Origin of the sequence: Motilimonas eburnea (genome assembly GCF_021295345.1) — a bacterium.
Lineage (GTDB): Bacteria > Pseudomonadota > Gammaproteobacteria > Enterobacterales > CBDFNC01 > Motilimonas > Motilimonas eburnea.
Window position 1 is genome coordinate 1 of sequence record NZ_JAIMJB010000024.1, and the last position, 57,671, is coordinate 57,671.

Sequence of the window (57,671 nt, forward strand, 5' to 3'; positions counted from 1 at the left end):
AGAAAGTAGCCATCATCGCTTGTATCAGGAAGATGGTTGTCACGCTCAATTCGATGCTCAGAGACGGTGTTATGTGGGAAGCGCCAAAAGTTTAAAAATAACTATTGACGCCATAGTCTCTTGTTATACGTTGCTTCCTTACCCGAGCACTGGTCTAAAAAAGCTACGTTCATAGCTAATAATGCAGTCTACTTTATCTGCAAATTCAAAAGCTTCAATACACTCAGGATCATTTAAAGATTTAACACGATACTCTTCATATGCTGATAAGCTTTCAAATGTGAACAAAGCTAGAGCTATATTATTCGCACCTTCTGACGGTAGGAAATAGCCATTGTGTTGACCACCGAACTTCTCAACAAGTGGAATCCACATTCTTGCGTATTCTTCAAATTCTTTGACCTTTTTCGGGTCAATCACGTACCTGACATAGCAAGTAATCATAAGCTTTAAATCCTTCTAATTGCTTAATTTTATGCGCAACGTATAACGCCACCCAGCAGCGGCCGACTGAAAGGAGGTCCAGCCAGCTTGCTGGCGTTGCTGCCTGGGATTGTTATGGCCTTACTCTCTAAGCTGTGATAAAAATGAATCAAAACTATCCGCTAACAACGTGCAATTTTCGAAGCTTTCCTGTTCTAGCTCAAAATGCTGAGACCACCAATATATTTTTCCTCGATACTCACCGCTAATACCAATGCAAAGTTGATTGCCACATGTTGAGCCTATGGCTATTAGTTGTTTAGGAATCCTTTCTGAAGTAGAGAAGCACCTATAATTCCAGATGAGATTGCTAGGCTCGTCATCAGGCTCATGTAAACCGTAAAAAGCTTCAACTTGATCATTAGTTTTCATGTTATTTGTTTCAGGCAAATATCCAATAGCAAAACCACATGGCTCAACCATGCACCAATCGTTTTCAATCAGAAATGCTCTATAGCTATCTGGCAGCCTACAGCCAAGAAGGCTTTCAATATTCCCCAAACGATCGCTAGTTGGTTTGTATTCTTCGTTTAACTTGGTTACTTTCATATTATTGGTAGCCATAACGCCCGCCAGCAGCGGCCGAGTGTAACGAGGTCCAGCCAGCTTGCTGGCGTTGCTGCCTGGGATTGTTAAGTTTTTTACCAAAACTTCCACCAAGGTTTTGAAGGAAGGTATTTCTTTGCGTCCTTTTCTACAAGCTGAGCCGACACAAAATAGTCCACGACGTACTTATTGAAGAGCGCTCTATCTTGTTCTCGGAAGCAGATGCTATAAGCCTTTGACTCTGCAGAGGGGGCTTTAATGGCATCTAGTAAGATTGTAGAGAAGTCATTAGATAACTGATCTTGAACTAAATGAATGATTAGCTCTTTAGTGCCCCAGTCCTCTGCCTCAAGATATTGGTTTGTAAGATGCTCAGCGAACTGCGGTGATACGTAGTCACGCAAAGCCTCAACGCCATCAAAACTCCTACTTGAGAGTGCATACTCGAGCTCAGTGAAAAACTCTTTTGGTGTGACTTCGATAGTTTGCACAATGTTCCTTGAAACTTAACAGTGTTTTACCCACTTTTCGTGATATGCCATCGCACCACGACTAAGGCAAGCGCCAAAAAGCAATTAGTTATCAAACATATAACCACCGAGCCATCTTTAACATAAGCCAAAATGTCAGATTACCGAGATCATTTTGGCCCCAGTAATGCTGGGGCTAGAACTTTTTAGTAATTATATATCAGTTAGTTAACCCATTGCTGTGAGCAAAGCGATAGTCTCGCTATTTATTGTTACATCTAACACTCTCAAGTTGTTACAGGTCAAGGGATGCAGTCGTAGGAGCGCAATTTATTGCGCGAAACAGCGTGTTATCTGTTAGATGTTCGCGATATAAATATCGCTCTTACCCGTGGGCTATTGCCTCGGATCAAAAACGGCCCTTTATATAGGGCCGTTGGGTCATGTGCGTTGAGTGATCACACAGCTAGATTAAGCCGTTGCGGCCGCCATGCTGGCGCGGGTTTTGGTGATGTAAGATTTCATTAAAACCGACACCGCCAAGGCCACAATAAAGGCTGCGCTAAAGATGTAGAGGGTTAGCTCGTAGCTGCCTGTCACAGAGCGCAGGTAAGCGGCGATTTGTGGGCCCACTAAGCCGGCAAATGCCCATGCGGTTAGGATGTAACCGTGGATAGCGCCTAGCTGTTTGGTACCAAATAAGTCACCGATAAAGGCCGGTAGGGTGGCAAAACCGCCGCCGTAACAGGTCATGATGGTAAATAGTACTACTTGGAACAAGATCACGCTGGTGATGTTAGGTAGCATCAAGAACAGGGCAATTTGCAACACAAAGAAGGCAATGTAAGTGTTTGGACGCCCTAAGGTGTCAGAGAAGGTAGCCCAAGCGAGACGGCCAATACCGTTAAATACCGCCATTAAACCGACTACGGCAGCCGCTTCCGATGGCGTTAAGCCGATGGTTTCTTGTGCCAGTGGAGAAGCCGAGTAAATGACGCCGATACCACAAGCGATGTTGATAAACATCATCACCCATAGCCAGTAGAAAGGCGCGGTTTTAATCGCTTCATTGGCACTTTGCTGGCTTAAGTCTTGGGTGACTTTTTTCGCGCCAGATGCCACGGCTTCTTTCATGCCAGCTGGCATCCAACCTTCTGGTGGGCGCTCAAGATACAATGCTGATAGGTACATGATGATCATGTAAGCAATACCAGAGACAAAGAAGGTGGTTGAAATAGAGTAGTTATCCATTAAATAACCAAACACGGGGCCGCCGATCATGGCGCCAAAACCAAAGCCCATAATAGCAAGACCGGTGGCAAAGCCGCGGCGATCGGGGAACCATTTAACCAAGGTGGATACCGGCGTAATGTAACCCACACCCAGACCAATACCGCCTAATACGCCGTAGCCTAGCCAGAGTAAGTAAATGTTGCCGATGTAAGTGCCAAGGCCTGCAACTAATAATCCTGTGCCCCAAAAGGTGGCGGCAATTAAGCCGGCTTTGCGAGGGCCATGGCGCTCAACAAAGTGGCCCATGATGGCGGCCGACAAGCCAAGGAAGAAAATCGCCAAGCTAAAGGTGCTGGCAACGGCTGATTTGTCCCAACCAAAGGTTTGTTCAAGTGGCAGGTTAAATACGCTCCATGCGTATACTGAGCCTATCGAGCCGTGGATCCCCACAGCCGATGCGGCAATAAGCCAACGGTTTTTCATGTTAAGTTCCCTTTTATAGATAAAAATAGCGTTCGTTTTTTATTGATTTAGTTGGCAAAGGAGCAATTAGCCTGATACCAGCCTGACTTGATTGCTACGGCTATTGCTGTAGTTTTAGCTTTAGCCATTGCATTCGCTATTCGCGGCGTCCTTTGCCTCTTTTGATCGCAATGTAGCTTCGGGGAGAGGGTTAATAATTGATTCGTATCAAGCAGGCATAGCAGTATAAAAAAACATTATAAATCTGTTACAAAAGTGTGTAATTTTTGATTAAATTTTGCCTTCGGTTTTTATATTTATGGTCTATCGGTAATTCCTTTGTCTCTTGAATTTATGAGTTTTTTAATATCTTGATGAGGCTGTAAATAACAGGTGTTGTACCGATATTTCTTTATCCTGATACACCTTTGTTGTTGATTTTACAATGTATTCACAAGTCAACATCATGATGATCCACCCTTAATACGCTAAGGTGATGGGCCTATGACGCCTTACCCACGGCTTTACCTGTCACCTTTCTATGGCGTTCACTGTTTCCGGAACTGAGCGGCTATAAAGCGCGCGTTATTTTTTGCAATCAAGTTAACGATATGGGTAATTTTGCTAAAGGTGAGGTTGCGATGTCGCCCTTGGCCAGAGAAAATAACCGCCTTAACATAAAGGAAGTGGTTATGATTAAAGGAATTAAAACCCGTTTTATACTTGGGTTATTGTTGCTGTGTGGTAGCAGCCATGCATGGGCGTTTGAAGATAAACTAAACCAAGAGATCCAAGCGATTGAAACGCGCGTGAATGCCCGCATTGGCATGGCGACCTTTCAGGGCGAGATAGGCAGGTTGTGGCAGTATCGCGGCGATGAACGCTTTCCGATTATGAGCACCTTTAAAACCTTAGTGTGCGCTCGAATGCTAGGTCAAATTGAAACGGGCGGCTTAGACGCCAATGCCAGTACCCTTATTCAAGCTGATATGTTAGTGCCTTGGTCGCCGGTAACAGAAAAAAATATCGGCCGCAAAATGACGGTGATGCAGGCCTGTGAAGCCACCATGTTGACCAGTGATAATACCGCTGTGAACTTAGTGTTAGAGCATTTGGGTGGTCAGCGCTCGGTGATGCGCTTTATCCGGTTAATGGGAGATATGACCACGCGCTTGGTAAGTATCGAGCCCGAAATCAATGATGCTTCACCTGATGGTGAGCGTGACACTACCACGCCAGTCGCCATGGTTCATACCTTAAATCAACTGTTTACCGGCCCCCATATTAGTAATGACGCCAAGGCTCAGTTAAAGCAATGGATGATGGACAATACTGTGTCAGCGCCTTTGATCCGCTCGGTAATACCGACGGGTTGGCAGATTGCCGATCGCAGCGGAGCTGGCAGTTATGGCTCGCGCGGCGTCACCGCCTTGTTATGGCAAGGTGAGCAAACGCCGACTTTTGTCAGCATTTATCTCACTAATAGCGAGCTCAGTTTAGAAGAGCGTAATAAGGTGATAGCCGAGCTGGCGAGCTTGTTGTTTAAGTACCCAGAAACCTTAGTGACGCCGCTTAATTAAAGGCGAAACTAAAGGTGCACTAACCGGTTTTTTGCCTGTGGATAATGGCAGGGCGATGATCGTTTCGCCTTGCTTGCTCGTTTACTGTCAAACTTGCCCCATTGAGAGTAACAGCGTACATGTCAAGATTATCAACTTCATCCCATCACATCACCTTAGGCTACCTTGGCTTAGTGCCTTTTTTATTGTTTACCGGTGGCTATTTTATTGCTGAAACAGATTGGCTGCTGCAAGCTTTTATTTTTTATAGCATTAGTATAGTAAGCTTTGTTGCAGGATCGATGTGGCAACCCAGTACTCACCCTCAATCAAGTCAAGATAGCACCCAGCAAGAGCAAACCCAAGGCCAAGCTTGGCTAGTGGTGCTGGTGACCTTAGCCATGCCGGTATTGGTGTTCGCCCCAACTTGGGCACAGCTGGCTTATCTCGCTGCTGCTTATGTATGGCTGTTAGTGTTAGAACGAAGCTTGCTATCATGGCAAAGTTTGTCAGCTGATTATCAAAAAATGCGCGGTAAAATTACCGCCGTGGTTTTAGTTTGCCACCTATTTATGCTTGCCCTTGTTGCTCACATTCCCGTTTCTTAACGTACTTTTTGATTGCCATACACGCTGTAATACAAGATAGGGATCACCACTAAGGTCAGCAGGGACGAGATAAAAATCCCGAAAATCAAGCTGATGGCTAAGCCATTAAATATCGGATCGTCCAAGATAAATAACGCACCTATCATGGCGGCCAGCGCGGTGAGTAAAATGGGTTTAGCCCTGACCGCACCTGACTCAATTACGGCTTGCTCTAGGGGCATGCCATTGGCGCTTTGCTGCTGAATAAAATCAACCAGCAAAATAGAGTTACGCACGATGATCCCCGCAAGGGCTATCATGCCTATCATGGAAGTGGCGGTAAATTGCGCGCCAAAAAGAGCATGGCCGGGCAACACGCCAATGATGGTTAAGGGAATGGGCGCCATGATCACCAGTGGTACGCTATAGGATTTAAACTGCGCGACCACCAGCAGATAAATCAAAATCATGCCCACGGCATAGGCGATGCCCATATCGCGAAAGGTTTCATAGGTAATTTTCCATTCGCCATCCCATAAAATGCTCATGTCAGCAAAGCCGTCGGGCGTGCTGATAAAGTGCTGCGAGGGCGGCGCGGCTTGTTTATCTAGCTGACTAGACACATCAAACATGCCATACAAGGGGCTGTCTAGCTCGCCCGCCATATCGGCCACCACCATGATCATAGGCTGCATGTTTTTATGCACTATGGTGGAATCTATGTGTCCCTTAACCACAATGACGAGTTCGCTTAAGGCAACCATTTGGCCTGTTTGCGTAGGCACCTGTAGCTGCAAAGCGTCTTGTAGATCCAGCTTATTGGCTTCGGTTAGTTGTAAGCGAATGGGCACTGGGCGTTTTTGATTGGGTAAATGCAAGGTAGCCACATCTTGCCCTGCCAATGCGGCGCTTAATGTCGACACGATGGTTTGCGGCGATACGCCAAGCAAGCTGGCTTTTTCGCGATCGATAACGACTTGCCATTGGCTTTGGGCGGCGGGCAATTCGATGTCGATATCCACTAAATCAGGTGTTTTGGTAAAGATGGCTAACACTTGCTGCGCCCCTTGCTCTCGCGCCTGTTGGCTTGGGCCGTAAACCTCGGCCACAATGGGCGACCACACCGGCGGCCCCGGTGGCACTTCGACTACTTTAATATTGGCATCATAGCCTTGGCCGATTTGTTGTAGCTTTTCTCGCACCGACAGGGCGATTTCATGGCTGCTACGGTCGCGGTGATGCTTATCCACCAGATTAACTTGAATATCGGAAAGGGCAGGGTTATTGCGTAAATAATAGTGGCGCACTAGGCCGTTAAAATTAATCGGCGCACTGTTGCCGGCATAGAGTTGTAAGTTGACCACTTCAGGCACGGTTAACAGGTATTGGCTTAAGGCCGCGCCTAAGCGCTGACTGGTTTCTAAGGTGGCGCCTTCGGGCAAATCTATCATCACCTGAAACTCAGATTTATTATCAAAGGGCAGCATTTTTAGCACCACATGCTGAGTTAATGGCAAGGCGATTGAACCTAAAATAAGCAGGGCAATCACTAAGCCAAGTCCAGCGCGAGCGCGTCTTCCGCCTTGGGGGTTAACAAAGGGCGTCATCATGCGGGTAAAAAAGCGCAAGATCAGGCTCCCTTGTTTGTTTGCGTTAACGTCTAGGTTTGACTTTGAGTCTGCGTTTGGCTGATGGCGATGAAGTAGATGCCCACTTAACCAAGGTGATAACACAAAGGCCACCAGCAAGGAAATCAGCATGCCAAGGCTGGCATTAATGGGGATAGGGCTCATATAGGGCCCCATCAGGCCAGAAACAAAGGCCATGGGCAATAACGCGGCAATCACGGTAAAGGTGGCTAAAATAGTTGGACCGCCCACTTCATCTACCGCCTTGGGAATAATGGCCAGTAACGGCTTGTTTTCTAAGCTCATGTGACGATGGATGTTTTCAACCACCACGATGGCGTCATCGACCAAGATGCCGATAGAAAAGATCAGGGCGAATAACGACACCCGATTGAGGGTAAAGCCCCATGCCCAAGAAGCAAATAAAGTGAGCGCCAAGGTAACGGTAATGGCGGCGCCCACCACTAAGGCTTCGCGCCAGCCCATGGTGATAATCACTAGTACAATGACCGCGATGGTGGCAAAAATAAGCTTGCCGATCAGGGTGTTGGATTTATTTTCTGCGGTGACGCCGTAGTTGCGGGTGACCTCATAGTGAATATTGCTCGGCAGTAACACATTTTCTAGCTGACTCATGCGCGTTAGAATTTGCTCGGCCACCGCCACCGCATTTTGACCGGGCTGTTTGGCGATGCTCAAGGTCACCGCCGGATAAAGTTGGCCTTGTTCATTTTCCGTAAAGGCATGCCACACACTTTGGCTAGGCAGCTCTGGTCCCAAGGTTAAGGTGGCCACATCATTTAAGTAAACCGGCGCGCCGTGATGAAGGGCTATCACTAATTGGCTTAGCTCTTGTTGTGATTGAAAAAACTGCCCCGTTTGCACCTGAATAATTTGGTTGGCTTGTTGCACGGGTAGGAGGTTTGAACGCTGATTTCCTTGTCCTAATAGCGCACTGATTTGGCCAATATTAACGCCATAGGCATTCATTTTTTGACTATCAAGACGAATGCTAAGGACCCGTTGCTGATGGCCGTGAACCGTGACGGTGCGCGTGCCGGGAATGCGTTTGAGCTCGGTTTCTAAGCTGGTGGCGATGTCGCTAAGGTCGGTTAAACGGGTATCGGCATTTTCTGACCACAAGGTTAGGCTAACAATAGGCACATCATCGATGGCCTTGGGTTTTACCTGCGGCTGGCCAACGCCGGCTTGTTGCGGCAATTTATCTAAATTGGCGTAAAGCTGATTATATAAGCCAACAATGGCCTGCTCGCGCGGCACGCCCACCTCAAACACCACAATAAACATGGCGCCGCCACTTTGAGAAAAGGAGTACAAGGTGTCGATGCCATGGAGCTCTGAGATCACTTGCTCGGCGGGATAGGTGAGCAGGTTTTCGACCTCTTGCGCCGATGCTCCCGTGAAGGGGATAAACACATCAACAAAGGTCACATCGATTTGCGGCTCTTCTTCTTTTGGCGTGATGAGAACAGCAAAGAGCCCCAGCAATAAGCCGGTAATGGCCAATAATGGGGTGATGGCAGAGTGTTGAAATTGTTTAGCGATGCGCCCTGAAATGCCGAGCCTTGGCTTGTCCATGATGCTTTCCTCGCTTATTGAATTTCTTGTCGATTCGCTTTGTGAGCGTTAAGTATGTGTGCTTGTACTCGCTGAGCATCTTTAGCTATTACATCATTGGCTTGTAGGCCGCCCGTGATCAGCACTTGGTCATCTTTTTGCTCGGCGATGCGCACTTGAACAAGCTGCCAGCCTGACTCGGTTTTAAGGTAAACATTGTTTAGCTGATATTGAGATAGCACGGCGCTGTGCGGCAGCCAAATTTGCTCGGTGCTTTTGTCAGGTGCAGGCTTTGCCGCAAATTGTACTTTTACCCACATGCCCGGCATCAGTTGGCCTTGGGGATTGTCAAAATTCACCCGTAAATTAATGCTATGACTTTGGCTATTGGCATAGTTGAATAGCACCGCATCTTGGCTGGTGATAATCGGCTGGTCATTGAGCAAGATGGTGTATTGGTTTTCGGGTGCGATGCTAGCCAAATAGCTTTGCGGGATGGCGACCACGGCGCGCAGTTTATCAACAGCAAAGCCAGAGTAGAGCGGGGTGCCCATGTTAACGGCTTCGCCAAGTTGCACATGACGCTCGGTTACCACGCCCGCAAAAGGGGCGTTAACTTGCGTATAGCTGTGGGCTTGTTCGGCTTGCGTTAACTGGGCCAGAACGGCTTGTAATTGGCTTTTGCTGGCTTGTGCGTTGGCTTTAGCTTGATCTAATTGGCCTTTGGAAATTGCCCCCTTGGGGTATAAGGCGCTAAGGCGTTGTAAATTAAGTTGGGCTTCGATATTGGCGGCTTCAGCGGCCGACACATTGGCCTTGGCCGCTAAAATACTGGCGGCTTGCTCGGTGTCGGTAATGGTCAGTAAGGTTGCCCCTGCGGGAACGCGATCGCTAACATCATAATTGAGCTGGGTAATTCGCCCCGAAGTTTGCGCCGACACTGTGCCATGGTTAACGGCTTCGATGGTAGCATTAAAGGTTAATAGGGTTGGCGACTTGGTTGGGGTGACGGTTAAAACGACTATGTTTTCGTCGCCAACCTCGCCTTGCACGGCTAAGCTGGAGTCGCTAAAGAGCATCATGGCAAGGGACGCGCAGACGAGCGATATTGCCATTTTAAATTGATTTAACGCGGTTAAACTCATCTGGCACTCCTTGGCATATTGTTTGAGGTATGATCGCCTTGGTTAACCTTACCTTTGCACAAGCAATATCGTATGAATAATTCGCAAAAACGCGGTGAATATGTCCCTATACGCTCGGCGTTTTCATCCCTGAAAACGACGTTTTGCTACTTATTCACACGATAAATCTTGTATGTGCTTAACCCAAGTTAATCGAGGTTTAAACCTTGGCAAATTTATAAGTGCGATAACCACCAATAAGGTTACGCGCTTTATAGCCATTATTGACTAACTGGCGGTACGCCACGTTGCCTCGTAAACCTACTTGACAGTATATGACGATTTCTTTGTCTTTAGGCAGCTCGCTCATGCGCTGGCGCAATTGATCGACCGGAATATTGATCGCGCCCGCTATCATGCCGACGTTTTCAAGCTCACCAGGGTTTCGCACATCGAGTAGCACTTGGTTGTCACTGAGCTGGTCGATTTCATAATAATGAATGGCCGTGGCATCGCCTTTGATGATGTTGCTAGCCACAAATGCCGCTTGGTTAATCACGTCTTTTGCACTGCCGTAAGGCGGCGCATAGGTCAGTTCAAGATGCTGTAATTGCTCTACCGTCATACCAGCGCGTTGCGCCACGGCCATTACGTCGATTCGTTTATCAACCCCGTCTTTACCAGCGGCTTGTGCGCCTAAAATCTTGCCCGATGTTGGGTCAAACAAGAGTTTAAAGGACACAATTTCTGAGCCCGGGTAGTAGCTGGCGTGACTTGCCGCGTGCACATACACCTTTTCATAAGGGATGTTGGCACGTTTAAGTTGCTTCTCATTTTTACCCGTACTTGCGATAGCCAAGTCAAAAATCTTACAAATGGCGGTGCCTTGGGTGCCTTGGTAGTGCTCGTTTCGTCCCAGCATGTTGTCGGCAGCCATGCGGCCTTGGCGATTGGCTGGGCCAGCTAATGGCACTATGGTTGCACCTCCGGTCACAAAGTCGCTTTCTTCAATGGCATCTCCCACGGCGTAAATGTATGGGTCGCTGGTTTGCATGTTTGGCTTGGTCCAAATGCCGCCCAGCTCGCCAATGGTTAGGCCTGCTTTAGCCGCTAGGCTGGTTTCGGGGCGCACGCCAATGGCCATGATCAGCAGATCTGTGTCTAAGCTTTCACCGTTGCTCAGAGCTAGGGTTAAATGACCACGGATATCTTGTTCATCGCTGGGCTCAGGGCTGGCAATGTATTCCACTCCCGCCAGTGCCACGCCTAATCTTAGGTCAATGCCATGGGCGCGAATTTCCGCGTGGGCAAAGCCAGCCATTTCGCGATCCACTGGGGTCATGACTTGATCCGCCAGCTCAATTAGCGTGGTGTTTATGCCGCGTTGATGAAAGGCTTCCATCATTTCAAGGCCAATAAAACCGCCGCCCACGACGGTGGCATGTTTAACCTTATTCAACGCTAGGGTGTGCAATATCTTGTCCATATCTGGGATATTGCGCAGTGAATGAGTTAACGGATTTTGAATACCGGGGATAGGTGGCACGATCGGTGCTGCTCCCGGGCTTAATAGTAAAAAGTCATAGCTTTCGGTGTATTGGCTGTTATCGACCAGATTTTTCACCGTTACCGTTTTATTGTCTTTATCTATCTCGACCACTTCGTTCATTACGCGTACGTCGACATTGAAACGCGATAAAAAACTTTCGGGTGTTTGCAGTAATAATTTGCTGCGCTCGGTGATATCGCCGCCAATGTGATAAGGCAAGCCACAGTTGGCAAAAGAAACAAAGGGGCCGCGCTCAAACATGATAATTTGGGCATCTTCGCTTAAGCGTCTGGCGCGGGCGGCGGCAGAGGCACCGCCAGCAACACCACCGATAATTAAAATTTTAGTCATGTATCCTCGCTGTATTTAAATTAATAGAAATCTGTTACTAGGGCGCAAAGCCTAATTTTTTCAGTATGCTGGCGGCGGGGCAGATGCCGGTGAAAGCGCTTTGGATCAGGTTAAATCCGATAAAGACGGTAAACCAGACAAAGTGAGGCGATACCCAGTACGTGAGTACAAGTGACAATAGCACCATGGTGCCAGCAAATACGCGAACTGCATTGTCTAATTTCATCGGTGACTCCTTAGGTTGCTCTAGTCTTGCCTAACCAGACATTGAGATAGGCGATAAACACCCATCTCCTTCGATTAGCAAATACTATATTAGTATAATCTAATTAATCAAATGTTATTTTAGTTTTTTCTAATTAAGGTTTGCCTAAAATAGCTTTGACTAATTTAATTGCCTTACATTACAATGGCGCCGTTAAGGACAAGAGGTGGATATGAACGACATTGAAAAAATGAAACAGCAGTCGGCCGTGGTGGCAGAGTTTTTGAAAACCGTCGCTCACCCAGATCGCTTGATGGTGCTGTGTTTACTCACTCAAGGTGAAATGAATGTCAGTGAACTATCGCAGCATACTCAGTTAAGTCAGTCTGCGTTTTCACAACACCTAAGCGTGCTGCGCAAACAAAACATAGTGAAAGTGCGCAAAGAGTCGCAGCAGGTGTTTTATTCCCTTGCCGACGAGCGCATTGAAGCGTTACTTGCGGTGCTTAAAACCAGTTTTTGTGAATAGCTAATCTCATTTCTGGTTTATTCGCCGAGCGAGCTCGCCTCCCACAGGCTGAAGCGTGGTTTTGAGCTTGCTCGGGAATAGTAAATAACAAGGGTATTATTTTTAATATAAGGAGTAAGAGTGGAAAACTTTACCCCGTGGAGCGCCTTAGCGGGCGGTATGTTACTTGGTCTGTCAGCGGTGATTTTACTGCTGTTTCGTGGCCGTATTGCCGGTATTAGCGGCATTTTATCCGGTTTGTTTACCCCTCATCGCGGTGATACCAGTTGGCGGGTGTTATTTCTAGTGGGCATGATGCTAGGTGCGTTGGCGTTGATCCCTCTGGGGTTCTCAATTCCGGACATGCCATCGTCATCTTGGCTTATTTATGTTGTAGCTGGTTTGTTGGTAGGCATAGGCACTAAGCTTGGCAATGGTTGTACTAGCGGCCACGGCATTTGTGGTATGGGGCGCTTTTCTGTTCGCTCTGTGGTGGCGACCTTGGTCTTTATGGCGGTGGCTATTGCTGTGGTGCTTATTCGTCAAATGTTGGGGTGGGTGTGATGATTAATCGTGTTATTGCGTTAGTGGCTGGCATGCTGTTTGGCATGGGTATGGTGATTTCTCAGATGGTTGACCCGGCTAAGGTGATTGGTTTTTTAAACATCACCGGCAATTGGGATCCTAGCTTGGCTTTGGTGATGGGCGGCGCCTTAATGGTGTTTGCACCGGCTTATCGCTTTTTAATTAAGCCGCGAAATAAGGCCATCAGTGGTGAGGCGTTAAAAGTGCCAACCAATAAGCAGATAGACGCACCCTTAGTGTTTGGTGCTGCCTTATTTGGTATCGGCTGGGGCGCGGCGGGCATTTGTCCTGGACCTGCGTTAACGGCTTTGGTGTCGGGGCAAAAAGAAATCATCTTTTTCATTGCTGCCATGGCGCTTGGCCAAGTGGTTGTATTGATTTGGCAAAGGGCGCGTTTAGCTCGCTTACAGCAAGCCTAATCATATCATTCACTGCGCAGCCCTGGCTCTCCTTGGGCTGCGATATCCCCGCATAAATCTTGAAAATGATGCCGTTGCTGGCTGATCTCTTGGCTAATTTGGCGTGCATCTGCATCTGAGTCTGCTAGGAAAAGGGGGCTGCTTGGCATAGTGCACATGCAAAACAGTTTACCTTGCCATGACGTTTTCATGTTGGCTGCAATGTTTTGCCGATGGGTTTCAATTTCGTTGACCACTCGATTCAGGGCTGAGAATTTAATCGCCTTACTTTGCTGGCTGCGCAGTAAAGCCGCCATAACATAAGTGAGGGAAAGTAGCCTTAATAATCGTTGCTGTTGTCTGTCTCTGCTGTGTCTGGTTGGACTTGAGAGTAACAAATCTTCTCCCAAAATAGCCAATAGATGGCTATATCGTTTTAGCAATCGAAAATAATACCCATCCGTTGCTTGGTAAGCGTAACGTGAAAATAGCTTGTTACAAAACACGGTTGTAAATTGATTGAAGTTATAGCCAATATGGCTAACAAAGTAATGGTCAAATTTGCTGAGATCTTGCTCACCTTGACTCGCCAAATAGGCATGGCGAAGGTAAGGGTGGCAGGTGAACAGGTAATCAAAGTAAGGATTGGCCGCAGGTAAGGCAAAACCTGAACGGGTGTGATCAATTTCATTGGTTAATAAATCGGCAATCAAAATGGGACTTTCCCCGTTGTCAACCGCAGCGCAAGTCATATCAATACAGGCATTGAAAATGGTGACGCGCAGCAGCAGATTGATGGATTTATCTGCTGCCATTTCTCGATGATGTGTGGAGTGAAGGTTATTTGTTACGCTGGGCTGAGCGTTCACTGAATCGGGTAGTTGTGCTTGCAATAAGGCTTGCTTCATTTGCGCCGCTTGCAGTGCACTTAAGTTTAATTTAAGCCAAGCATGGGCTAGACAATGCCATTGCTTGGTTACTTCAGGTGGAATTAAGCTGCTGATAGGAAAGCAGTAATCTAACAAAGAAATGGACAGCTGATGATCCTCACCATACTGATAACTGAGCTGCGGGCAATCTTGGGTGTCGATCATCAGATAAGATGGCAGATTGAGCTCATGCTCTTGCTGGCTTGGGTGTACAGGGCTTGGCCGCGTCACAGCAATAATCAATAGATCCGGTAGTTCGGGGGTGGCGGTGCTGATTTGCTCCAGCTGAATTTGTCCCCATTCATCGTCAATCTGCTTCATCAATGCGCTGGCTTCGGTAAGCAGCAAAGCAAAGCGCTGGCCACTGCAGATAGGCTCAAGCCAAAGCTGTTGCTGAGCGGGTGCGGCGCAATGTTGGATAAACGAGGCGGCGCTGGTGCTATTGACACGGGCCAGTAGTTGGGCAGCGGTTAAATTAACGCTCGCCACCCTTTGAATCACCTTATTGATGCAATAAAAGCTATAGCCGCAGCCGCCAATATGCGCTCCTTGGTTTAGGGTCAAAAATCCATGTTGTTTTAAGTGACGCCAGACGGTTTCACTAATTGGTTGACCCGCAGCGGGAGCCTTGATTAATAGGCGGCAGAGTTGGTCGGTTGGGCCATCTAAAAAGGCTTGCTCCTGAGCATTTAAGCGCGGGCTAGGCTGGGCATGTAGATGATGCCATTGAATTTGCCCCGTCATGATTTTACGCTCAAGCCAGCCTTGACCTAAACAAGATGTGGGTTTGACCCAAAATCGACTATGGCGTACAAACCAAGTTAAACCGTAGTAAGAAAAATAGCGCTGGCGCAGAGGACTAAGATTAAAAGCCCCTATAAGCATGAGGCAAGGTAAGTTTACCCACCACACCAACCATTGCTGCAGCCAAGCTAGCATCAAGCCCGCGGCGAGTAGGAAAGAGCAGGTTGCCAATGAGGCCTTCGCCAAAATAAGTAAGAAAATCAGCAAGCCAGAAATAAATACAAGGATAAAATCTGTCATCAATCACCTCTGCCTTGAGTATAGATGAAGATTGTCACAGAGCTTTGAGTGTATCTAGTAACTATGGCACAATGCCGCCTTTAACCTTCTTGAGTACAGGCCATGTATCAGCAATTAATCCAAGCCGAGTTAACTGAAGCCGCCGAGGTGTTAGCCAAGTTTATCAGTGAAACTGAGAACCTAGAAAAAATAGCAGCGGCCGCGAAAATGCTTGCGACCAGCTTTAAAGCCGAAGGTAAAGTGCTTTCTTGTGGTAATGGTGGCTCTCATTGTGATGCCATGCATTTTGCTGAAGAGTTAACCGGTCGTTATCGTGGTGACAGGCCATCATTGCCGGGCATTGCCATTGCCGATGCCAGTCACATGTCTTGCGTGAGTAATGACTACGGCTATGAACACGTGTTTTCTCGTTATGTGCAAGGCGTTGGCCGTGCGGGCGACGTATTATTTGGCCTGAGTACCAGCGGTAACTCAGCTAACATTATTAATGCTATCGAAGTGGCTAAGGCCAAGGGCATGAAGGTGATTGCGTTAACAGGCAAAGATGGCGGTAAAATGGCCGGCTTGGCCGACATTGAAATTCGTGTCCCCCACTTTGGTTATGCCGATCGCATTCAAGAAGTGCATATTAAAATTATTCATATCCTGATCATGTTGATCGAAAAAGAAATGGAAGACTTGGCGGAGTAAGGTAAAAAGCATGTGTGAGTTGTTAGGGATGAGCGCCAATGTGCCCACGGATATTTGTTTTAGTTTTACCGGCTTAGTGAAGCGCGGCGGTGACACTGGACCCCATCGCGATGGTTGGGGCATTACCTTTTATGAAGGTAAAGGGTGTCGCAGCTTTAAAGATCCTCAGCCAAGCTGTGAATCGGAAATTGCTGAGCTGGTTAAAGCTTATCCCATTAAAAGCAAAGCGGTGATCAGCCATATCAGGCAAGCTAACCGCGGCGGCGTTAGCTTAGAAAACACCCATCCCTTTACCCGCGAATTATGGGGGCGTAATTGGACTTATGCCCATAATGGCCAGCTTAGTGACTATCAAGGCTTACCCACGGGTGACTTACTGCCCATTGGCGAAACCGACAGTGAAAAGGCTTTTTGTTGGATCTTAGCTCAGCTCAAATTGCACTTTCAGTGTAAGCCCAGTGACTTAACCTGTGTATTTGAACTGCTTGCTCGCTGCGGTGATACCCTGCGCGAAAAGGGCGTGTTTAATATGTTGCTCAGTGATGGCGAATACGTGATGGCCTATTGCAGCAATAACCTACATTGGTTAACCCGCAAAGCTCCCTTTGGCAAGGCGCGCTTAATTGATGAAGACATGGTGGTGGACTTTCAACAAGAAACCACGCCCGATGATGTCGTCACCGTCATTGCCACACGCCCATTAACCGAAGGTGAGCCTTGGGTGAAATTGAACCCCGGCGATTTTGTGGTGTTTAAGCACGGTGACATCGTGTTTGAACGCTTGCTCCCGCCGGCTGTAACCCAAGCGTCGGGTGATTAAAGCAAAGCGCGCCAAGATACTCAAAATCAGGCATTAACCGGAAAAATCATATTTCCCGTCAGAGCTGACGCCATCATGGATTGATGCTTTAAACAGATACCGAGTATCCAAACCCAGATGAATAAAGAGGGTAAACTCGGTTTCTGCTACATTAAACAGCAAGTCAAACTGCAGATTGTTTTCACTGTATTTCAGGTTGGCTGGCGCAGCGCCAATGCAGGATCCAAGCGCTTGACATTGCATCAGATATTGCTGCGCCTTAGTTTGCAAGCTGATATCTATTTGCCTTTTCGTCAAGTAGGTATCTAAACCATTGAGTAACACTATCAGCAGTAGTAGCCCTGATGGGATCAGGCGCAATATGGCAAAGTGTTTCACCCGAAGCCAAAGCCAAGCCAACGACGCTAGTCTAAGTAAAAAATACCCAAAAGCGAGACCGATAAAAATGCGGCTGATGTTATAACTAAACAGCACCTGCCTTGCATGATCAGGCCCACGGCCGCTAATAGACAAAATAACAGCTTGATGTAAAAGCTAAAAGCTTGCTGGAACAGAGGTTTAATCAGTGTCGCGTTCCTTACTTATGCTTATTCGTTTAGGTGGCGGCATTGGCGTTGCTCGCTTATTATGTGATTTATTTTAAAATGATGAACTTAGACCAGATAAGGATGGGGACGATTATCATCAATACCCCAAGAACGATTCTGATAAAAGGGGTAGCGTTTAGGCCTGGGTTGATAACATTAATACTGGGATCCGAGGGTTTATAGTAGATCAACACTGAGCTCCTCGATTTTACCGAATCAAGTTTGGCATCTGCTTTTACCTTACTGGTGTAACTTGCACTGAAATCGTACTCCGTGCCTGAATATTCCGTGCCATCTACAGTAAAGTTGCATTTAATGGCAGGAATATAGCTTTTAGCGCCTTTGTTGGATGTGCATTTTAGTGAGTATTTTACATTGTAAGCCTGCGAGGATGGCCAATTTTTGCTTGCGATAGCTTCCTGAAAAGTGACAACGCCAGTGATGAAGATAAACACACCTAGGGTAATAAGCATTATCCATGCAATCACATCCAATACTTGATGACTGGTAAATACCGCAGCAGGGGCTATAAACATAAATATGAGTAAGAAGTAGGTTGAGTATATACTGCGACCTGTCGCTATTTTTATCAATAATTGATATTTCAATCTCTCTTCCTTGACGTGATATTTACGAGTAGCACAGCTTAGCTGGCGTATACATGAGCGTACAATACTAAAACCGCATGATTAGATAAGCCACCTTTTCTCAAACGAGCGCAGTAAAACTGTTCGGCATAAGCCGAGATGGTGTTACTGCGCGTGTTGTATCACTCTTTGGCTCTGATAGTCGTTTAAGAACAGGCGTCGGATAGTGCAAACAAAACTCATTTGTTGTAAATCACCGGCATGTGACTCTTCCAGTGTTGCCATAGCGAAGCGTTAGTTAATAATTCCGCCATAAAATGGGCGACGTTGCCCCGGCTGGTTTGTTGTGCATCGAAGATGGGATCAAATTGCACTGACCGGTGCAACTGGTACTCCGTTGGCGTGGGGTGCTGGGTTAACGTATCGGGCCGCACGGCAACCCATTCAATGGCTAATTTTGCTGACTGACTCAGGTTTTGCAGATACCATGCTGCTGTTTCATTATCTCGATGAGGGGGAATTGCTACCCTTAATATGGTATTCACGATGGCATAGTGCCATGAAGTACGCTGTTCCTTCTGCTTATTTTGTACGCCACTGCTACTCATTAAAATCACTTTCACCGGGGAGCTGTGAGGGTTTGTTTGAATGGCCAAACACACACGTTCGAGCACGCCACTGACCAAATTTCGCGGTTGGCCAAATACGCCTTGCCAACTTAAGTTGTGGCCTAAGCAAGAAATAACCGCCTCACAATCCACAAGATGATGAGTTAATTGCTGAACTGACAGGTCAAAGACATCTGCACATATCACCGTCACGCGTTTATCCCTCGTAAAGCTTGCATCTAAACGTTCGATGGCTCTAACAATGACGCTGACCCTTATATTGCGCTCAAGTAATTGTTGAGCAACGAGCCTTCCCGTTGCACCCGTGGCACCAAGCAGTAGAACCTTCATAACCTACCTTCCTCACCTATCTTCCTTAAAATCCTGTGAGACTATTCTACCTATACATTTGTGTGGTATTAATTGGCTAAATAAGTATAAAGGTATGCATATTTGTATGAAATGGGATTTAATTGGTTTTGACTGGAATCGCACTCGCGCTTTTTTGATCACCGCAGAAGAAGGCACATTGTCCGCCGCTGCAAAAGCGTTAGGCGTGTCACAACCCACACTAAGCCGGCAAGTTGCCGCATTAGAGCAAGAGCTGGGCGTACTGTTGTTTCGGCGCTCTGGTCATAAACTGGCACTGACAGATAATGGCTTAGCCTTGTTAAGTGTGGTGCGTGAGATGGCCGATGCAGCTAGCCGTTTAGCTATGGTGGCGCAAGGTCAGGCAGAAACCTTAATCGGCAACGTGGTGATTTCAGCCAGCGAATTAGATGCCATATATCGATTACCGAACATCATTGCCAAGCTCAGGCAGGCCGAGCCCCATATTTCCATTGAGGTGGTGGTGACCAATCAAGTCAGCGATTTAAAACGCCGAGAAGCCGATATTGCCATTAGAAATTTTAAACCAACGCAACCCAATTTGATTGCCCGCAAGCTAGGTGAAGAATCCATCCACCTTTACGCAACCCCAGAGTATTTAGCTGGCTTACCTGACGTATCCGCCATGGCATCCCTGCAAATCATTGGCTTTAGTGACAGTGCATTGATGTTGGAACAGTTCAATCAGCAAGGTTGGCCATTGTCTCCAGCCAACATTATGTTGACCACGGATAACCAATGCCTACAAATGCAACTTTGCTATGCTCACTTAGGTTTGATTTACTTAACGCAAGAAGTGGGGGATAGCGATCCTCGTTTACAACGTGCTTTTGCAGCTCAACTACCATCACTGCAATTACCCATCTGGTTGGTTTGTCATGAAGAGCTAAGAGCCAACCCTCGGATCAAGCGTGTATTTGATTTTATAGCGACAGAGTTGTCCTGCTAATGTTGTAGATAGTGACATGCGTTAATCGCCCTGAATGCGCAATTTTTTACAATCTTGTGGTCTTGCAAATGGTTATGCTGGCGGCTGTGTTAGTCACTTAAGGTAATGAACCATGGAATTTCTTCTGGCGATGATTTTATATGCCTTGGTGGGCGCTATTTCGCCTGGGCCGGTGAATATGATTGCGACCAATATTGCTGCGAATCAGGGCTTTAAGGCAGCATTGCCCCATGTGTGTGGGGCGACCTTTGCTTATAGTGTGATCGTGTTGTCGGCCGGCCTTGGCCTGACCCTTGTTTTTACCCAGTGGCCGCAACTGCTTTCTATTACGGGAATTGTGGGCGGTTTGTTTTTACTTTACATCGCTTGGCAGATTGCTCGCTCAGATGGGGTGAATAATGCCTTAGCGTCAGAGGCATCGACTCATTCAGGTTTACTCGCAGGCGCCTTGGCTCAATTACTGAACCCTAAAGCTTGGTTGGTCAGTATGGCGGGGGTGTCTTTGTTTGTAACAGACAAAGATCATCAGTTTGGATTAGCTTGGTTTGTTGGCATATCCTTTTTTATGTGCTTTATTGGCATTAGTAGCTGGGCATGGTTAGGTCATGGTTTACAAGCTTGGCTGGTTGGGCGTCGGCGTATTTACTTTAATTGGGTGAGCAGCGCCTTGTTGGTGGTGAGTGTATTAACCATCTGGTTGGCGTAACTTTATACAGGAGTTTTGTTTTGTCACAGTTTTTTAGTCAATCTCCTGCATTGCCAGCAATCGAGATGCGCCAAGCCACACAATCTGGCGCTTGTTATCATCTGCACAGTCATGATGAATTTTCTTTTGGCGTGATTGATGCAGGCCAAGCCGATTATTTAAATGGCGGGCAACATCAGCAAATTGGTTATCGCGATACCGTGCTAATTAATCCGGGCGATATGCATGCTTGTAACCCAGACCAAGGCCAGTGGTCTTATCGTATGCTGTTTTTAAACTGCCAATGGTTGGCGCAGCTGCAACACGAAAGCGGTTTTAGCTGCGCCCTTGATTACCATGCGTTTAGCCGAGTGATGTTGCAATCAGAGGCGCATTATCAGCTTTTTGATGAATTATTTGGAGCGCTGGCTCAAGGACAAGCTCAACTAAACGCGGAGTCTTTACTGATTGAGTTTTTGTTGCCCTTATTTCAGGGGCGTGCCGATGAGTCTCGTTCGTCGGATCGCTTATACCTAGCCAAGGAATACTTACTATCTCAGTTAGATGGCAGCCCAGATTTAACGTCATTAGCTAACTTGGCCGGGATCAGCCGCTATCATCTGATACGGAGTTTTAAGCAAGTATATGGCTTAAGTCCCCATGCCTATTTAATTGATGCGCGGATCAAGCAAGCGAAAATTGAGTTAAGGCGAGGGCAGGCACTAGCCGATGTGGCTTTAAATCTCGGCTTTAGCGATCAAAGTCATTTTCAGCATCAGTTTAAAAAACGCCTAGGGGTGACGCCAAGGCGCTATCAGTCGGCCTTTGTATAAGTCATTTGCCGAATTAGACAACGAGATAAAAAACGAGCTTGTTTACTCTTTGTTACCCATTAACTTCACACGTACCAAGTTTCAGACAGTTTAGGCATCAAGGGGAAGTCATATTCCCCGTCTTAGCTGACGCTATTGTGGATTATGCCAGTTACAAGGCGCAGTATCGGCTTAACCATGAGTTTTAAAATGCGCTAACAATATTTCATGGATCGTATGCATCAGCTCTTTATTGTTGCTGAAGTTGATCATGATGTCTTGGCTGGTGGTGAGTAGGTGCATCTCATCATCTTTCACATACAGATCTTCAACGCAGTTTAAAGGAAGTGTATGTTTGCCTAGTACGCCTGACTGATAAAGCAGCCGTGCAGAGGTTAACTTGAGGGTATGCTCAAGAGAGTTGGCCTTGTGTTGACGCAAGAATACTCTGAAGGCCCAGATAAAGATGATTAAACTCACCGCTGATACTTGATAGTGAGCAATGTACATGGCAGATAGCCAAGTTAAGAAAGTAAGCACACTGATGCACAGCGCCAATAAGTAATAGGTAGGATTGTGTAACATAGGCAGCGCGAAACTCATTTCAGCATCTTGTGCATCGTCGTTGATGTTTTTGCAGTGATCATTTCCGACGCCAAAGTTTGATGCCTCATGGTTTTTTGCTCTGAGCTTGTCGCCTAACGAAAGCTGAAATTCTTCTGGTAGGTAACCCCTGTCATTGACTTGATCAACTAATGGGCAGTCAAGGTGTTTAGCTAACTTGATAGCGTAACGCGAGGCTTGGTCAAACTTGGGTAACAGGCAAAACTCGAATGGCTCTGAGCCGACGATATTGACGCCCGTAAACGTCTCTAGCCTTGATTTTTTTGTCCGTTCGTCTTTAACCGCTACCCTTTTTGAAAAAAGCTCAACGTACTGAAGTGGTTCGATTTCAACATCGCGACGCCGCTCAGGGCCAAAGAAACCAGTGACGAAAGTCATTTTTCTAAGCTGGCAGTTAACTTCTGTTGCTTTGTAGCTTTTGGCCGCGAGACCAATGGAAATAATAAAAAGCAAAGCCAAGGCTAATAGATATACGCCTGTCTGCTTATGGTCGTAATCAAAGATATTGTAACCAATCAACAAAATGACCATTGAAATCAACAACCAGAAAACAGGTGAGTCTTTCCGGTTGACCAGTTTGACTATATGTTGCTCGCTCATGTTATGCCTTGCTTATGTCTATTATGATAGTGAATGAGGTTGTTTGTCTTGGTGCATCTCGTGAAGCGATGAGCCCAGTCATGCACTGGGTGCTTTGTCTTGATCTCTGACTCAAAATCACTCAAACCTTGGCTCAAACTTCTAATTTTGGAAACCCATTGTGCCCCGACCATGGCTCTATGCTGAATTACTAAGCTGAGAATTGGTACAGCTATCGCATTTTAATCGGTTTATTTACTGTTTTTGGTTAATTTGTAGTGATTTTAGTATATATTGCTGTAGATGATTTTATCAATTATGTGAAGGGTATTTGTAATCAATGGTTAAAGAGACGAAGTTTATTAAATACTTTAAGAGAACTGTGATTGGAGTATCGACTACGTTTTGCTTCGTCGTTTTAGTGTTAGTTATAAAAAGCTTTATCCCTGAAGAGCCTCAGCCAGATGGCCCGTATTATAGGTATTTTTATGATAATAAACATCAAGTTGAAGTTCGTGGCGCTTATCTAAATAATCTGCATGAAGGTGAATGGGTTAGGTATTATCTCAGTGGGAGAGTTAAAGAAGAAGGGAGTTATCACTTAGGTAATAAAACAGGAAATTGGTTTGAATACTATGACAGAGATGAAAATAAGTTAAGTAAGGTAACAGAATACCATCCCAGGGGGGATTATACAGTGAAAGAGTTTTGTTACGAAGGAGGTATCAACTTTTTTGGGAGATTTAAGCCAATTGAAGAAGTATATGGTCGAGTGATGTATTCTGACCAAGAGGTAGGAGTACATTATCATTTCCATTGTGATCCAGCAGATAAGCCTTCTCAGCCTTTGCTTATGGAAGTTAATGATTCTGAACTTAAGAGATTAAAATCAAAGATCTTTTATCTTAGGGGAGAGCAGCATGGTGAAATAACTCATTATCATGCTAATGGACAGCTAAGCAATAAATTTTACGCAAAATCAGGTGTTCTTGAAGGAAAATATTTGACCTACGATTATTTGGGGCGGATTGCGGAAGAAGGACGATATCAGGATGGTGAAAAGCAGGGGCGCTGGTCGTTTTACGAGGAAGGAAAGTTACTTAAAGAAGAGCAATATCAGCGAGGATTATTAGCTGGTAGAACTGTGTATCATGAAAATGGTCAGGTTTCTGCAGAAGGTACGCTCGCCAATGTTGATAATGGTAATGTCCACTTACCTCATTGGACATGGGTCTATTATCATGATACCGGAAAAGTCGAGTCGAAAGGGGGATTACTTCAAGGGAACCGTCACGGCCAGTGGTTATTTTATGATCAAGAAGGGCGTGTTGAGCAGCAGGGGCATTATGTTGATGGAGAGAAACATGGTACTTGGCTATCCTTTGAACAGGGACGTGAGAAGACCTTAAAGACTTATCAATACTCCGTGTTAGAAGGGATTTATAAGGAATATCATGAAAATGGTCAGGTATATATTGAAACAACTATGCACCAAGGCTATGCGGATGGACCCTATAAATTTTATCATAGCAATGGTCAAGTGGCTGAAGCCGGTACTTTTATATCAGGCAATAAGCAAGGTGAATTCATTCAGTACTATGAAAATGGCCAAATACGGGGTAAAAGTGAATATCGCGACGGTTATTATAATGGCGATTTTATTAGCTATTATGAAAATGGGAAAATTAGATCTCAAGGAGCCTATAAAATAAATGTTGTTCGAACGCTGGATAACAGTGTAGCTGCTGGAGGCCAAAATCATGAAGGAGTATGGACGTATTACTATGATAATGGTCAATTACGCAGAAAAGGCGCATATGAAAATAATGGGCGGATTGGTCTTTGGTATTATTACAATGAAAATGGCGTTCAAACTGAGCTTAGGCTATATGACCACAAGTTACGTTTTCAGCGTATGTTAGATGAAGATACTCCTTTGCCTAATAGTAATTCAGAGCTTGATATGATGGACTCAGACTATTACACCTTAACACAGCATTGATCGGTTATGTGAGCTCGAAACTAGGTCTAATAGGTTCTGACCTGGCAATTTCAATTCTTTGTCAGGTGAACACTGACCGTATATGAGTTGACTGAATGGGTTTTTAAGTAGAACTCCATTTTTAATGGCTGCAAGGGAAAAACAGCTGTTTGGCTTACAATATGGGATGATTAAGCGGCCCAACCAGTGTAAATAATCCCCTTTAAATTTCAATTATTAAACAAATCCTTAACCCCATATCTAAACAATTCTTGACATTCCCAAAAACGAAGAGGATTCATTTTACACCTGTTGCTCAAACAATCAGCGCCTTGGCGGGTCCCAAGGCGCTGGCGGGCTAGGGCATTACATCGCGGTGAATGGGGTTTTGCAGTGAGATTAAGGTTTCGGTGGACTGAATGGCGTCGATGGTTTGGATCTTGTTGATTAAGGTGGTTTGCAAATGATCGATGGAGCGGGTCATTACCTTAACAAAAATACTGTAGTTGCCTGTGGTGTAATAGGCTTCGACGACTTCCTCTAAGGCTTCTAACTTTTTAATGGTGTCGGGATAGTCTTTGGCGCTGGTGAGGTTAACGCCGATAAAACAGCAGACGTCGTAGCCTAGCTTTTTGGCGTTAATAGCCACGCGCGTGCCTTCGATGATGCCCGCTTGTTTCATTTTTTCTACTCGGACATGGATGGTGCCGGCGCTCACCCCACATTGTTTGGCTAATTCGGCGTAGGGGATGCGCGCATTATTGGTCAGGGCTTGAAGTATTTGTTTATCGAGATTATCGATCTGATAATTATCTGGCATTTTTTTAACCTGTGATTGATGGTTTCTCATTATTTTAGCTAAAAATTAATGAATATTGAGTGCTTTTGTTGTTTTTGTTGTGGGTTATTGAATTTATTTGCGCTTTGGGTGAATATTCGTATCAGTTGATTACACAAGATTAAAACAATTAAGCAAAAGGGATGAGTTTATGAGCAGCCAATACATTCAAAGCCAACGTCAAATCAGTAAGGTTAAGCAGATTTTTGCCACCCAATTAGAAGAAAAATTAGGCCTTGTTGAAGTGCAAGCGCCAATCTTGGCAAAAGTGGGTGACGGCATTCAAGATAACCTAAGTGGTCACGAGAAAGCGGTATCCGTGAAAGTGAAATCGCTGCCTGAGCAAGATCAGCATTTCGAGGTGGTTCACTCATTGGCTAAATGGAAGCGTAAAACCCTAGGCGATTATGGCTTTAAAGTAGGCGAAGGCTTATACACCAACATGAAAGCACTGCGTCCAGATGAAGAAAAACTCAGCCCGATCCACTCGGTTTACGTTGACCAATGGGACTGGGAAAAAGTCATTTGTGCTAGCTCTGAGCGCTCTTTGGATCACCTTAAAGCAACGGTTGAAACCTTATACAGCGCTATTAAAGAAGCAGAAAAGCAAGTGGATGAGCTGTTTGAGCTTAAGCCATTTTTACCAGAGAAAATTACCTTTATTCACGCTCAGCAATTACTTGAACAATATCCAGAGCTCACAGCAAAAGAGCGTGAGCGCGCCATCACCAAAGAGCACGGTGCCGTATTCTTAATTGGTATCGGCGGCGCTTTGTCTCACGGTGATATCCATGACGTACGTGCACCTGATTACGATGACTGGTCAACGCCAACGTGTGAAAAATACTCAGGCTTAAACGGTGACATTTTAGTATGGAACCCTGTGCTACAAGATTCATTTGAGATTTCGTCTATGGGCATTCGCGTAAACCCAGAAGCCCTACAAAAACAATTAGAAATCACCGGTGACCAAGACAGACTGGCGTATGACTGGCACAAAAGCTTACTGGAAGCTAAGTTGCCACAAACCATAGGTGGTGGTATTGGTCAGTCTCGTTTAGCCATGCTGTTACTGCAAAAACAACACATAGGCCAAGTTCAAGTTGGCGTATGGAGCCAAGAGCTAAAACAAGAAGTACCTGAAATACTTTAAGTAAAACTTGTATCTAAATGAAAAACACCTGCTTTAGTGCGGGTGTTTTTGTTTGTTTGGCTGTGAATTAAGGCCAAGCTTTTACTTCAAACAAATGGTATAAAGGCGGATTAATTACTCTATACTACTCTTTTAGTAGCGATTATTGACAAATTTGATGACAGAAAAACAAACAAATAACCCATTGCACGGTCTTAAGAACGAGCAGCTATTGACCGAATTGGTCGAGTTTTACGGCTGGGATATCCTCTATGAAGCATTGCGATTGGCTTGCTTTAAAAACAACCCAAGCGTTGCTAGCAGCGTTAAATTTATCAAAAAGACCGAGTGGGCCAAAGACAAGGTAGAGAACTTTTACCTTTATCGCTTTAAACGTATGCCGCGTCCAAGTAAGCAGCAGTTTGCATTAAAGCCCAGAGAGCGCGGTTTTGCCGATGGTATTGAGCCACGAGCCCCGCAGCCATTAACGCCAGAGCTGATTGCTGAAATGAAGCAAAAAGCGCAGCAAGATTATGAATTACAGCAGCAGAAAAAGCGTCAGCGTCAAGACAAACCTGTTCGCCGGGGTAAGCCAAGTAGGTCGACGCCGCGTCAAGGTGAGCAGCAAGATCCTTGGTCAAGTTGGAAGACAAAATAAGTGCAATGGCGCCGTTGTAGCAGCGCGAAGAAGTTGGAGTTAAACGTGAAATTAATCAGTGTTGCTTTTTTGTTATTGTTACTATCAGCCTGTTCAACCCCGCCGCCAGAGCCAAGTAAGCCGTTCGTTGATGTTAAAGTGGCCCCCATCGAGCCACCTTTTGCCGTGCCCACTTCTGAGCAGCTTGATTACCTCGATGTGTTGCGATCATTGCAGGTAGAGTTAGACAACGAAGAAATTCGCCAACTTTATACTTGGGTGAAAGCGGAATACGACTACTTTTATCAAACCGAGTTTGTCACCGGCTCTTTGCAGCGTGGCAGCCGATTCTTGCCATATTTGCAATATCGCTTGAAGCAAGCTGATTTGCCAATCGAATACAGCTACTTGGCTATGATAGAGTCGGCGTTTAGAACCGTTGCCCTGTCGAATAAAGGCGCCCATGGTGTTTGGCAATTAATGCCTGCAACGGCCAAAGAGCTCGGTATTCGCCCCGAGCAACGCAAAGACGTGGTTAAAGCCACCGATGCCGCCATTAAATACATTCAAGCAAGGCAGCAAGCCTTTGGCAACGATGCGTTACTCATTGCCGCGTCCTACAACGCTGGTGAGTATGGCGTTAGTCGACGTTTTGAAAAGGTGGACTCTGGACGCTATAACTTTGTGACGATTTATGACCACTTGCCCAAAGAAACCCGCCATTATGTGCCACGTTGGATTGCCGCGACTATGTTGGCCAATCAAATTAAGCGCCAAGGAAAAATGCCACCGAGTGAAGCGGTGATCATTACCAGACGTGATTATCAAATAGCCCCATTAGCCAAAGGGTTAGGCATGGATGTGGCGCAATTTGAACGCCTTAATCCCGATTTTGTTGGGGCAAGGTTTTTAACTCATCAGCATAATTTTATTGTGCATCCTAATTCGTTACCGGTGAATGCGGTAGACGGCATTCATATCAGCGCCGCGACGGGATTTACGCCGCAGTTTATTGCTGCACAAAATGACCTCGTTCCCACTCGCGCTCAAGTGGAAGACCAGCAACGTAAAGATCGCCTTGCCCAGCAAGCGAAAAAGCCTAAGCCGAAGGTAAAACTGTCCCCTAAAACACAAGCCACAGTGGCCAGTTCGGTTAAATCTCGGCCTGAAGGCTACATCAAGGTCGAAATTAAACCGGGCATGACCTACACCCGTTTAAGCCGTTGGTTCGGCGTCAGTCAGCAAGAGTTAATGAAGCTAAACCCTAGCTTAAAACAAGGCCTGCAAGCGGGTAAGCAAATCAAAGTGCCTGCCAATGGTGTGTTAGTTAAGCAATATAAGGTGCAACAAGGGGATTCTCTTATGCAGATCGCAAGACAGCATCGCCTTGATTTAGATGATATTCGTCTTATCAACCAAATAAAGGATAACCATATTCGTGTGGGACAAGTGCTCACTTTATACTTGCCGCAAGGCTAGTCTGACACCTACAGCTAGGGCTAACCTAGCTGTATGTACAAGATTTTAAGCTGCTTTTTATACAGTTATCTATCTATTCCTGATGGTTTTTGCCTGCTCTTTAGTCCTGTTAAGGTCGCGTTCAGCTTTTTTGGTTAAGCTTGCTGATAATTTATAGACCTTATTGTATGGTTAGTTTCATATCAACAGAGATTATTAAGTGGCCTTTTCGATGAATAAAACAAGATTAGCGGTAATGGTATTGAGCTTGAGTGTGAGCTTATTACTAACGGGTTGCGAGCGTGCTGAAACCGGTAACCCTGGGGCAAATTTACCCGTTGTGCAAACGCAACAAACTGAAGTGATCAACTATTATTTTAGTAAAAGCTATGTAGGGCGTGTTGAGGCCGTTGAAGATACCAATATTACCGCGCAAGTATCAGGTTATCTAAAGCAGCGCCATTTTGAAGAGGGGCAAATAGTCAATCAAGGCGATTTACTTTACAGCATAGAGCCTTCTTCATTTGTGGCCGAGGTTGCTAGTGGCAAAGCGGCACTCGCGCAAGCCAATGCCGCCTTGAGTAAGGCGCAAAATGATCATCGCCGCGGCAAAAACCTATTGCCGAGAGGCAGTATTTCACAATCGGAATTTGATGCTTTAACAGCCCAGTTATTGGGCGCACAAGCTCAAGTTGAAGCAGCCAAGGCGCAGCTAAATCTGGCCGAAGTTAACTTATCCTACACCGAAATTCGTGCGCCATTTACCGGGCGTATCAGTAGCAGTAAGATCAGTCAGGGTGATTTGGTTTCTCCTTCATTAGGCGTGTTAACGACGCTAGTGAGTTTAGATCCTGTGCATGCCACTTTTAACATGAGTGAAAGGGAGCGCCTAGCATTAAACCTTGATAAGCTAAGTGGCAATACCAGTCAGGCCTCACAAGGTGCCAAGGTGTATCTGGTGCTAGAGAATGGCCAGCAGTTTGAACACCCCGGTCAGTTAGACTTCATTAATAACCGCATTGATATCCAAACCGGCACCATTCAAATGCGCGCCCAAATTCCGAACCCTGAGCAAACCCTACTGCCGGGCCAACACGTGATTGTCAAGTTGCAACAGGCCGAGGCCAGTGAGGTCGTGGTGGTGCCTCGACGTGCGGTGCAAAGTGATCTGGGTGGTGATTTTGTCATGCTAGTGGTAGAAGGCAACGTTGCTGAGCGCCGTAATGTGAAAATAGGCGAGCAAATTGATTCTCAAGTGATTATTTCTGACGGACTTGCGCCGGGTGATGAGGTGATTAGCCAAGGCCTACAAAGGGTAAGAAACGGCATTCCAGTCAGTGTGCAAAATAGCACAGAGCTAGCACAATAGGAGCCCGTTTATGTTAAGTCGATTTTTTATTCAGCGGCCAAAGTTTGCCCTCGTTATTTCGATTATTTTAACCTTGGCAGGGGCGATTTCCCTCATGGCCTTGCCTGTAGCGGAATACCCGAAAATCAGTCCGCCTTCGGTGAGTGTGAGCGCGTTTTACAGTGGCGCCAGTGCCGAAGTGGTTGAGCAAGCCATTGCCGATCCCATTGAAAGCTCGGTCAATGGGGTTGAGAACATGATTTACATGTCATCGAAAAGCGCCAATGACGGCTCTTATAACTTAACGGTGACTTTTGATATCGGCACCGATCCGGACATGGCTCAGGTGAATGTGCAAAACCGTGTCGCGCAGATTGAATCAAAATTACCCCAAGAAGTGCGCATGGTGGGCGTGACGGTGAAAAAACGCTCGCCCGACTTGTTGATGGTGCTTAACTTTTTCTCTCCCGACGGGCGTTATGACGATAAGTTTTTGATCAACTACATCAACTTAAATGTGAAAGATCAGTTAGCTAGGGTAAAAGGCATCAGTGATGTCAATGTGATCGGCGGCGGTGAATTTGCCATGCGGGTTTGGCTTGATCCGGAAAAAATGGCCAGTTTAGATTTAACCACCAGCGATGTGTATGCTGCGTTGGCTGAGCAAAATGTGCAAGTAGCGGCAGGGCGCGTTGGCGGGGCGCCGTATGCAAATCCCCAAGAGGTACAGTTTAATTTAGTGACTAAAGGGCGTCTTGAATCCGTTGACGAGTTTGAAAACGTGGTGCTTCGGGCTAACCAAGATGGCTCAACCGTGTATTTAAAAGATATTGCCCGTGTGGAACTAGGTAAAAAATTCTATGACGGTAATGGTCAATTTCGCGGCCAAGACGCTTCTATTGTGGCTTTGTCATTGCAATCCGATGCCAATGCATTAGAAAGCGGGCAAGCCGTGATGGATCTGCTGGAAAAATTAAGCGTTAATTTCCCCGAGGGAATGGCCTATGAAACCAGTTATGACACCACCTTATTTGTATCTGAATCCATCAAAGGGGTGGTGATCACCTTAGTGCAGGCGGTTGCCTTAGTGATCGCGGTGACTTATCTGTTTCTGGGCAGTGCGCGGGCCACCTTGATCCCCGTGGTCGCCATTCCTGTTTCATTAATCGGTACCTTTGCCGTGATGTTAGCGACCGGTTTTACCATCAATACGGTGACCTTGTTTGGCTTGATTTTGGCCATTGGTATCGTGGTGGATGATGCTATCTTGGTGATTGAAAACGTCGATACCATGATGGCCAAAGATCCGAGCTTAACGGCGCGTAAAGCGACCTTACTGGCGATGAAAGAAGTGACGGGGCCGATCATTACCTCAACCTTGGTATTGTTGGCGGTATTTTTACCCGTGGCCATGCTGCCGGGGATCACGGGGATTATGTATCGCCAATTTGCGTTAACTATCTGTATTTCTGTGGTGATCTCGTCAATTAACGCATTGACCCTATCGCCTGCGTTATGTTCTTTAGTGCTAAAGCAAGGCGGTGGTAATACCGCCAATTGGTTCCAACGTTTTAACCGAGGGCTTGAAAAAGTGACCCAGCGCTATGGCAAGATAGCGGGCACCTTGGTGAAAAAAGCCATGGTGTTATGTGTGATATTTGCCGTGGCGGTGACGTCGGTTCTATTCTTGTCTAAAAACACATCTACAGCATTTGTTCCTCAAGAAGATAAGGGGATCTTGCTGGTTAATGTGCAGTTGCCCGATTCTGCTTCATTATCACGCACCGAAGAGGTGACCGAAAATTTATCCAAGATAGTGGCACAGGAGCCGGGCGTCGATGGCGTAACCGTGGCCAATGGCTATTCGTTTATGACGGGAGCCGCGGCTTCTAATGGCGCTTCGTTGTTTATTAAGCTACATGATTGGCAGCATAGAGCTGAGCTCGACGGTAATCACTCCTCCGATGCGATAGCTGCGCGCATTAATGGCATGGCCGCCCAGCACATTCCACAAGCCGTGGTGTTTGCCATGGGCGCACCTGCGGTGCCGGGCATGGGGGCAGCGTCGGGTTTTGAATATGTATTGGAAGATACCTTAGGTCGCAGTCGCACCGATTTGCAGCAGGTTATGAATGATGTGATTGCCAAGGCAAATCAACAACCTGAAATTGCCTACACCTTCAGTACCTTTAGAGCCAATGTACCTCATTATTATGTCGACATAGACAGAGACAAGGTGAAACAGCTAGGCATTGCACTGGCCGATGTGTTTCAAACCTTGCAGGCTAACTTAGGCTCGGTGTATATCAATGATTTCACTTTGTTTGGTAAGAACTTTCGGGTCACCATGCAGGCCGATGGCGAATTTCGTCAGAGCATCACGGATTTGGAGCGCTTTCATGTACGTTCAAAAGCCGGTGACATGATCCCGCTGAGCACCTTAGTCTCTACCAGTCAGATTTTTGAACCTGATGTTGCTTGGCGTTACAACATGTATCGCAGTGCGGTGATCCAAGGTCAACCCGCGCCGGGATACTCAAGTGGTGATGCGATCGCAGCGATGGAGCGGGTATCGGCCGAGGTATTGCCGCAAGGTTATCAATATGAATGGACAGGTTTAGCTTATCAAGAGGTATTGGCCGGTAACCAAGCCATCTATGCTTTTGCTTTGGCGCTGATCTTTATCTATCTGTTTATGGTGGCGCAATACGAAAGTTGGAGCATTCCATTAGCCATTATTTTGGTGGTGCCTATTGCAACCTTAGGCTCGTTTATCGCCCTTTGGCTGACAGGCACGCCCCTTAATTTATACGCGCAAATTGGTTTGGTGTTGTTGATTGCGTTGGCCGCGAAAAACGCTATCTTGATTGTGGAGTTTGCTAAGGTGGCGCGCGAAGAGCAAGATGAATCCATCGAAGCGGCGGCAACCAAGGGCGGCATGCTACGTTTTCGTGCGGTGAACATGACGTCTTGGTCGTTTATTTTAGGCATAGTGCCTATGGTGTATGCCTCTGGAGCGGGTCATATCAGTCAAAACTCACTAGGCGTGTCGTTAATCGGCGGTCTACTTTGTGTGTTATTGGCAGGGACGTTACTCATTCCCGGTTTTTATGCCTTGATCCAAAAGCCAAGGGAAAAATTCCACGGCGGCAATACTAAGCTGCAGCCGTTAGAGGATGATTAACCCTAATTGATTGAGATTACCAGCTAAACTTAAACGGCGCATACCCTGTGTATGCGCCGTTTTTTTCAGGCATAATTGCGCTTTTACTTAGGGCAGAAGAGAAACCATGAAAGCCACCGTCGAAATCAGTATGTATCCCTTTAATCATGATTTTATTCCGCCTATCAAAAGCGTGATCGCGGGGTTTAATCAATATCCCAATATTGATGTGATCACCACGGCTACCAGCACCCAGCTTTACGGTGATTATGATGAGGTGATGGCGTGCGTGACCAAAGAGCTGAAAAAATCGTTTGAAGAATTTGGTTTTGCGGTATTTGTGGCCAAAATACTTGGGCGTGATGTTCGTGAGCCGTTCACCAAGGAGGAACAAGCATGAGTTCAACGTCTATCACCGACAACATTTTAGCCGCATGGCAAGCCATGTCGGGTTTTGAAGTGGTGGCCGTGGTGTTGGCCATCGCTTATCTGGTGCTCGCCATTAAGGAAAGCAGTTGGTGTTGGTACGCTGCGTTTGTCAGTACGGCCATCTACACTTGGCTGTTTTGGGATGTCAGTTTGGTAATGGAGTCACTGCTTAATGCCTACTACATGGCGATGGCTATCTATGGCTGGTGGCAATGGCGAAGACCCACTGAGCAAGTAAACGAAGTGAGGCCAATTGTGCGCTGGCAAGCGAGGCATCATCTATTTGCTATGGTCGGCGTGCTTGCATTGACTGGCTTGTCTGGTTACTTTTTAACGGCAAATACCGGCGCTCAGTTACCTTATCTTGATTCGTTTACCACTTGGGCCAGTGTGTTAACCACTTATATGGTGGCCAAAAAGGTACTGGAAAACTGGCTTTACTGGTTGTTCATCAATGCCTGTGCCATTTATTTGTATGTTGATCGCGAGCTGTATTTAACGGCCATGTTGTTTGTTAGTTATGAAGTGATGGCGGTGATTGGCTATATCCGTTGGCGCAAGCATTATTTGGCGCAGCCGCAAGCTTGATGACTAAGACAGTCTCCATTGCGCCAAGTGCGATGAAAGGGGGTGAGATCCAAGCCAAGCATGTGCGGCAAATAAAGCGCATTATATTTGAGCTAGGTGGCGATGATCGCACTGAAATCACCCGCCTCTTGCCATTGAGCCAAGGCATCAGTCATGCAAGTTTTCGTTTACTACTGCGGTGGGAAAATGGCCAATGCCATGATTGGGTAGTGCGGTTAATGGGCGAGCAAAGTGAACCAACTTGGTTGAGGCTGGGGGTTGAGCCTCGGCTGTTAGCGTATTTGTCTCGCCATGGGATCACCGCCCCTGTGGTGGCAAGCGATGTATATGGACACTGGTTAATCACCGAATTTATTGCAGGAAAGCACCCGCTCGAATACCTGAATGGGCAAATGGGAAACGCTTGGTTAGATGATTTAGCATGTCGTTTTAAAGGACTAGATCAACTGAGTCTGCCAAGTGAATTAATGGCTCAACTGCCAAGGCTTGATTTAGTAGTTCGCTGCAGACAGTTGTTTGATGGGATCTTAGTGTTTCCTGATACTATTTCTCGCAACACGCTGTCGGCCATGCTGGACTATTTTGCTCAGCTTGATCTCTCTCATGTGAGCGCACAAAGTTTATGTCATGGCGATTTACACCAAGGCAATCTGTTATTCACCCCACGGGGTGTCAAACTGCTAGATTGGGAATATGCCAGCTTAGGTTCAAGGTTGATTGACGTGGCGGCGATCAGCCAAGATTTAGGCCTTAGCCAGCAGCAAATTGACTATTTACTACAGCAGGCAGGTTATCAAGATTGGCGAGATGAGCTGGCGCATTATGCCTTGGGCTATCGTTTAATCGAGCTGCTGTGGTACTTGCAAACGTGTAATATCAATTTGCTTTGCCCATCCCAACTGGAAACGAAATGGCAACAGTTATTGGCTTGCTGGTTGCAGAGTCAAAATACCTAGTTCGCTTGCTTGTCCTAAGGTGATCTGCTTTTTCGATAAGGCAATTAAGGTCGCTTCACTCATTAACACCACAGGATACTCGCCTGTTGCGCTGGCGGTATGTAGGGTTAGGGCGGGCTTTTCTTGCTCAATTCGCACTTGTGCCCACAGCTTTTTATCGATTAACAAAACGTCGATAGGCTGAGGAAACAGGCTGTTGAGCTGAGGTATAACTTGTTTTAGCAACCACTGAGCTCGCTGTAAACCTGCGGGACCAGTTAATGGCTTAGCGGCGATAAATTTTTGATTAGTTATGGCTTGGTTGGTCGCAAGAGCCACCCGCAGTGAGCCATTATAGGCCTGATTAAAGGGGTTGTTAAACTGGCCGTCGTAAGAGCAGGCTAAGGCGGGTAGGGCGGTTAACAGCAATAAGCTGCACCAATAGAGATGCTTCACAATGGGCTCCCAATAAAAAATTGGCCAACATCATGTTGGCCAATAGGTAAGTTAGTTAGATTACTTTAGAACAATTCAACTGGCTAAAACCAACTAAAACCAGCTAAAACCAACTAAGGTGTCACTATGTTAAACCAGAAGCTGAAGGTATCAAGCATACCAACAAACTCTTCAAATACCTTAGCATCACCGTCGATTTTCACATCACCATCTACCACGGCTTGCTCCATGGTGGTTTGGCCAAGTTGAATTTCGTCCAGTTTGGCTTTGGTTAAGGTGAGTGCGACATTCGGCTTGTCGCTCACCTTAGTGGTGTAATTGAGCACCGAGTTTTCAACGCTTAGGGTGTATTGCTCATCTAAGTCTGTGAAGTCAACATTGATACTAAACTGTTTACCCGCTGCTTTTTCTGGATTAATGCGCACCGAGAGGTAATCAAATAGCATCTGCGGGGGCATGTTTTTGATGATATCGGGAGAGGCGGTGTTGGTTCCACCTGCGGTTGGCACGCCATTACGTAGCTCATAGGCCCCTTGCAGATAAACCGAGCGCCATGGACCTGATTCCGCTTGGTAACCTAGCTGCTCGTAAGTATCAGCCAATAACATTTTGCCTGGTTTACTTTCGGGGTTGGCAAAGACGACATGTTTGAGTACTTCTGCTACCCAGCGGTAGTTACCTTGACTGAAGTCTTTTTCGGCTTTTTTCAGGATGGCCTTTTCACCGCCCATGTACTCAACATAATGTTTAGCCACGTCAGCGGGTGGCAGGTTATTTAGATCCGATGGATTACCGTTGTACCAGCCCATGTAACGTTGATAAACGGCACGGCTGTTGTGACGAAGGGTGCCGTAGTAACCGCGCGTTGACCAATTTTTCTCGAGCTCATCGGGGAATTTGATCATCTCGGAAATTTCTTCGCCGTTGTAGCCTTGGTTCATCAAGCGCACACTTTGGTCATGGGTGTATTTGTACATGTCGCGCTGTTTCTTAAAGTCATCAACGATGGCTTGTTGTCCCCATAGTGGCCAGTGATGGCTTTGGAACTTCACTTTGACCTCATCACCCCACATTTCAATGGTTTCGTTTAGGTAGCTTGACCATTTAAGGGCATCACGCACTTGAGCGCCACGCAAGGTAAGAATGTTGTGCATGGTGTTAGTGGCGTTTTCTGCCATCCAAAGGGCTTTTTTCTCTGGGAACCAGGTGTTTATCTCGGTCGGTGCTTCTGAGCCAGGGGTATATTGGAAGACCATTTTAACGCCATCAACGGTGCGCTCTTCGCCGGTTTTTTCGATGATATCCGTTGGCTCGATCAGGGTTGCTTCACCGGTTGATGTGGTTTGGCCTAGGCCGCCGTTGACACCACCAAATTCGTTTCTAGGGAGTAGGGCGCCATACATGTAGACCGCACGGCGGCCCATGGCATTACCGGCAATCACGTTTTCAGAAACGGCATGTTCGGTAAACCCGTGTGACCCAATAATTTGTACCTTACCTGCTTTCACATCGGCTTCATCAACAATGCCACGTACACCACCAAAATGGTCAATGTGGCTATGGCTGTAAATGACCGCTACCACGGGACGCTCACCTAACTGTTTGTTCACAAATTCCAGTGCGGCTTTGGCGGTTTCTTTGGAAATCAGCGGGTCAAACACAATCCAACCTGTGTCACCTTTTACGAAGGTAATATTAGATAAGTCATAGCCGCGAACTTGATAAATGCCGTCGGTGACTTCAAACAATCCGTTGATCATGTTTAGCTGCGCATTGCGCCACAAACTTGGGTTAACGGAATCGGGCGCTGCTTTGTCTAAGCTGATGTATTTTTTGTAGGACTCTAAGTCCCACACCACATCACCTTTGTCATTTTTGATGGTCACTTGATCTTGCGCGGCTATAAAACCTCGCTGCGCATTCTCGAAATCGGCTTTGTTGTTAAAAGGCAGATCTTTTAAAACCTGTTGATTGCTCGCTTTAGTGTGCTCTGTGGCAGGTTTAGGGGCGGTTTCGCTAGCAAATGCTTGGGTGCTGAGGGCGAGTATGACGACAGACGAAATAAGCGTGTGTTTCATGGAAATACCTATATTGATGGAGGTCTATTGGATTACATTATGTTTACATCAATGTAATATATCATCAATATTAAGTTTTCATTAAGATGGTGCGCCAGCCCACTAGGTCTGGCGCAGTTGAGTGCGGTTATTTATTGGATACGGGCTTGGGGTTAAGGCCGATGGTGTCCATCCAAGCTTGGTAATCAAGTAAGTTAGCGGGTATCACTATCTTGCGGGACGGATCCGCTATCCCTTGCATTTGCTTCATGTATTGTTCACTGAGTTGCATCTTCATGGCATTTTCGCCGCCCGGTTGGTTGAGCACATTTGCCATCTTGTCGATAGACGCGGCGGTTGCACGGGCAATGGAGATGATCTCTTGGGCTTTACCTTCGGCGGCGTTAATACGACGCTGTTTTTCACCCTCAGAGCGGTTAATCATTTCCATTTTTAAACCCAGTGAGCGGTTAATGCGGCTTTGCTTATCACCTTCACTGCGCGCCATAATAGCGCGGCGTTCACGCTCGGCATTCACTTGCATTTCCATGGCATCACGCACGGTCCGTGGCGGAGTAATGTTTTTAATTTCATATCGGTGTACCTTGATACCCCAGCCTTCCCCCGCTTTTTCCAACACTTCCACTACCTTGCTACTGATAAGGTCACGCTCTTCAAAGGTGCGATCTAAATCTAGGGTGCCGATCACCGAACGGGTGGTGGTTTGGGCAAGCTGCATGGCGGCATAGCGGTAATCTGTGACGCCATAACTGGCTTTAACGGGATCGACGACGGAAATGTAAATAACCCCATCCACCTCAACGTTAACCTCATCTTTGGAGAAACACTCTTGTGGTGGTACGTCGATGGTCTCCTCTTTTAGATCTTGAATGCTTGCCACCTTATCAATAAAGGGGATCAGGGCATGAAAACCCGCATCTAAGGTTTTTGAGTAACGGCCCAAACGTTCGATAACATAGGCTTTTTTTGTCGGCACCAAGCGGATAGATTGAAAAAACTTAATGACGATAATGAGGAAAAATGCGCCCCAGACCAGCATCACAAAGATGTCCATCGGGCTTATTTCGTTGCCAAAATATTGTTCTATCATTTTTCTGCTCCATTTAAATTAGCGGTTACCTTGTCCATGCCAGTAAAAAAGCCTTCTAGTTTAGCCAGCTCACTGGGCACTATGGTCACCTCGGCGCTGCTCAAAATATCGCCAGTTTGTTTGATGAAGTCTTCTAATAAGCGCATCTTCATGGCTTGATCTCCGCCCGGTTGGGCGAGGGCTTGCGTGACCATGGTGACGCCTTGTGCACGGGCATCGGCCAAGATTTCAATCTCTCGCGCCTTACCCTCGGCTTCGTTGATTTGCTTTTGTTTATCGCCTTCAGAAATATTGATCGCTTCTTGGCGCTCACCTTCAGAGAGGTTAATTGTGGATTCTTTGGCCGCTTCGGCGAGTGTGATTTCTGCACGTTTGCTGCGCTCGGCTTCCATTTGTTTCTCAAGGGTATGGACCACTTCTGTTGAAGGCACGATATTTTTGATCTCGTAGCGCAAGACTTTGATCCCCCAAGAGTCAGAGGCTTTGTCGATTTCTCGCACGATGATCTCATTAAGGTTGTCGCGCTCGGAAAAGGTTTGGCCTAAGGTCAGTTTACCGATTTCAGATCGCATGGTGGTTTGCGCTAGGTTGACACTGGCTCGGCGGTAATCTTCGATGCCATAACTGGCCTTTTGCGCGTCCATCACCTTGATGTAAACCAAGCCGTCGACAATGATTTGAATATTATCTCGTGAGATACAATTTTGCGCAGGGATATCGAGCACTTGCTCGCGGGTTTCATGGCGATAGGCCACCGTATCAAAAAATGGAATGAGAAAATGCACCCCAGGTTGCAGCACACCTCTAAATTTCCCAAGTCTTTCGACAACACAGATTTCTCGCATTTCTACTATCAAAATCAATTTATAGATGATGAAGAGTAGAACCAGTAATGCGATGGTAATAAACGCTAGCATGTTGGTACTCCTTATTGATTAAATTTGGTGCGTAATTCTGGCTCGACTCGCTCTACCACTAGCGAAATATTGTCACGGCAAATGATGCGTACTTGGACGCCGGTTTCAATAGTGCTGCCATCGGCAATGGCGGGCCAAGTTGAATCTTGATATTGCACGCGTCCCACTTGTGTCGCTGGGCCGATGGTTTCGATGACGGTGGCTTGTTTACCGTATAAGTGGGCATCTTCATCGGTGTCATCGATGTGGCTGTCACCGCCGACCATATTTTGCGCCACGTTTCTAAATAGGATTAATAAAACGAGTGATGCAATGAACCAAAGGGTTAACGCACCAACCCAAGTTGACAGCAAACCAAAAAACAAACTGGCAGCGACGATCAGGGCGCCAATGCCCAGAAATAATACAATGCCGCCGGGAATGATGGCTTCGGCGATCATCAATATCAGGCCTGCTATTGCCCAATAATGGGGCTGGGTGAGGGCATTCATCTTGCCTCCTAACTGTGTTAGTTAATACCCACTCAATGCTAATGAGTTGGCAATTTACATAGAGATTGTTGTGACATTGAATTTAGAGGTCAAGACATAATATGTCAAATGCTATTTTCGGCTTTAGCCCATTGTTTTGGTGTTAATCAAGGTTTTTGCTTTTATAGGAGGCTGTGCAGTGAAAAGGACTTGGTGAGAGACAAGAAAAGCGACCTGGGTGTTGACCAGGCCGCTGGTGGTTAAGCCTTGTAGGTAGGCATTACATATAAGCGAAGAAGTTGATCCATAAAGCATTGACAATGTCGATGAAGAAACCGCACACCAATGGCAAGATAATAAACGCGCGGTGGGCTGCGCCATGCTGCTGGGTTACGGCTGTCATATTTACTATGGCGGTGGCGGTTGAGCCTAAGGTCACGCCGCCAAAGCCAGAACAAATCACCGCTGCTTCGTAATCTTTGCCCATGGCGCGAAATACCACAAACACAGTGTAAAGTACCGACATCAGTACCTGTAGGCCGATAATTACCATGATATAGAAGAAGCTGCCTTCTAGCTCCCAGATTTGTAACCCCATGAGCGCCATGGTTAAAAACATACCCAAACAGATATCTTGGATTAACGATAAGCCTTTTTCAGCGTCGTCGGCATAGCCTCTCAAGGTGGGGTTGTTTAGCTTATTAAGTAGGGCTCGGCCCAAGTTGCCAATAATGATACCGGCAATTAAACAAGCCACAAACATGGGTAGCTTTAAGCCCATTTCTGTTAGCGCGATATCCAAGAAGTAGCCCATAATCAGGGATACGTTTAGCCATAGCCAAGCACGTAACACACCAAAATAGTCAACCCGAATGTGCTTAGTTGATTCATGTGGTGTACCTATGTCTAGCTCATTGTCTTGATTGCCTTGCAAGTGATGACGCTTGATCAAGTAGGCAGCAATCGGGCCACCCACCACACAGGCGGCAATTAGCCCTAAGGTATTGGAGGCAAGGCCTAGCTCAACGGCGTTAGCTATACCTAAATCATCAACAAAGGTTGGCCCCCATGCCATGGCCGTACCCACGCCGCCTGTCAGTGAAATAGAGCCAGACATTAAGCCTGCTTTTGGATCTAGGCCAAATAAACTGGCGACGCTGATGCCCAGTACGTTTTGTAAGAAAATATACACACTGGCAAGCAGTAATAACACCAGCAAAGGCTTACCACCTTTAATGAGGGTGTTAAGATCCGCTTTAAGGCCAATACCGGCAAAGAAATACAACAGTAGAATGTCACGCACGGCCAGATCAAATTGAATTTGGGTGTTAAAGCCATAATAGGTAATGCCAACGATGGCGGCGCAGACAAAGCCGCCCACCACGGGCTCGGGAATGCTATACCGTTGCAACACGCCATATTGGGAAATAATAAATTTACCAGCAAACAGCGCGATGATGGCAAGGGTAAACGAAACAAAGTCTTGTACGGGTAATATGTTTACTTCCATAATCTTAACCTTCTAAGCGTGTAAGTGGCTGTTAGTTAAATGCATCGGGTGGGCTGGCTTGCCACACTTGTTGCTGGCGTGTTTTGTTGTAGCCATAGTCATACAGGGTTCTCATAAACTCTTGGTCAAAGGGGGTTTTAGGTTCGTCTAGTGTAAAGTCTTCATCGATAAATGCCAATTTGAAGTCCATATTATGATGCTGACTATATTGATAAATTTTGTGTACATCGCCTTTGCCTTGGAATTTCAGTACCGTCGCAAGGGAGCGCAAAGCAATATTTTCAATATTTAATTCAATATTGTGCCACTTTGGCAACATTTCTGTATTACGGATTACATAGACATGGTGCTCACGTTCGTTTGCTTTATGATCGCCCCTTACCTCATTGAAATTGCTTGGAAATAAGAACACTTGATTCGTTACACCACCATCTACATGAAGCTCTTGTTTGGTCTCAATGCCATCAGTGACATCGATCAGCTGTGGCGGAAATACGCCAGGAATAGATGATGAGGCTAAGATGATATCTTGAAACAATTTGACCGACTCGGGTGTGCCTTGTTTGGCTATTTCACCCATGTTCCAGATCATTGGGCGCTGTGCATCGAGGTGCGTGGTGCCCACAAGCAGTAAGCGCCCCTTGTTATATTCTTTGGCTACCTCGGCTACCAGATCAGCGTTAAGGGTATTTCTGACTATGTTTTGATAGCGTTTGGTATCGACTAAGGAGGTACTAAACAGCGCGGTTAAAGCAAACTTTTTCTCGTATAGGTCATTATCGGTGACACCCGTATAAAAGCCGGTCAGCATGTCATCGTAGTCAGATCCTAAAAAGGCAAACACTGAAATGATGGCCCCGGTACTCACGCCGGTGACGGTGGTAAAGGTGGGTCTGTCACCATTTTCACTCCACGCCGATAACACGCCAGCGCCAAACGCGCCACTTTCACCGCCGCCTGATAAGGCTAAGTGATAAGCAGGAAGAAACTCGCCTTGGTCATCATATAGTAAGCCAGATCGGCTTTGTTGGGCGATGAATTTGTCCATGGCGCTCTGGCTAAATTGATACTCTGTGGCATCACCCCAGTAGCGCAGGTTAGTTTGCTCTAACGGGGTAAATTGACTGATTTGCTCAGGCTCAACAGCATCACGGTAAGGGGCGCTGCAACCTGTGGTCAGAACAGCAACTAATAAAGGAATATACGCTTTCATCTCGTTTACCTCGCTAATAATAGGTTGCGAGAATTATAAAAAAGACAAATGGTCTGAGTTAGCCATATTAGTGAGTTTGACTGTTACAAAAAATAGAACAATGAAAGTCGGCTTATCGGCGTAATCTGTGATTATGATTGATAATAGTTAACGTTAACTCTCAGTGAGGTGTGATTTGTTTCTATTGTCACGAATTTCACAACAATAAAACTCACTGATATTGTCTTATCCTGATTAGTTAACTTGTTAATAATGTGGGCTCTAAACATATCTATGGTGGGAGTCACAGATGAAACAAACATTCTTAATCAGCGCCGTCGCCACAGCCTTGTTAACCGGTTGTAGTGCAGAGCAAAAAGCCATTCCTGAAACCTCAATTCGTCACGTTGATGTGGTTGAATTACAAGATCCAAATGCCTTACAACTGCGACATTATACGGGGGTGTTACGTGCCAGTGAAACCGCCAATTTGGCGTTTCGGGTGCCAGGTACCGTGCAAGACATTCTCGTTAAAACCGGCCAAAAAGTGAGCCAAGGTGATGTGCTCGCCCGCCTTGATCCTCACGACTATGAAGTGGTGGTGCTTGAGCTGGAAGCCCGATTAGCCGAAGCCAAAGCGTCATTACGTTTGGCTAACGCTGAGCTTAAACGCGTTCGCCAAGCGCGTAATGATAACGCCATTGCCAGTGTTAACTTAGATCGCGCCATTAGTGCGCAGCAACGTGCTGCAGCAGGCGTTAAAGTGGTGGAGCAGAACCTGAAAAAAGCCCAAGATGCCTTGGCTTATACCGAATTAACCGCGCCGTTTGATGGTGTAATTGGTCGTCGCTTTTTAGAGCAGCACGAACAAGCTGGCCCTGCGATTTGGGTGTTTACCGTACACCAGCCGACGGGCCTTGAAGCCGTGGTGGATGTGCCTGAAAGTCAAATCGCGCAATTTGAGTTAGGCCAAAGTGCGACGGTGAGCTGGTATCAAGCCGAGCAGGAAATGAGCGCCACTCTAAAAGAGATCTCTACCTTACCGGATCCGATTAAACAAACCTATACCGCTAAGTTTGTGCTAAGTGATGCGTCAAATGAACTGCTACCGGGTAAAGCAATTAATCTCGCCTTAGCCACTAAGCCAACCTCTCAAGGCTATTGCTTGCCGTATTCGGCACTGAAAACCGAAGCTGAACAATTAGCTGTTTGGCGTGTTGAAGCTCAAGTCCCTGAGCTAGTAAAAGTAAAAGTTGAGTCGCAAAACCGCCACACAGTTTGTGTCAGTGGTGACCTAACACCGGGTGATTTAATTGTTAGCTCAGGTGCCAATTTTATGAAAGTTGGCCAGCAAGTTAAGTTAAACAACCCAACTATGAGCGGGGGTGAATGATGAACCTTGCAGAATTTGCTATCCGTCAACGGGTATTTGTCCTGTTCTTTACCACCCTGTGCGTCATTGCTGGGGTCATGTCTTACTTTCAATTGGGCAAGTTAGAAGACCCTTCCTTTACCGTAAAAAGTGCGGTGATCGTGACCTTATATCCTGGTGCCTCGGCCAAAGAAGTTGAGCTGCAGGTGACCGATAAGATTGAAACGCGGATCCAAGAAATGGGCTCGCTGTGGAAACTTCGCAGCTTATCACGTCCGGGCAGCTCGATGATTTTTGTCGACTTAAAAGAAGAAACCAACTCGGCAGAACTACCCCAAGAATGGGACTTATTACGCCGTAAGGTCGCTGATGTTAAGCTTGAATTGCCACCGGCTGCACAAATCAGCATAGTGCAAGACGAGTTTTCTGAAGTCTACGGCATGCTGTTTGCGGTTTATGGTGACGGCATCGAGCCCATTGAACTTAAGCGTTACGCGAAAGAGTTGCAGCGTCGCCTAAAAGCGGTCGATGGCATCAAGAAAATTGAGCTACATGGCGTGCCCCAACAAGTGGTGCATATCGATTTACCCGATGAGCGCCTCGCTGAAAATGGCCTGTCGGCAACTCAAGTGCTAAATCAACTTACTAGCCAAAACATGGTGCTCGATGGCGGTAAATTTGTCGCTGGCGAAGAGCGTATTCGCGTAGCACAAACGGGCACCTTTGAAACCCTCGCCGATATTCGCAATTTAATGATTAAATCGGGTGTGGGCGAGGTAAGCTCGGGCCTGATCCGCTTAGGTGATGTGGCTGATATTTACTACGACTATCAAACGCCTGCGTTAACTGAAAGTCGCTTTAATGGTCACCCAGCAGTCACCTTAGCAGTGAGTGCGGTTGATGGCATCAATGTGGTAGGCCTTGGCGACACCATAAACGAGGTCATCGCACAATACCAAAGTGAGCTGCCTATTGGTGCAGAAATTGGTGTCATCGCGTTTCAACCTGATGAAGTCCATAAATCCATCACTGGCTTTATCGGCAACCTAGTTGAAAGTATTGCTATTGTGGTGATCGTACTGTGTGTGTTTATGGGCTGGCGTAGTGCAAGTATTGTCGGTTTTAGTCTATTACTGACCATTTTAATGACCTTGGTTTACATGAACATGGCGAGTTTAGACTTGCAACGTGTCTCTGTGGGCTCATTCATTCTTGCCTTGGGTATGCTGGTTGATAACGCCATTGTGATCACCGACATGTTTGCCAGCAAGCTGAATCGCGGTGTTGAGCGTTTACAAGCGGCCATTGAAAGTGTCAAAGAAACGGCGATTCCACTACTGGGCGCGACCGTCATTGCCATCATGGGTGCAACGCCTGTGCTGTTTTCAAAAACCGATGCGTCTGAGTTTGCGATTTCGGTTTTTGAGATCATGTGTAGCTCGCTGTTACTGTCTTGGGTTGTGGCGATGACAGTGACCCCTTTACTGTGTTGGATGTTCGTTAAACCTCAAGCTCAAGACGAAGAAAAGCCGGAAAACAAACTGGTGACTGGCTATAAAACCGTAGTGACTTGGACTATTACTAACCCCAAGAAAGCTTTGCTTGCCCTCGTGCCTATGTTGGCTGTTACTGCGGTGGCTGTACCGGCTATTTCAGTTAACTTTATTCCAAGCTCAGACCGTCCTATGGTGTTTTTAGATTACTGGCTCCCTAATGGCAGCCAAATCGAAGAAGTGTCCAAAGACATGGCAAAAATTGAGCAGTGGCTAATGGCTCGCCCAGAAGTGACTAGCGTATCGACTTACATAGGTGCCAGTGCCCCGCGCTTTTCGGTTACCGTTGAGCCAGAGCCCTATGACCACAGCTACGGCCAAATCTTAATCAATACCAAAGACTTTGCTGGCGTGGCTAGCTTGATTAAAGCGGGAGACAAGTGGTTAGCGCAGGAGTTTACCAATGCCGAGCCACGCTTTAGAGAGCTAAAACTGGCCACCAAGGATAAGTTCAGTATTGAAGTGCGCTTTGCCGGTCAAGATCCACAAGTGTTAAAAGCATTGAGTGAGCAAGCTCAAGCCGTGATGGCCAATAACCCACACACCAAGTACATACGTGATGATTGGCGTCAAGCGAGTAAGGTGATTAAACCGATTATTAACCAAGAGCAAGCGCGTCGTGCGGGTATCAACTCAACCGACATTACCTTAGCGCTAAAACGCGCCACCGATGGTGTGGTAGTGGGTCAACTGCGTGATACCGACGAGCTGTTGCCGATTAAAGTAAGAGGCAGTAACACGGATATCGCCGACCTTGAAACCTTGCCGGTGCGCAGCTTACTTGGGCTACACAGTGTGCCTTTAGGTCAAGTGGTTGATAAGTTTGAGCTAACCAGTGAAGACAGCATGTTATGGCGCCGCGACCGCGTGCCTGCCATCACGGTACAAGCGGGCGTACAAGGGGCAACCGCGGCCGAGGTGCGCAATCAATTGATTGCAGGCATTGAAGCGATTGCATTACCTGATGGTTACACCATGGCTTGGGGCGGTGAGTACTATGATGAAAACCGCGCGGTGACAGATACGTTACAGCAAATCCCCAAAGCGGTGATTATCATGATCATCATTATGGTGGCGCTGTTTAACGGCCTGAAACAACCTGCGATCATCTTGATCACACTGCCATTGGCTGCCATTGGATCAACTTGGACCTTACTGTTACTGGATAAGCCCTTTGGCTTTATGGCGCTGATTGGTGCGATTGCCTTATCAGGCATGATCATCAAAAACGGCATCGTACTGATAGACCAAATTGAGCTTGAGCGTGCCAATGGTCGCGGCCTTATAGACGCTATCCGTGAGGCAACATTGAATCGCACCATGGCCATTTCCATGGGCGCTTTAACCACGGCCTTAGGTATGATCCCATTACTATCGGATACCTTATTTGACCAAATGGCCGCCACCATTATTGGCGGGCTAGTGGCCGCTACCTTTTTATCACTGCTGATGATGCCAGCGTTGTACCGCTTATTTTACAAAGCGCAACCCGTTGAATCACAAGACACCAAATTGGCAGTAGAGGGCTAAGATCATGAAAACAGCAAAACTGACAATCATTGCATTAAGTATCGCGTTAACGGGTTGTTCATTAGCGCCTAATTACGAAAAGCCAGAGGCTGAGTTAACCACTCACTACTTATATCAAGAGCAAACTCAAGGGGTGAGTGGTGAAGCCTTTACGGACAATGGCCAATGGTGGCAAGCGTTTAACGATGATGTGCTCAATAGTTTGATTGAGCGTACTCAAGCACAAAACTTAAGTTTGCAAATGGCGGGCCAGCAAATCAAAGCCGCCCAAGCTTATCAAACGGCGGTGGCCTCCTTTAAAGTGCCAACGGTGGCACTCGGTGCAGGCTACCTATCCTACGGCTTAAGTGAAAATGATCCACTGCTGGGGCCGGCGATCACCGCCAAGCACCCTGAAACAGGACAAAGCTTAAACTTGGTTGAGCAAGACAGCGGCGCCTTTACGGCGGGAGCGAGCATCAGTTGGGAGCTGGATCTGTTTGGGCGCATTGAGCACCAAAGCAAGGCTGCGGCCATTCGCGCCGAGCAAGCAGAGATTTATCGCACCGGATTAAACACCTTGATCACATCTGACTTAACTAATAACTACTTGCAATATCGCGGTGCGCAGCAGCGCTTGCAGATTGCCCGTAATAACATTGCCGAGCAAACCGAGATGCTGGAGCTGGTGAAAAAGCTAAGTGCCAGTGGTTATGGCTCTGAACTTGATGTGGCTCAAGCCAGCAGCTTGCTGGCGGCCACCAAGGCCAGTGAACCACAATTGGTGATAGCGAAAAAAGTGCACTTGCACCGCATGGCCATGCTGATGGGGGTCACGCCAGCGGCGTTACAAGGTGAGCTCGCACAATCGGCCGCCTTGCCCGAATACAGCAGCGCCATTCCGGTAGGCTTACCAGCGGATCTATTAACTCGTCGTCCTGATATCGCGCTGGCCGAGCGTGAAATGGCGGCCATTAATGAAAAATTGGGCGCAGCCATTGCGAACAAGTACCCTAAAGTTTACCTAACGGGTAGCCCAGGTTTAGTGGCCAAAGACTTCTCTGATTTGTTCAGCTCAAGCTCGACCGCTTGGCTGGCCAGTGTCGGAGTGCGCTGGAACATCTTTGATGGTGGTCGCACCGACGCCATGATCGATCTTGAAAACAGCCGCTTTGAGCATGCCGCGCTAAACTATCAGCACAGCGTTAATAACGCACTAAACGAAGTGGAAACTTGGCTAGTGGTGTATGGCAACAGCCAGCAATACCAAAAGCAGGTAGCAGAAGCTACCCTGCAAGCGCAATCGGCCGTGAGCAAAGCGGAAAGTCTTTATGCCGCGGGCTTAATTGACTATATCTCGGTACTTGATGCCCAGCGCCAGCAAAATACCCTACAAGATGCTTATGTGGTGGCTCAGTTACAAACGGTTAACGCCGTTGTTGCCCTACAAAAAGCCTTGGGAGGTGATTGGGAAATTTAACCAGTTCGCTGAACTATTTGTTGCCAGTCCATTTACTCCCACCGTTGGAATGGCGCAAATAGTTCGGCTCCTTCATTGAGTAATAGCCTCAATACCTCACTATTTAGTGGCAACATAGTTAAACTTAGGTCACAGAATGACCCGTATATTTCAAGTAAACGGCCATCGCAAACACGCTTAATATGAGGACTAGTGTATCCTATGTTATTTGAAGCAGCGATGGGGTTAGCCATCATTTTGTTACAGCCTCTTTCTCAATCCATCGTGAATGGGCGCCTCAGCGCGAGTGTCATCGCGATGTCTTTTAATCAAAGTAGGTTTAATTATTTAGCTTAAGGTGGAACGATGCGGCCTTTTAAACGCGTGATAAAAAAAGTAGTGGGGAGTATGGGGTTGCTGATGTTGGCAACATCAGTGAATGCAACCTCGGTAGAATTTAATGATTTGATCCCCAATTATGTGGGCATTGGCGTTGGGGTAACCAGTGAATGGGCGGGCTCGTCGGATACGTTCGTTGGCGCTGCCCCCGGTGCCCGAGTGAAATTGGAAAATAACCGCTATGCAGAGTGGGCGGGGCCGTATATGGGGATGAAGGTCAATACCCATCCCAATTTTGAGTTTGGGCCCATTGCACTCATGAGTCTGGGTCGCAGTGATGTGGATAATGAGCACGTTAATCGTTTACCCGAGATTGATTTTGGTTTGGCGATGGGCGGTTATGTGGGCTATCGCATCACCAAAACGGACACGGCGATTCCCTTTAGTACCCGTTTTGGGGTTACGGCTTCAACCGCCGTCGCGGGCGGGGCGAAAGGCAGTAATGTAGGCGTTTATCTAAACACTTGGGTGCCCCTCAGCCACCGTTTATTTGTGGGGCTGGGTGCAGGGGCAACCTTTGCGGATGATAAATACATGCAGCACTATTTTGGGGTGGACAGTCATGCCAGCCAAGTGTCGGGGATCAGTGAGTTTAATGCATCCGGAGGCAGTCGACAGGTGTATTTATGGCCTGCCGTGCTGTATCAACTGTCGCCAAAATGGTACTTGGGCTCGGCGGTGTACTATCAGCGTTTAACGGGCGATGCAGCCCGTAGCAGTATTGTTAAAGAGCAGGGTGATAAGCATCAATTTACTTATGGTGTGGGCATTGGCTATGCGTGGTAGCCATCGGGCCGATATCTTGGTCGCTATTGGCTAGCGAGCTGTTTGATGATGGGCGCTAACATCTGCATTAACCATTGAATTTTGGCTTCATGTTTACGGGTCGCCTTGCATACGAAGCCAACGTCGATACTGAGGTGAGCGTTAGCCGGAGGCTGGGTTAAAAAACCAATGGCTTGGTGTTGGTCAAGTAATTGCTCAAGTAGGTGAATATTATCAATGAGAATGCTGGGCTCGGGTAAATCTAAGCCAAACTGGTGACGAAACATATGATTGTGCTCGTTGTAATCATCAACAATTAGCTTCACCATTTCACCTTCGAGGTTGCCTTTAAGTCCAGCGGTGGCGGTGATTATTTTGCGTTGATACAACTGCTGGGGTCTTTCTTTTATAGAATGGATCCCAATATCGATAGTTTCCTCGGCCAAGCCCGTTTCTGATGAAGTTCGCCATTGCCTCAGTTCAATGGTCGCCTGGGTGTGTGCTCGCAGGGTTTGAATGATGGACTTGCCGCAAGGCTCGATAAGTGGCGTGGCAATGTGAATCACAATTTCTCTGAGGGTGTTTGGCGAAAACGCCGCTGGAGAAAGGGCGTTCGCGAGTTGTTCAAGAGCGGTTTGGACCTTGGGGGCGATGGCATGGGCGTAACTGGTTGGCGCTAAACCAGAAGCGGTGCGCACAAACAGTGGGTCGTGTAACTGTTCACGTAATTGTGCCAGCACTTTAGAGACATAAGACTGCGACCGACCCAGTTTGATGGCTGCCCGCTGCGTAGAAGACGTCTTGTAAAGTGCAATAAATACATGCAGTGCATTCAGATCGATATTCATCCCGTTCCCAGTAAAGAAATCTATGATAGGGTTCTAGTGCCTTCATTATAATGACAATGCTGGTTAATATGTACATATTGAAATCGGTTATGAGGAGTCAGGGTGAAGATTGAGGATTTAAAACTCTTCATTCACGTAGTGGAGTTAGGCAGTTTTAGTGCGGCGGCTAATGTACTTGATTTACCTCGGGCTAACGTTAGCCGTAGAATTGCTGACCTAGAAACAGAGTTAAACACGCGTTTGTTTATCCGCACAACTAGAAAGCTAAATTTAACCGTACAAGGTGAGCGATACTTTGAAAAAGTTAAGCAGATCCTTGCCGATATAGAACAAGCCAATAGTGAATTATTATCAGAAACCACCACTGATAGAGGCGTTGTACGTGTGGGGGTGCTATTAAATACAGAGAGTTGGATATACCAGCTAAATGTGGCATTTATGCAGCGCTATCCTGATATTGATTTAGAGGTGCGCTATACACGTAATTATGTTGATGATGTGGTTGAGTATGGCCTTGATTTAACTATTTTTGTTGGTGATCTACCTGATTCGACTTTTGTTGCCAGAAAAATTGGTGACTTTGGTTATAACTTGGTAGCTAGCCCGGACTACATTGCCAAAAATGGCGCCCCTGAAACGTTACAAGACCTAAAACATCACCGACATCTATTGATTCGTTGGATGGATGGAAAACTCAGTAATAAATTTGAGTTAAATGGCGAACGCATCGAGGTGACTGGCAACTTAATTTGCAATAGTCCTTATCAGTTAATTGATGCTGCAAAGGCTGGACTCGGCATTTGTCATATACCGAGTATGTTGATCGCAGAGCAGCTTAGAGAAGGTAGCCTAATGTCATTCCTTCCTGAATTGACAACCAAACGTGAGAGTGTTTGGATGTTGTACCCTAATCGTAACTCTTTGACTTATGCTGCTAGGCAGTACCTGATTTTCTTTGAAGAGCACATTCCAGCTGACTTCTTGAATAGGAAAAATTGACCATATAGGCTGTTTCTCGGGGTGTACCTGTATCTTGCTGATAAGTAGTGTGATTAAAAGGTTACCCCCAGCCCTAAGTAATGGACTTTCACATTAAAGTGTCCGTTCAAGCCAAATTGCCCCGTTTGTACAATATCCGTTTTGCCCATGTCGGCATATTGATAGTAAACGCTGACCTCATAGCCATTGATCTGCTTTGATAACCCCGCCGAATAACGAATTTGTCTGTCGGCGGGCAAATCGGGTTTTTGTTTACTGGCATCGTTTAACGGGGACGTTTCATAGGATGCGCCCATCTTCAAGCGCCAGCCTTGCTCGAGTTGGTAATCAAATCCAGCAGCATAATGCCAGACGTCACGCCAATCGCGTGTTAATACCACGCGAGTAGGGCGATTAGCATTAAGGTTATCACCCACATCAATTACGGTTTCATCAAATTCACTCCATTGATGCCACTGGATGCTGCCTAATAATGTCAGACGAGGATTGAGCTGATAACTGGCACTTAAATCAACTTGTGCAGCGGCCAGCACGTCGGTGCTGTAGCTGCGACCGCTTTGCGTGTAACCATCGAAAGAATGGGTAAGTTTAGAGCGATAACTTAGCCCAAGTTTCAGTTGCTCTGAGGCTTGATAAAAGGTGCCTAAGTTGAACCCATAGGCCCAAGAATCAGCCTGCTTAAGTTGCCCTGACACAGCTGGAATATTGGGCAAGGGGTTGAGTCCGCCTTCATATTCGGCGTAATTAACCTGCAAACCCGCTGCGATAGACCATTGGGGGTTGATGGCGTAGCTTAAGGATGGGTTAAATTGCAGACTAAAAATGCTGGCATGGGTTAACTGTCGACTGCCGGCCCATTGGGTGCCATAGTCGACCTCTGCGCCGCCTAAACTGCCTAAGGCCAGGCCTAAATGCCAGTCTTGATTGAGTTGTTTGACATGGAAAAAGCCGCCTGTTGGCAAGGTTTTGCCAGCTTGGCCAGAGTTGCGTGTTGGGTCTGTGGCATCCAGGTACCTAACGGATAAATCAAATGCCGTGAGGTTAACCGTTGTTAAGTCAGTGTTGAAGCTGGACATGACCGCTGGGTTGATCCAGATGGCGGCGGCAGAGCCGTTATAAACGCCATCACCGGCGCCAGCTGCCCCCAAATTAGCGTAGCTTCCCTCAGCTAAAAAAAGTCCACTGGCCATAACTGGCGTTGTCAACAGCAAACTTGAAGCAAGTAGCAGTCGGGTTGGATTCATTCAATTTCCCCTAAATTAGTCTTGGACTCCCACGCCTGTAAGCCTGGGTGGTAGAAGCGCAACTAAGATGACATAAGTTCATATGATTATTAGAATAACGTATATTCCATTTAACGAGTTTACTTTTATTACACTGAACTCGCATAAAACCACAAGGGGGTGTAAATGAGCAAACCACAAGCAGACACGAAACCGAGGCGTCCTCGGGGGTCTAAAGCCACTCGCTTTGCTATCAACATGGTTCGTGCAGTCGGGTATATTGCTGGATTTATTGGCCTGAGCTGGGCTATTTCACAGCTGAGTTTTATTCACGGCACATCCTTGCCAGAAAGCTATTTTGTTGATGGTTATCCAAGTATTTTAGCCCTGCTTGATTCAGAGCTATTTATGGGGGCTATTTTTCTCATCACCTTAGCTATCATAGTGTACATACTTTATCTGCTTTGGCAGGTTCATGAATTAGCGGTGCACAAGGCACAATCTATGTCGAGTGCCCACACGCAACTTGTGTTCGCCCTCTCCTTATGTGGTTTGTTTATTGATAAAACCTGGTGGGTATTGGCCATCATTATCGCTTTCGCTCGCTGGGATGAGATAGCCAATCAAATATCTAAAATCATCAATAAAGGCATTAATGGAGGACAGTCATGAAAGAGATCATGCTCCCCTACATTCTGATTGTTTGGTTGTTGGTTAAACTGGGCGTGATCCAGTGGAACTTGAAAAACGCGGTCACCAGCGTGGCCATTGGTGCCTTTATTGCTTTTTTACTTTTCACGGGGCATCGGTTTTGGTCCCCCGCAGATTTAACCGACAGTACCACGGTGAAAGCGCCACATGCAGTGCTCAGCCCGCTGTTTGGTCAAGAAGTTGACAGGGTATATGTAGAGCACAACCAACAGGTTAAGAAGGGCGATTTAATTTACACCTTAGTGTCGGTAGATAGCCAAGATCAAATTGATGCCCTTAAGGCTGACAAATTGGCGACAGAGGCTGAAATTCTCGCTGCGGATGCCAAAATTGTGAATGAACGCAGAAACTTGGATCGTTTAGCTAAGCTCAATGATTTCGCCAGTCAGGCCAGTCGCGATGATTCCAGCGCGCGGATAGCGGTTGAACAAGCTAAAAAAGCGGCATTGCAAGCGAAGGTTGAATCGATTGCGGCCAAAATTAATTCTGCGAAATGGCAAGATGAGCGCCGCGAAGTGCGCGCCCCGTTTGATGGTCAATTGTCCATTAACAACCTGTCAGCCGGGACACGCGTTGGTAATATGCACTTGTACGATACCAGCCGAAAATTTGTTGAAATGCGCATTGCTGATCAAACTTACCGCAATATCAAACCCGGCCAATTTAGTGAATTCTATTTGGATGCCTATCCGGGTGAAATTTTTCGAGGCCGAGTCCACAGTGTGACGACCGGTACTGGTGAAGCCATGGTGAACGTGAGAAGTGGTGATCAACACGTGCGTCGCCATGTTGGGCAAAACCAAAGCTCACACGGTCGCACCGTGATCATCGAGTTCATCGAGCCCGAGGGCTACAATGTGCCTATCGGCGCGACGGGATCCGCTTGGATTTCGGCGAGTAAGCCTCACGGTATGCTTGGCTTTATGGATATTATTGGCGCGGCAACGGTCCGCCTTAAAGCCCTTAAAGCCTATTTCAGTGCCCTATAGGCAGGCGGAAGATGCCCTTTCGATGCTATTCTAACGCGTCGATAAGGGCAGGTATCTGCTCTGCAAGATGGCAGGGGGACAAACGACAAAAGCGCACCGCGACAGCAAAACGCGCGGCCCCGACTTTACTGACGGCCGCCGCTAAATAATCGGGTTCAATAAAGAAGCGCTTAGCATAGCTTTCGATAGCGGCATCGAGACTGACAAACTCTTCACCATCAAAGCAAAAGCTCGTTGGCTGGCTAAGCATCTCTTGTCCTTCACTTTGAATGGACCAGCCTTGAAATAACAACCGTTGTTGCGCTATTTCAAACATCATCCACGCACTTTTTTTAAACCCTGCGAAGGCTTTTCCGCTCAGTTCACTTTGCTCTAGTTCTTGTTTTGTCCAGTTTTTGCCGATGGCTAAATGCTTTTGGTATTTGCGGGCAAATGCTTTTTTATATTGGGCTCTAAAGTCAGCAATATGGTTATTTGCTCCGCGAACCTGCTTCGCCAAGCCCAAACATTCTTGGCAACAGGGTAATATCAAAGGGGCATGTTCGCAACGCGATGCATCTTGTGTATTGGCTGGAAAGCGGAATTGACGGTGGCATGGTTCGCCGCATAACCAGCAGAGGTGGCGAAAATGAAATGGAATGTCGATGGTTTGATAATCAAGCATAGGTTAAGCGCAGCGCAAATTGCGCCAAGTACAACATTTTTAGCTAATTAATAACAGTAAAATAAAATTAAGTTGTTATTAATGAAGTGATTGATGTTAAATTGATGGCTCATATCGTGCTAAACAGCACCGCAGGATATCCAAGTCCGTCATATCAAAAGGGGTTATATGAAATCACATTTTCGCAAAGCCATCATCGTTTCTTCTGTGTTGTTTGCTGTTGGGGCGCTGCAAGCGTGTTCTAAAGCGCAGGAGCAGGCGCAAGTTGCACCGAATGAATCGAATGCATCAACCGAAGTGGAAGCACCCGTTTCAGAGCAAAAAGAGGCGACCAATATGGTGAGCTTGTCCACTCAAGTGTTGTACTTAGATCGCAGTATGTTACCTGAAGGTGCCCAGGTTAGCGTGAGTTTACTTGATGTTTCGATTGTCGGTGGGGAGCCATTGACCTTAGCAGAGCAAATCGTCACGGTGCAAGGTGGCCCTCCTTATGCATTGACCCTCGAATACGATCAAAACCAGATCCAAGCCAATCATAAATATGGCCTAGCAGCAAAGATCAAGCTGGCTGATAAGCTGTTGTATCAAAGCACCGATTATCTTGATCCTTTTAGTGAAGCGCTATCAGGCAACGTAGAGATAGTAGTGAAAAAGTTACCTGAGCCGACAGCGCAGGCCGAATTTAAGAATACTTACTGGAAACTCATCAGCATTGGCGACAATCCCGTCCCAACGGTAGTAGGAGCTAGAGAGCTTTTTGTTCAATTTATGCTTGAAGAAAACCAAGTGAGGGGCTTCTCCGGTTGTAATAATTTTATGGGCAATTACCAACTTGATGGTCATACGGTGCAGCTAACGCCGATGGCCGGTACACGAAAAATGTGTCCTAGTGGCATGGAGCAAGAGCAAGCATTCTTGCAAGCCTTTACGGATGTAGTAGGTTATCAAATTGAAGGGGAAAACCTTAAGTTGCAAAATGCAGCGGGCGAAACCTTGTTGGCGTTTGAATCTCGCTATATGAATTAACTAACATAAAAAAGCCCGAACATTTAGGTTCGGGCTTATCAGTCAAGGTTACTTTAAGGCGTCATTCGACATTGCTTTCTGATTTCGTGATAAGTGACCTTGTCTGCAGTGAGGCGTGATTAACGACCACTGTTACGAATAGGCTTGATTTGGCCATCGCAAGCGTGGGGTAAATCTTGTTGTTTAGGGTTCCATAAGCTGAACCATAGATGTCGATTTCTCAAGTTACGCTTTTTCGTTTGCATAGTATAATTCCTTCTTCATTTCTTATCAGTTTCTAACTTGCCCTGAGCATATGACAGTGCTGGGGCAAAAATATGACAATCTGGTTAACTTTTCGCCTGAACGGTTCGAGTGAGCGAATTCACCACGGATGCGGTGCAATCAATCTAAGCGCCACAGTTTGGCTTGTTAATGCATGTTCCCGAAACAGTTCAATGTTTGGCCATAACCTTGTTTGGATTGTCCTCTAGCCGCTGGTTTGTCGTGCTAGATATGTCCACTATCTGTTGTTTTTTATCGAATAGCAAGTAGGGAGAAACCGATATAACAAAATATTTTGCTGTTAAGGCTAAAAATGAACCTAGGGGTATCGGTTTTTGCGAAAGAACAAAGAAAAAGTAAATTTGTTACATCATAATGGCAAAACAGCAGCCCAAACGTTGATAATTTTCGCTAAATTGTGTTTGATCCCCAGTAAATTAAGCATAATTTGAAATAAAAATTGATCTACTAACTACAATAAACGAAAAAATAGGTACACTAACCTTGTTTTCTTGGTATGTATCTAAAGTAGGTCTACAGCAAGCCTAAAGCAGGTGTTGGGCTTTATGAATGCAGGGAACAGCTGGGCTTTCATGCCGGGTTGTTAAAGAAAATTTTGATTAAAATTGGTCGAGGTAGCAAGTGATTAAAAAAATAGGCGTACTAACTAGCGGTGGCGATGCTCCAGGTATGAATGCAGCAGTACGAGCAGTGGTAAGAGCTGGCTTGTCTGAAGGCTTAGAAGTGTATGGTATCTACGGCGGTTATTACGGGCTTTATCACGACAACATTAAAAAGATGGGACGCCATGACGTTTCTGACGTGATCAACCGTGGTGGCACTGTACTGGGCTCTGCGCGTTTTCCTGAATTTAAAGAAGAAAGCGTTCGTCGTGAAGCCATTAAAAATCTCGAAAAGCATGGTATTGATGCACTCGTTGTGATTGGTGGCGATGGCTCTTACATGGGCGCCATGAAGCTAAGTGAAATGGGTTTCCCGTGCATTGGTCTACCGGGCACCATCGACAACGATATCTCTGGTACCGACTACACCATCGGCTTTATGACCGCGCTGGATACCGTGGTTGATGCCATTGAT

The 57,671-nt window shown here is 46.6% G+C and carries 53 protein-coding genes (1 of these 53 running past the window's edge); 28 read left to right on the top strand and 25 right to left on the bottom strand.

Going from position 1 to position 57,671, the window contains the following annotated elements; genetic code table 11:
* Positions 1-138 precede the first annotated feature (138 nt).
* The 4 genes from K6Y21_RS18445 to K6Y21_RS18460 all read right to left on the bottom strand — a co-directional run bounded on the left by K6Y21_RS18445 (position 139) and on the right by K6Y21_RS18460 (position 3,215).
* Positions 139-444, bottom strand: a complete 306-nt coding sequence (locus tag K6Y21_RS18445; RefSeq protein ID WP_182110718.1) for an NIPSNAP family protein — start codon at positions 442-444, stop codon at positions 139-141.
* A 120-nt stretch (positions 445-564) separates the two neighbouring features.
* Positions 565-1,131, bottom strand: coding sequence for an SMI1/KNR4 family protein (locus K6Y21_RS18450; protein WP_233073349.1), 567 nt, complete (start codon positions 1,129-1,131; stop codon positions 565-567).
* Positions 1,125-1,520, bottom strand: coding sequence for a hypothetical protein (locus tag K6Y21_RS18455; protein ID WP_233073350.1), 396 nt, complete (start codon positions 1,518-1,520; stop codon positions 1,125-1,127). The genes K6Y21_RS18450 and K6Y21_RS18455 overlap by 7 nt, the downstream gene beginning before the upstream one ends.
* 450 nt (positions 1,521-1,970) lie before the next feature.
* On the bottom strand, positions 1,971-3,215 hold the full coding sequence (locus tag K6Y21_RS18460; protein ID WP_233073351.1) for an L-lactate MFS transporter: 1,245 nt from the start codon (positions 3,213-3,215) through the stop codon (positions 1,971-1,973).
* A gap of 671 nt (positions 3,216-3,886) precedes the next feature.
* Between K6Y21_RS18460 and bla the strand changes: the two genes are divergently transcribed.
* Both bla and K6Y21_RS18470 read left to right on the top strand, forming a co-directional pair.
* The gene (gene bla, locus K6Y21_RS18465) at positions 3,887-4,774 is read left to right on the top strand and encodes a class A beta-lactamase (RefSeq protein WP_233073352.1); all 888 of its coding nucleotides are present in this window, start codon (positions 3,887-3,889) and stop codon (positions 4,772-4,774) included.
* Between the two features lie 119 nt (positions 4,775-4,893).
* Positions 4,894-5,361 carry a DUF3429 domain-containing protein gene (locus tag K6Y21_RS18470; RefSeq protein WP_233073353.1) on the top strand — a complete coding sequence of 156 codons (468 nt, stop codon included), beginning with the start codon at positions 4,894-4,896 and terminating at the stop codon, positions 5,359-5,361.
* Here the strand turns inward: K6Y21_RS18470 and K6Y21_RS18475 are convergent.
* From K6Y21_RS18475 to K6Y21_RS18490, 4 genes are all read right to left on the bottom strand, one after another.
* A complete protein-coding gene (locus K6Y21_RS18475; protein WP_233073354.1) occupies positions 5,358-8,567 on the bottom strand; it encodes an efflux RND transporter permease subunit in 3,210 nt (1,069 codons plus the stop codon). The two genes, K6Y21_RS18470 and K6Y21_RS18475, sit on opposite strands and share 4 nt — an antisense overlap.
* A gap of 14 nt (positions 8,568-8,581) precedes the next feature.
* Positions 8,582-9,691 (bottom strand): efflux RND transporter periplasmic adaptor subunit, encoded by a 1,110-nt coding sequence (locus K6Y21_RS18480; protein WP_233073355.1) that lies wholly within the window; start codon positions 9,689-9,691, stop codon positions 8,582-8,584.
* Positions 9,692-9,890: 199 nt separating this feature from the next.
* Positions 9,891-11,570 carry an FAD-dependent oxidoreductase gene (locus tag K6Y21_RS18485; RefSeq protein WP_233073356.1) on the bottom strand — a complete coding sequence of 560 codons (1,680 nt, stop codon included), beginning with the start codon at positions 11,568-11,570 and terminating at the stop codon, positions 9,891-9,893.
* Between the two features lie 37 nt (positions 11,571-11,607).
* Positions 11,608-11,796, bottom strand: a complete 189-nt coding sequence (locus K6Y21_RS18490) for a YgaP family membrane protein (RefSeq protein WP_233073357.1) — start codon at positions 11,794-11,796, stop codon at positions 11,608-11,610.
* Positions 11,797-12,007: 211 nt separating this feature from the next.
* Between K6Y21_RS18490 and K6Y21_RS18495 the strand changes: the two genes are divergently transcribed.
* From K6Y21_RS18495 to K6Y21_RS18505, 3 genes are all read left to right on the top strand, one after another.
* Positions 12,008-12,304, top strand: a complete 297-nt coding sequence (locus K6Y21_RS18495; protein ID WP_233073358.1) for an ArsR/SmtB family transcription factor — start codon at positions 12,008-12,010, stop codon at positions 12,302-12,304.
* Positions 12,305-12,424: 120 nt separating this feature from the next.
* Positions 12,425-12,847 (top strand): YeeE/YedE family protein, encoded by a 423-nt coding sequence (locus K6Y21_RS18500; protein WP_233073359.1) that lies wholly within the window; start codon positions 12,425-12,427, stop codon positions 12,845-12,847.
* Entirely contained in the window at positions 12,847-13,287 is a 441-nt protein-coding gene (locus K6Y21_RS18505) for a YeeE/YedE family protein (protein WP_233073360.1), read from the top strand. Before K6Y21_RS18500 ends, K6Y21_RS18505 begins: the two co-directional genes overlap by 1 nt.
* Before the next feature lie 5 nt (positions 13,288-13,292).
* On the opposite strand, the gene K6Y21_RS18510 is transcribed toward K6Y21_RS18505, so the two are convergent.
* On the bottom strand, positions 13,293-15,239 hold the full coding sequence (locus K6Y21_RS18510; RefSeq protein WP_233073361.1) for an acyl-CoA dehydrogenase domain-containing protein: 1,947 nt from the start codon (positions 15,237-15,239) through the stop codon (positions 13,293-13,295).
* Between the two features lie 102 nt (positions 15,240-15,341).
* On the opposite strand from K6Y21_RS18510, the gene lpcA reads away from it, so the two are divergent.
* Together lpcA and K6Y21_RS18520 are read left to right on the top strand one after the other, a co-directional pair.
* Entirely contained in the window at positions 15,342-15,929 is a 588-nt protein-coding gene (lpcA, locus tag K6Y21_RS18515; RefSeq protein ID WP_233073362.1) for a D-sedoheptulose 7-phosphate isomerase, read from the top strand.
* A gap of 10 nt (positions 15,930-15,939) precedes the next feature.
* Positions 15,940-16,749, top strand: coding sequence for a class II glutamine amidotransferase (locus K6Y21_RS18520; RefSeq protein WP_233073363.1), 810 nt, complete (start codon positions 15,940-15,942; stop codon positions 16,747-16,749).
* A gap of 33 nt (positions 16,750-16,782) precedes the next feature.
* Here K6Y21_RS18520 and K6Y21_RS18525 read toward each other — a convergent pair whose 3' ends face one another.
* The 3 genes from K6Y21_RS18525 to K6Y21_RS18535 form a co-directional block, all read right to left on the bottom strand.
* Positions 16,783-17,262: a hypothetical protein gene (locus K6Y21_RS18525; RefSeq protein ID WP_233073364.1), complete on the bottom strand. Its 480-nt coding sequence runs from the start codon at positions 17,260-17,262 to the stop codon at positions 16,783-16,785.
* Positions 17,263-17,383: 121 nt separating this feature from the next.
* Positions 17,384-17,944 (bottom strand): DUF3592 domain-containing protein, encoded by a 561-nt coding sequence (locus K6Y21_RS18530; protein WP_233073365.1) that lies wholly within the window; start codon positions 17,942-17,944, stop codon positions 17,384-17,386.
* Between the two features lie 218 nt (positions 17,945-18,162).
* The gene (locus K6Y21_RS18535) at positions 18,163-18,882 is read right to left on the bottom strand and encodes an SDR family oxidoreductase (protein WP_233073366.1); all 720 of its coding nucleotides are present in this window, start codon (positions 18,880-18,882) and stop codon (positions 18,163-18,165) included.
* Between the two features lie 106 nt (positions 18,883-18,988).
* On the opposite strand from K6Y21_RS18535, the gene K6Y21_RS18540 reads away from it, so the two are divergent.
* The 3 genes from K6Y21_RS18540 (at position 18,989) to K6Y21_RS18550 (ending at position 21,388) form a co-directional block, all read left to right on the top strand.
* Positions 18,989-19,870, top strand: a complete 882-nt coding sequence (locus K6Y21_RS18540; protein WP_233073367.1) for a LysR family transcriptional regulator — start codon at positions 18,989-18,991, stop codon at positions 19,868-19,870.
* A 112-nt stretch (positions 19,871-19,982) separates the two neighbouring features.
* Entirely contained in the window at positions 19,983-20,576 is a 594-nt protein-coding gene (locus K6Y21_RS18545; protein ID WP_233073368.1) for a LysE family translocator, read from the top strand.
* 20 nt (positions 20,577-20,596) lie between these two features.
* Positions 20,597-21,388 carry a helix-turn-helix transcriptional regulator gene (locus K6Y21_RS18550; RefSeq protein ID WP_233073369.1) on the top strand — a complete coding sequence of 264 codons (792 nt, stop codon included), beginning with the start codon at positions 20,597-20,599 and terminating at the stop codon, positions 21,386-21,388.
* 171 nt (positions 21,389-21,559) lie between these two features.
* On the opposite strand, the gene K6Y21_RS18555 is transcribed toward K6Y21_RS18550, so the two are convergent.
* A complete protein-coding gene (locus tag K6Y21_RS18555; protein ID WP_233073370.1) occupies positions 21,560-22,591 on the bottom strand; it encodes a hypothetical protein in 1,032 nt (343 codons plus the stop codon).
* 319 nt (positions 22,592-22,910) lie between these two features.
* Between K6Y21_RS18555 and K6Y21_RS18560 the strand changes: the two genes are divergently transcribed.
* Positions 22,911-24,572 carry a toxin-antitoxin system YwqK family antitoxin gene (locus K6Y21_RS18560; protein WP_233073372.1) on the top strand — a complete coding sequence of 554 codons (1,662 nt, stop codon included), beginning with the start codon at positions 22,911-22,913 and terminating at the stop codon, positions 24,570-24,572.
* A 337-nt stretch (positions 24,573-24,909) separates the two neighbouring features.
* On the opposite strand, the gene asnC is transcribed toward K6Y21_RS18560, so the two are convergent.
* A complete protein-coding gene (asnC, locus tag K6Y21_RS18565; protein ID WP_233073374.1) occupies positions 24,910-25,371 on the bottom strand; it encodes a transcriptional regulator AsnC in 462 nt (153 codons plus the stop codon).
* Positions 25,372-25,540: 169 nt separating this feature from the next.
* Here asnC and asnA point away from each other — a divergent pair, with 169 nt between their 5' ends.
* The 8 genes from asnA to K6Y21_RS18605 all read left to right on the top strand — a co-directional run bounded on the left by asnA (position 25,541) and on the right by K6Y21_RS18605 (position 35,100).
* The gene (gene asnA / locus K6Y21_RS18570) at positions 25,541-26,542 is read left to right on the top strand and encodes an aspartate--ammonia ligase (RefSeq protein WP_233073375.1); all 1,002 of its coding nucleotides are present in this window, start codon (positions 25,541-25,543) and stop codon (positions 26,540-26,542) included.
* 157 nt (positions 26,543-26,699) lie between these two features.
* Positions 26,700-27,179: a VF530 family protein gene (locus K6Y21_RS18575; protein ID WP_233073376.1), complete on the top strand. Its 480-nt coding sequence runs from the start codon at positions 26,700-26,702 to the stop codon at positions 27,177-27,179.
* Positions 27,180-27,224: 45 nt separating this feature from the next.
* Positions 27,225-28,637 (top strand): lytic transglycosylase domain-containing protein, encoded by a 1,413-nt coding sequence (locus tag K6Y21_RS18580; protein WP_233073377.1) that lies wholly within the window; start codon positions 27,225-27,227, stop codon positions 28,635-28,637.
* Between the two features lie 211 nt (positions 28,638-28,848).
* Entirely contained in the window at positions 28,849-29,985 is a 1,137-nt protein-coding gene (locus K6Y21_RS18585; protein ID WP_285229763.1) for an efflux RND transporter periplasmic adaptor subunit, read from the top strand.
* 10 nt (positions 29,986-29,995) lie between these two features.
* Entirely contained in the window at positions 29,996-33,148 is a 3,153-nt protein-coding gene (locus K6Y21_RS18590; protein ID WP_233073378.1) for an efflux RND transporter permease subunit, read from the top strand.
* Between the two features lie 106 nt (positions 33,149-33,254).
* A complete protein-coding gene (locus K6Y21_RS18595) occupies positions 33,255-33,527 on the top strand; it encodes a hypothetical protein (RefSeq protein WP_233073379.1) in 273 nt (90 codons plus the stop codon).
* Positions 33,524-34,144: a nicotinamide riboside transporter PnuC gene (gene pnuC / locus K6Y21_RS18600; RefSeq protein WP_233073380.1), complete on the top strand. Its 621-nt coding sequence runs from the start codon at positions 33,524-33,526 to the stop codon at positions 34,142-34,144. The genes K6Y21_RS18595 and pnuC overlap by 4 nt, the downstream gene beginning before the upstream one ends.
* Complete coding sequence (locus tag K6Y21_RS18605) at positions 34,144-35,100, top strand: phosphotransferase (RefSeq protein ID WP_233073381.1); 957 nt, start codon at positions 34,144-34,146, stop codon at positions 35,098-35,100. The genes pnuC and K6Y21_RS18605 overlap by 1 nt, the downstream gene beginning before the upstream one ends.
* Here the strand turns inward: K6Y21_RS18605 and K6Y21_RS18610 are convergent.
* The 7 genes from K6Y21_RS18610 to K6Y21_RS18640 form a co-directional block, all read right to left on the bottom strand.
* Positions 35,065-35,535, bottom strand: coding sequence for a hypothetical protein (locus K6Y21_RS18610; protein ID WP_233073382.1), 471 nt, complete (start codon positions 35,533-35,535; stop codon positions 35,065-35,067). The genes K6Y21_RS18605 and K6Y21_RS18610 overlap by 36 nt on opposite strands.
* Before the next feature lie 113 nt (positions 35,536-35,648).
* Complete coding sequence (locus K6Y21_RS18615; protein WP_233073383.1) at positions 35,649-37,613, bottom strand: alkyl/aryl-sulfatase; 1,965 nt, start codon at positions 37,611-37,613, stop codon at positions 35,649-35,651.
* Positions 37,614-37,740: 127 nt separating this feature from the next.
* Positions 37,741-38,703 carry an SPFH domain-containing protein gene (locus K6Y21_RS18620; RefSeq protein WP_233073384.1) on the bottom strand — a complete coding sequence of 321 codons (963 nt, stop codon included), beginning with the start codon at positions 38,701-38,703 and terminating at the stop codon, positions 37,741-37,743.
* Complete coding sequence (locus tag K6Y21_RS18625; RefSeq protein ID WP_233073385.1) at positions 38,700-39,620, bottom strand: SPFH domain-containing protein; 921 nt, start codon at positions 39,618-39,620, stop codon at positions 38,700-38,702. Before K6Y21_RS18625 ends, K6Y21_RS18620 begins: the two co-directional genes overlap by 4 nt.
* An 11-nt stretch (positions 39,621-39,631) precedes the next feature.
* A complete protein-coding gene (locus tag K6Y21_RS18630; protein WP_233073386.1) occupies positions 39,632-40,111 on the bottom strand; it encodes an NfeD family protein in 480 nt (159 codons plus the stop codon).
* Between the two features lie 259 nt (positions 40,112-40,370).
* Entirely contained in the window at positions 40,371-41,600 is a 1,230-nt protein-coding gene (gene gltS / locus K6Y21_RS18635; RefSeq protein WP_233073387.1) for a sodium/glutamate symporter, read from the bottom strand.
* A gap of 31 nt (positions 41,601-41,631) precedes the next feature.
* On the bottom strand, positions 41,632-42,813 hold the full coding sequence (locus K6Y21_RS18640; RefSeq protein ID WP_233073388.1) for a patatin-like phospholipase family protein: 1,182 nt from the start codon (positions 42,811-42,813) through the stop codon (positions 41,632-41,634).
* A gap of 289 nt (positions 42,814-43,102) precedes the next feature.
* Between K6Y21_RS18640 and K6Y21_RS18645 the strand changes: the two genes are divergently transcribed.
* The 4 genes from K6Y21_RS18645 to K6Y21_RS18660 all read left to right on the top strand — a co-directional run bounded on the left by K6Y21_RS18645 (position 43,103) and on the right by K6Y21_RS18660 (position 49,870).
* Positions 43,103-44,185 carry an efflux RND transporter periplasmic adaptor subunit gene (locus K6Y21_RS18645; RefSeq protein WP_233073389.1) on the top strand — a complete coding sequence of 361 codons (1,083 nt, stop codon included), beginning with the start codon at positions 43,103-43,105 and terminating at the stop codon, positions 44,183-44,185.
* Complete coding sequence (locus tag K6Y21_RS18650) at positions 44,182-47,247, top strand: efflux RND transporter permease subunit (protein WP_233073390.1); 3,066 nt, start codon at positions 44,182-44,184, stop codon at positions 47,245-47,247. The genes K6Y21_RS18645 and K6Y21_RS18650 overlap by 4 nt, the downstream gene beginning before the upstream one ends.
* Positions 47,248-47,251: 4 nt before the next feature.
* Entirely contained in the window at positions 47,252-48,706 is a 1,455-nt protein-coding gene (locus K6Y21_RS18655; protein ID WP_233073391.1) for an efflux transporter outer membrane subunit, read from the top strand.
* A 345-nt stretch (positions 48,707-49,051) separates the two neighbouring features.
* Positions 49,052-49,870: a MipA/OmpV family protein gene (locus K6Y21_RS18660; protein WP_233073392.1), complete on the top strand. Its 819-nt coding sequence runs from the start codon at positions 49,052-49,054 to the stop codon at positions 49,868-49,870.
* A 23-nt stretch (positions 49,871-49,893) separates the two neighbouring features.
* Here the strand turns inward: K6Y21_RS18660 and K6Y21_RS18665 are convergent, their stop codons facing one another.
* Positions 49,894-50,697, bottom strand: a complete 804-nt coding sequence (locus tag K6Y21_RS18665; RefSeq protein ID WP_233073393.1) for a LysR family transcriptional regulator — start codon at positions 50,695-50,697, stop codon at positions 49,894-49,896.
* 102 nt (positions 50,698-50,799) lie between these two features.
* Between K6Y21_RS18665 and K6Y21_RS18670 the strand changes: the two genes are divergently transcribed.
* Positions 50,800-51,696: a LysR family transcriptional regulator gene (locus K6Y21_RS18670; protein WP_233073394.1), complete on the top strand. Its 897-nt coding sequence runs from the start codon at positions 50,800-50,802 to the stop codon at positions 51,694-51,696.
* Between the two features lie 53 nt (positions 51,697-51,749).
* Here K6Y21_RS18670 and K6Y21_RS18675 read toward each other — a convergent pair whose 3' ends face one another.
* On the bottom strand, positions 51,750-52,940 hold the full coding sequence (locus tag K6Y21_RS18675) for an OmpP1/FadL family transporter (RefSeq protein WP_233073395.1): 1,191 nt from the start codon (positions 52,938-52,940) through the stop codon (positions 51,750-51,752).
* Positions 52,941-53,105: 165 nt separating this feature from the next.
* Between K6Y21_RS18675 and K6Y21_RS18680 the strand changes: the two genes are divergently transcribed.
* Both K6Y21_RS18680 and K6Y21_RS18685 read left to right on the top strand, forming a co-directional pair.
* Positions 53,106-53,591 (top strand): magnesium transporter, encoded by a 486-nt coding sequence (locus K6Y21_RS18680; RefSeq protein WP_233073396.1) that lies wholly within the window; start codon positions 53,106-53,108, stop codon positions 53,589-53,591.
* Positions 53,588-54,619: an HlyD family secretion protein gene (locus tag K6Y21_RS18685; protein WP_233073397.1), complete on the top strand. Its 1,032-nt coding sequence runs from the start codon at positions 53,588-53,590 to the stop codon at positions 54,617-54,619. The genes K6Y21_RS18680 and K6Y21_RS18685 overlap by 4 nt, the downstream gene beginning before the upstream one ends.
* A gap of 25 nt (positions 54,620-54,644) precedes the next feature.
* Here the strand turns inward: K6Y21_RS18685 and K6Y21_RS18690 are convergent, their stop codons facing one another.
* Positions 54,645-55,283, bottom strand: coding sequence for a hypothetical protein (locus tag K6Y21_RS18690; RefSeq protein ID WP_233073398.1), 639 nt, complete (start codon positions 55,281-55,283; stop codon positions 54,645-54,647).
* A 168-nt stretch (positions 55,284-55,451) separates the two neighbouring features.
* Here K6Y21_RS18690 and K6Y21_RS18695 point away from each other — a divergent pair, with 168 nt between their 5' ends.
* On the top strand, positions 55,452-56,309 hold the full coding sequence (locus K6Y21_RS18695) for an META domain-containing protein (RefSeq protein WP_233073399.1): 858 nt from the start codon (positions 55,452-55,454) through the stop codon (positions 56,307-56,309).
* A 119-nt stretch (positions 56,310-56,428) separates the two neighbouring features.
* On the opposite strand, the gene K6Y21_RS21330 is transcribed toward K6Y21_RS18695, so the two are convergent.
* Complete coding sequence (locus K6Y21_RS21330; protein WP_285229764.1) at positions 56,429-56,554, bottom strand: hypothetical protein; 126 nt, start codon at positions 56,552-56,554, stop codon at positions 56,429-56,431.
* 661 nt (positions 56,555-57,215) lie between these two features.
* Between K6Y21_RS21330 and pfkA the strand changes: the two genes are divergently transcribed.
* A protein-coding gene (gene pfkA, locus K6Y21_RS18700) for a 6-phosphofructokinase (RefSeq protein WP_233073400.1) crosses the window boundary here: on the top strand, positions 57,216-57,671 show its 5' portion. The gene runs 507 nt beyond the window's last position; the window shows 456 of its 963 coding nt (coding positions 1-456); the start codon lies at positions 57,216-57,218; the stop codon falls past the right edge of the window.

What these genes read in the sequence shown, in the direction of transcription:
- K6Y21_RS18445 (WP_182110718.1), bottom strand. Translation starts at nt 444, where the DNA reads ATGATTACTTGCTATGTCAGGTACGTGATTGACCCGAAAAAGGTCAAA.
- K6Y21_RS18460 (WP_233073351.1), bottom strand. Translation starts at nt 3,215, where the DNA reads ATGAAAAACCGTTGGCTTATTGCCGCATCGGCTGTGGGGATCCACGGC.
- bla (WP_233073352.1), top strand. Translation starts at nt 3,887, where the DNA reads ATGATTAAAGGAATTAAAACCCGTTTTATACTTGGGTTATTGTTGCTG.
- K6Y21_RS18470 (WP_233073353.1), top strand. Translation starts at nt 4,894, where the DNA reads ATGTCAAGATTATCAACTTCATCCCATCACATCACCTTAGGCTACCTT.
- K6Y21_RS18475 (WP_233073354.1), bottom strand. Translation starts at nt 8,567, where the DNA reads ATGGACAAGCCAAGGCTCGGCATTTCAGGGCGCATCGCTAAACAATTT.
- K6Y21_RS18480 (WP_233073355.1), bottom strand. Translation starts at nt 9,691, where the DNA reads ATGAGTTTAACCGCGTTAAATCAATTTAAAATGGCAATATCGCTCGTC.
- K6Y21_RS18485 (WP_233073356.1), bottom strand. Translation starts at nt 11,570, where the DNA reads ATGACTAAAATTTTAATTATCGGTGGTGTTGCTGGCGGTGCCTCTGCC.
- K6Y21_RS18490 (WP_233073357.1), bottom strand. Translation starts at nt 11,796, where the DNA reads ATGAAATTAGACAATGCAGTTCGCGTATTTGCTGGCACCATGGTGCTA.
- K6Y21_RS18495 (WP_233073358.1), top strand. Translation starts at nt 12,008, where the DNA reads ATGAACGACATTGAAAAAATGAAACAGCAGTCGGCCGTGGTGGCAGAG.
- K6Y21_RS18505 (WP_233073360.1), top strand. Translation starts at nt 12,847, where the DNA reads ATGATTAATCGTGTTATTGCGTTAGTGGCTGGCATGCTGTTTGGCATG.
- K6Y21_RS18510 (WP_233073361.1), bottom strand. Translation starts at nt 15,239, where the DNA reads ATGACAGATTTTATCCTTGTATTTATTTCTGGCTTGCTGATTTTCTTA.
- lpcA (WP_233073362.1), top strand. Translation starts at nt 15,342, where the DNA reads ATGTATCAGCAATTAATCCAAGCCGAGTTAACTGAAGCCGCCGAGGTG.
- K6Y21_RS18520 (WP_233073363.1), top strand. Translation starts at nt 15,940, where the DNA reads ATGTGTGAGTTGTTAGGGATGAGCGCCAATGTGCCCACGGATATTTGT.
- K6Y21_RS18535 (WP_233073366.1), bottom strand. Translation starts at nt 18,882, where the DNA reads ATGAAGGTTCTACTGCTTGGTGCCACGGGTGCAACGGGAAGGCTCGTT.
- K6Y21_RS18540 (WP_233073367.1), top strand. Translation starts at nt 18,989, where the DNA reads ATGAAATGGGATTTAATTGGTTTTGACTGGAATCGCACTCGCGCTTTT.
- K6Y21_RS18545 (WP_233073368.1), top strand. Translation starts at nt 19,983, where the DNA reads ATGGAATTTCTTCTGGCGATGATTTTATATGCCTTGGTGGGCGCTATT.
- K6Y21_RS18555 (WP_233073370.1), bottom strand. Translation starts at nt 22,591, where the DNA reads ATGAGCGAGCAACATATAGTCAAACTGGTCAACCGGAAAGACTCACCT.
- K6Y21_RS18560 (WP_233073372.1), top strand. Translation starts at nt 22,911, where the DNA reads ATGGTTAAAGAGACGAAGTTTATTAAATACTTTAAGAGAACTGTGATT.
- asnC (WP_233073374.1), bottom strand. Translation starts at nt 25,371, where the DNA reads ATGCCAGATAATTATCAGATCGATAATCTCGATAAACAAATACTTCAA.
- asnA (WP_233073375.1), top strand. Translation starts at nt 25,541, where the DNA reads ATGAGCAGCCAATACATTCAAAGCCAACGTCAAATCAGTAAGGTTAAG.
- K6Y21_RS18575 (WP_233073376.1), top strand. Translation starts at nt 26,700, where the DNA reads ATGACAGAAAAACAAACAAATAACCCATTGCACGGTCTTAAGAACGAG.
- K6Y21_RS18585 (WP_285229763.1), top strand. Translation starts at nt 28,849, where the DNA reads ATGAATAAAACAAGATTAGCGGTAATGGTATTGAGCTTGAGTGTGAGC.
- K6Y21_RS18590 (WP_233073378.1), top strand. Translation starts at nt 29,996, where the DNA reads ATGTTAAGTCGATTTTTTATTCAGCGGCCAAAGTTTGCCCTCGTTATT.
- K6Y21_RS18595 (WP_233073379.1), top strand. Translation starts at nt 33,255, where the DNA reads ATGAAAGCCACCGTCGAAATCAGTATGTATCCCTTTAATCATGATTTT.
- pnuC (WP_233073380.1), top strand. Translation starts at nt 33,524, where the DNA reads ATGAGTTCAACGTCTATCACCGACAACATTTTAGCCGCATGGCAAGCC.
- K6Y21_RS18605 (WP_233073381.1), top strand. Translation starts at nt 34,144, where the DNA reads ATGACTAAGACAGTCTCCATTGCGCCAAGTGCGATGAAAGGGGGTGAG.
- K6Y21_RS18615 (WP_233073383.1), bottom strand. Translation starts at nt 37,613, where the DNA reads ATGAAACACACGCTTATTTCGTCTGTCGTCATACTCGCCCTCAGCACC.
- K6Y21_RS18620 (WP_233073384.1), bottom strand. Translation starts at nt 38,703, where the DNA reads ATGATAGAACAATATTTTGGCAACGAAATAAGCCCGATGGACATCTTT.
- K6Y21_RS18625 (WP_233073385.1), bottom strand. Translation starts at nt 39,620, where the DNA reads ATGCTAGCGTTTATTACCATCGCATTACTGGTTCTACTCTTCATCATC.
- K6Y21_RS18630 (WP_233073386.1), bottom strand. Translation starts at nt 40,111, where the DNA reads ATGAATGCCCTCACCCAGCCCCATTATTGGGCAATAGCAGGCCTGATA.
- gltS (WP_233073387.1), bottom strand. Translation starts at nt 41,600, where the DNA reads ATGGAAGTAAACATATTACCCGTACAAGACTTTGTTTCGTTTACCCTT.
- K6Y21_RS18640 (WP_233073388.1), bottom strand. Translation starts at nt 42,813, where the DNA reads ATGAAAGCGTATATTCCTTTATTAGTTGCTGTTCTGACCACAGGTTGC.
- K6Y21_RS18645 (WP_233073389.1), top strand. Translation starts at nt 43,103, where the DNA reads ATGAAACAAACATTCTTAATCAGCGCCGTCGCCACAGCCTTGTTAACC.
- K6Y21_RS18650 (WP_233073390.1), top strand. Translation starts at nt 44,182, where the DNA reads ATGATGAACCTTGCAGAATTTGCTATCCGTCAACGGGTATTTGTCCTG.
- K6Y21_RS18655 (WP_233073391.1), top strand. Translation starts at nt 47,252, where the DNA reads ATGAAAACAGCAAAACTGACAATCATTGCATTAAGTATCGCGTTAACG.
- K6Y21_RS18660 (WP_233073392.1), top strand. Translation starts at nt 49,052, where the DNA reads ATGCGGCCTTTTAAACGCGTGATAAAAAAAGTAGTGGGGAGTATGGGG.
- K6Y21_RS18665 (WP_233073393.1), bottom strand. Translation starts at nt 50,697, where the DNA reads ATGAATATCGATCTGAATGCACTGCATGTATTTATTGCACTTTACAAG.
- K6Y21_RS18675 (WP_233073395.1), bottom strand. Translation starts at nt 52,940, where the DNA reads ATGAATCCAACCCGACTGCTACTTGCTTCAAGTTTGCTGTTGACAACG.
- K6Y21_RS18680 (WP_233073396.1), top strand. Translation starts at nt 53,106, where the DNA reads ATGAGCAAACCACAAGCAGACACGAAACCGAGGCGTCCTCGGGGGTCT.
- K6Y21_RS18685 (WP_233073397.1), top strand. Translation starts at nt 53,588, where the DNA reads ATGAAAGAGATCATGCTCCCCTACATTCTGATTGTTTGGTTGTTGGTT.
- K6Y21_RS18690 (WP_233073398.1), bottom strand. Translation starts at nt 55,283, where the DNA reads ATGCTTGATTATCAAACCATCGACATTCCATTTCATTTTCGCCACCTC.
- K6Y21_RS18695 (WP_233073399.1), top strand. Translation starts at nt 55,452, where the DNA reads ATGAAATCACATTTTCGCAAAGCCATCATCGTTTCTTCTGTGTTGTTT.
- K6Y21_RS21330 (WP_285229764.1), bottom strand. Translation starts at nt 56,554, where the DNA reads ATGCAAACGAAAAAGCGTAACTTGAGAAATCGACATCTATGGTTCAGC.